This is a genomic window from Clostridium bowmanii (assembly GCF_018861315.1).
Taxonomy (GTDB): domain Bacteria; phylum Bacillota; class Clostridia; order Clostridiales; family Clostridiaceae; genus Clostridium_AD; species Clostridium_AD bowmanii.
The window spans coordinates 1-57,671 of record NZ_JAHLDL010000001.1 but is presented as its reverse complement, the minus strand read 5'-3'; the positions used below and the strand labels follow the sequence as shown (position 1 = coordinate 57,671).

The 57,671-nt window shown below is 30.7% G+C and carries 59 protein-coding genes, 1 pseudogene and 2 other annotated features (1 of these 62 running past the window's edge); of the genes and pseudogenes, 40 read left to right on the top strand and 20 right to left on the bottom strand.

The genetic code is table 11. The features are described from left to right. From KPL51_RS00300 to KPL51_RS00260, 9 genes are all read left to right on the top strand, one after another. A protein-coding gene (locus KPL51_RS00300) for an ABC transporter substrate-binding protein (protein WP_216155625.1) crosses the window boundary here: on the top strand, positions 1-1,231 show its 3' portion. The gene continues 11 nt to the left of window position 1, outside the view; the window shows 1,231 of its 1,242 coding nt (coding positions 12-1,242); its start codon lies off the left edge, out of view; the stop codon is at positions 1,229-1,231. Positions 1,232-1,284: 53 nt separating this feature from the next. Continuing rightward, positions 1,285-2,241: a carbohydrate ABC transporter permease gene (locus KPL51_RS00295; protein ID WP_216155622.1), complete on the top strand. Its 957-nt coding sequence runs from the start codon at positions 1,285-1,287 to the stop codon at positions 2,239-2,241. A 12-nt stretch (positions 2,242-2,253) separates the two neighbouring features. Then, complete coding sequence (locus KPL51_RS00290; RefSeq protein ID WP_216155619.1) at positions 2,254-3,081, top strand: carbohydrate ABC transporter permease; 828 nt, start codon at positions 2,254-2,256, stop codon at positions 3,079-3,081. A 36-nt stretch (positions 3,082-3,117) separates the two neighbouring features. Beyond that, the gene (gene pgmB / locus KPL51_RS00285) at positions 3,118-3,765 is read left to right on the top strand and encodes a beta-phosphoglucomutase (RefSeq protein WP_216155616.1); all 648 of its coding nucleotides are present in this window, start codon (positions 3,118-3,120) and stop codon (positions 3,763-3,765) included. A gap of 242 nt (positions 3,766-4,007) precedes the next feature. Next, positions 4,008-4,709: a YoaK family protein gene (locus KPL51_RS00280; RefSeq protein WP_216155611.1), complete on the top strand. Its 702-nt coding sequence runs from the start codon at positions 4,008-4,010 to the stop codon at positions 4,707-4,709. Between the two features lie 92 nt (positions 4,710-4,801). Next, the gene (locus KPL51_RS00275) at positions 4,802-5,698 is read left to right on the top strand and encodes a DMT family transporter (RefSeq protein ID WP_216155608.1); all 897 of its coding nucleotides are present in this window, start codon (positions 4,802-4,804) and stop codon (positions 5,696-5,698) included. A 167-nt stretch (positions 5,699-5,865) separates the two neighbouring features. Next, positions 5,866-6,609 carry a glycerophosphodiester phosphodiesterase gene (locus tag KPL51_RS00270; RefSeq protein WP_216155605.1) on the top strand — a complete coding sequence of 248 codons (744 nt, stop codon included), beginning with the start codon at positions 5,866-5,868 and terminating at the stop codon, positions 6,607-6,609. 31 nt (positions 6,610-6,640) lie between these two features. Beyond that, the gene (locus tag KPL51_RS00265) at positions 6,641-7,402 is read left to right on the top strand and encodes a YdcF family protein (protein WP_216155602.1); all 762 of its coding nucleotides are present in this window, start codon (positions 6,641-6,643) and stop codon (positions 7,400-7,402) included. A 566-nt stretch (positions 7,403-7,968) separates the two neighbouring features. Next, the gene (locus tag KPL51_RS00260; RefSeq protein ID WP_216155600.1) at positions 7,969-8,349 is read left to right on the top strand and encodes a hypothetical protein; all 381 of its coding nucleotides are present in this window, start codon (positions 7,969-7,971) and stop codon (positions 8,347-8,349) included. Between the two features lie 350 nt (positions 8,350-8,699). On the opposite strand, the gene KPL51_RS00255 is transcribed toward KPL51_RS00260, so the two are convergent. Further along, entirely contained in the window at positions 8,700-9,548 is an 849-nt protein-coding gene (locus KPL51_RS00255; protein WP_216155597.1) for a DUF7852 domain-containing protein, read from the bottom strand. A 237-nt stretch (positions 9,549-9,785) separates the two neighbouring features. Continuing rightward, the gene (locus KPL51_RS00250; protein ID WP_216155594.1) at positions 9,786-10,469 is read right to left on the bottom strand and encodes a CsxC family protein; all 684 of its coding nucleotides are present in this window, start codon (positions 10,467-10,469) and stop codon (positions 9,786-9,788) included. Between the two features lie 267 nt (positions 10,470-10,736). Between KPL51_RS00250 and KPL51_RS00245 the strand changes: the two genes are divergently transcribed. Both KPL51_RS00245 and clpA read left to right on the top strand, forming a co-directional pair. After that, positions 10,737-11,054, top strand: a complete 318-nt coding sequence (locus KPL51_RS00245; protein WP_216155591.1) for an ATP-dependent Clp protease adaptor ClpS — start codon at positions 10,737-10,739, stop codon at positions 11,052-11,054. A 2-nt stretch (positions 11,055-11,056) separates the two neighbouring features. Continuing rightward, positions 11,057-13,369, top strand: coding sequence for an ATP-dependent Clp protease ATP-binding subunit ClpA (gene clpA, locus KPL51_RS00240; protein WP_216155588.1), 2,313 nt, complete (start codon positions 11,057-11,059; stop codon positions 13,367-13,369). Positions 13,370-13,415: 46 nt separating this feature from the next. Here the strand turns inward: clpA and KPL51_RS00235 are convergent, their stop codons facing one another. The 3 genes from KPL51_RS00235 to KPL51_RS00225 form a co-directional block, all read right to left on the bottom strand. Next, positions 13,416-14,165: a flagellar motor protein MotB gene (locus KPL51_RS00235; protein WP_244997951.1), complete on the bottom strand. Its 750-nt coding sequence runs from the start codon at positions 14,163-14,165 to the stop codon at positions 13,416-13,418. Positions 14,166-14,167: 2 nt separating this feature from the next. After that, positions 14,168-14,953, bottom strand: coding sequence for a flagellar motor protein (locus tag KPL51_RS00230; protein WP_216155585.1), 786 nt, complete (start codon positions 14,951-14,953; stop codon positions 14,168-14,170). Positions 14,954-15,132: 179 nt separating this feature from the next. After that, positions 15,133-15,501, bottom strand: coding sequence for a VOC family protein (locus tag KPL51_RS00225; RefSeq protein ID WP_216155583.1), 369 nt, complete (start codon positions 15,499-15,501; stop codon positions 15,133-15,135). A 201-nt stretch (positions 15,502-15,702) separates the two neighbouring features. Here KPL51_RS00225 and KPL51_RS00220 point away from each other — a divergent pair, with 201 nt between their 5' ends. The 6 genes and pseudogenes from KPL51_RS00220 to KPL51_RS00195 all read left to right on the top strand — a co-directional run bounded on the left by KPL51_RS00220 (position 15,703) and on the right by KPL51_RS00195 (position 22,018). After that, positions 15,703-16,440, top strand: coding sequence for an MBL fold metallo-hydrolase (locus tag KPL51_RS00220; RefSeq protein ID WP_216155581.1), 738 nt, complete (start codon positions 15,703-15,705; stop codon positions 16,438-16,440). Positions 16,441-16,751: 311 nt separating this feature from the next. Then, positions 16,752-17,615, top strand: coding sequence for a YitT family protein (locus tag KPL51_RS00215; protein WP_216155578.1), 864 nt, complete (start codon positions 16,752-16,754; stop codon positions 17,613-17,615). 135 nt (positions 17,616-17,750) lie between these two features. Continuing rightward, a complete protein-coding gene (locus KPL51_RS00210; RefSeq protein WP_216155575.1) occupies positions 17,751-17,996 on the top strand; it encodes a hypothetical protein in 246 nt (81 codons plus the stop codon). 237 nt (positions 17,997-18,233) lie between these two features. Further along, a pseudogene (locus KPL51_RS00205) lies at positions 18,234-18,989 on the top strand (acyl-CoA dehydratase activase). Between the two features lie 92 nt (positions 18,990-19,081). Next, positions 19,082-19,354, top strand: a binding site (T-box leader). Between the two features lie 67 nt (positions 19,355-19,421). Beyond that, on the top strand, positions 19,422-20,813 hold the full coding sequence (asnS, locus tag KPL51_RS00200; RefSeq protein WP_216155572.1) for an asparagine--tRNA ligase: 1,392 nt from the start codon (positions 19,422-19,424) through the stop codon (positions 20,811-20,813). A gap of 353 nt (positions 20,814-21,166) precedes the next feature. Next, entirely contained in the window at positions 21,167-22,018 is an 852-nt protein-coding gene (locus KPL51_RS00195) for a YitT family protein (protein WP_216155569.1), read from the top strand. A 63-nt stretch (positions 22,019-22,081) separates the two neighbouring features. On the opposite strand, the gene fdxA is transcribed toward KPL51_RS00195, so the two are convergent. After that, the gene (fdxA, locus tag KPL51_RS00190) at positions 22,082-22,252 is read right to left on the bottom strand and encodes a 4Fe-4S ferredoxin (RefSeq protein WP_125001991.1); all 171 of its coding nucleotides are present in this window, start codon (positions 22,250-22,252) and stop codon (positions 22,082-22,084) included. Between the two features lie 332 nt (positions 22,253-22,584). On the opposite strand from fdxA, the gene KPL51_RS00185 reads away from it, so the two are divergent. Both KPL51_RS00185 and KPL51_RS23200 read left to right on the top strand, forming a co-directional pair. Beyond that, positions 22,585-23,016, top strand: coding sequence for a PfkB family carbohydrate kinase (locus KPL51_RS00185; RefSeq protein ID WP_216156125.1), 432 nt, complete (start codon positions 22,585-22,587; stop codon positions 23,014-23,016). 3 nt (positions 23,017-23,019) lie between these two features. Next, positions 23,020-23,190 carry a PfkB family carbohydrate kinase gene (locus tag KPL51_RS23200; RefSeq protein WP_216156122.1) on the top strand — a complete coding sequence of 57 codons (171 nt, stop codon included), beginning with the start codon at positions 23,020-23,022 and terminating at the stop codon, positions 23,188-23,190. A gap of 121 nt (positions 23,191-23,311) precedes the next feature. Here the strand turns inward: KPL51_RS23200 and tkt are convergent, their stop codons facing one another. From tkt to KPL51_RS00160, 4 genes are all read right to left on the bottom strand, one after another. After that, on the bottom strand, positions 23,312-25,303 hold the full coding sequence (tkt, locus tag KPL51_RS00175) for a transketolase (protein WP_376770067.1): 1,992 nt from the start codon (positions 25,301-25,303) through the stop codon (positions 23,312-23,314). 198 nt (positions 25,304-25,501) lie between these two features. Next, the gene (locus tag KPL51_RS00170; RefSeq protein WP_216155563.1) at positions 25,502-26,848 is read right to left on the bottom strand and encodes a chloride channel protein; all 1,347 of its coding nucleotides are present in this window, start codon (positions 26,846-26,848) and stop codon (positions 25,502-25,504) included. 186 nt (positions 26,849-27,034) lie between these two features. Continuing rightward, positions 27,035-27,751, bottom strand: coding sequence for a YesL family protein (locus KPL51_RS00165; protein WP_216155560.1), 717 nt, complete (start codon positions 27,749-27,751; stop codon positions 27,035-27,037). Between the two features lie 303 nt (positions 27,752-28,054). Further along, positions 28,055-28,324: an aldo/keto reductase gene (locus KPL51_RS00160; protein ID WP_216155556.1), complete on the bottom strand. Its 270-nt coding sequence runs from the start codon at positions 28,322-28,324 to the stop codon at positions 28,055-28,057. A gap of 275 nt (positions 28,325-28,599) precedes the next feature. On the opposite strand from KPL51_RS00160, the gene KPL51_RS00155 reads away from it, so the two are divergent. The 12 genes from KPL51_RS00155 (at position 28,600) to KPL51_RS00100 (ending at position 39,226) form a co-directional block, all read left to right on the top strand. After that, on the top strand, positions 28,600-28,815 hold the full coding sequence (locus tag KPL51_RS00155; protein WP_216155553.1) for a hypothetical protein: 216 nt from the start codon (positions 28,600-28,602) through the stop codon (positions 28,813-28,815). After that, the gene (locus KPL51_RS00150; RefSeq protein WP_216155550.1) at positions 28,816-29,052 is read left to right on the top strand and encodes a hypothetical protein; all 237 of its coding nucleotides are present in this window, start codon (positions 28,816-28,818) and stop codon (positions 29,050-29,052) included. A 29-nt stretch (positions 29,053-29,081) separates the two neighbouring features. Further along, a complete protein-coding gene (gene ymfI / locus KPL51_RS00145; protein ID WP_216155547.1) occupies positions 29,082-29,822 on the top strand; it encodes an elongation factor P 5-aminopentanone reductase in 741 nt (246 codons plus the stop codon). A 125-nt stretch (positions 29,823-29,947) separates the two neighbouring features. After that, complete coding sequence (locus KPL51_RS00140) at positions 29,948-31,432, top strand: methyl-accepting chemotaxis protein (protein ID WP_216155544.1); 1,485 nt, start codon at positions 29,948-29,950, stop codon at positions 31,430-31,432. Positions 31,433-31,554: 122 nt separating this feature from the next. Continuing rightward, on the top strand, positions 31,555-31,884 hold the full coding sequence (locus tag KPL51_RS00135) for a hypothetical protein (protein ID WP_216155540.1): 330 nt from the start codon (positions 31,555-31,557) through the stop codon (positions 31,882-31,884). A 178-nt stretch (positions 31,885-32,062) separates the two neighbouring features. Next, entirely contained in the window at positions 32,063-32,749 is a 687-nt protein-coding gene (locus KPL51_RS00130) for a response regulator transcription factor (RefSeq protein WP_216155538.1), read from the top strand. After that, positions 32,750-34,132, top strand: a complete 1,383-nt coding sequence (locus tag KPL51_RS00125; RefSeq protein ID WP_216155535.1) for a sensor histidine kinase — start codon at positions 32,750-32,752, stop codon at positions 34,130-34,132. Positions 34,133-34,168: 36 nt separating this feature from the next. Continuing rightward, positions 34,169-35,689 (top strand): hypothetical protein, encoded by a 1,521-nt coding sequence (locus tag KPL51_RS00120; protein ID WP_216155532.1) that lies wholly within the window; start codon positions 34,169-34,171, stop codon positions 35,687-35,689. A gap of 167 nt (positions 35,690-35,856) precedes the next feature. Then, a complete protein-coding gene (locus KPL51_RS00115) occupies positions 35,857-36,705 on the top strand; it encodes a phosphatase PAP2 family protein (RefSeq protein ID WP_216155528.1) in 849 nt (282 codons plus the stop codon). A gap of 50 nt (positions 36,706-36,755) precedes the next feature. Beyond that, a complete protein-coding gene (locus tag KPL51_RS00110; RefSeq protein WP_216156159.1) occupies positions 36,756-36,914 on the top strand; it encodes a hypothetical protein in 159 nt (52 codons plus the stop codon). A 369-nt stretch (positions 36,915-37,283) separates the two neighbouring features. After that, positions 37,284-38,690: a cysteine--tRNA ligase gene (gene cysS / locus KPL51_RS00105; RefSeq protein WP_216155524.1), complete on the top strand. Its 1,407-nt coding sequence runs from the start codon at positions 37,284-37,286 to the stop codon at positions 38,688-38,690. Between the two features lie 245 nt (positions 38,691-38,935). Further along, positions 38,936-39,226: a hypothetical protein gene (locus KPL51_RS00100; RefSeq protein ID WP_216155521.1), complete on the top strand. Its 291-nt coding sequence runs from the start codon at positions 38,936-38,938 to the stop codon at positions 39,224-39,226. A 254-nt stretch (positions 39,227-39,480) separates the two neighbouring features. On the opposite strand, the gene KPL51_RS23195 is transcribed toward KPL51_RS00100, so the two are convergent. Continuing rightward, positions 39,481-39,636 (bottom strand): hypothetical protein, encoded by a 156-nt coding sequence (locus KPL51_RS23195; protein ID WP_312888274.1) that lies wholly within the window; start codon positions 39,634-39,636, stop codon positions 39,481-39,483. 258 nt (positions 39,637-39,894) lie between these two features. Continuing rightward, positions 39,895-40,124 (bottom strand) — a binding site (T-box leader). Between the two features lie 290 nt (positions 40,125-40,414). Between KPL51_RS23195 and KPL51_RS00090 the strand changes: the two genes are divergently transcribed. The 3 genes from KPL51_RS00090 to KPL51_RS00080 all read left to right on the top strand — a co-directional run bounded on the left by KPL51_RS00090 (position 40,415) and on the right by KPL51_RS00080 (position 42,512). After that, positions 40,415-40,900, top strand: coding sequence for a hypothetical protein (locus tag KPL51_RS00090; protein WP_216155518.1), 486 nt, complete (start codon positions 40,415-40,417; stop codon positions 40,898-40,900). 29 nt (positions 40,901-40,929) lie between these two features. Further along, entirely contained in the window at positions 40,930-41,760 is an 831-nt protein-coding gene (locus tag KPL51_RS00085) for a type I phosphomannose isomerase catalytic subunit (protein ID WP_216155514.1), read from the top strand. Between the two features lie 62 nt (positions 41,761-41,822). Beyond that, the gene (locus KPL51_RS00080) at positions 41,823-42,512 is read left to right on the top strand and encodes a peptidylprolyl isomerase (protein ID WP_376770066.1); all 690 of its coding nucleotides are present in this window, start codon (positions 41,823-41,825) and stop codon (positions 42,510-42,512) included. Between the two features lie 112 nt (positions 42,513-42,624). On the opposite strand, the gene KPL51_RS23190 is transcribed toward KPL51_RS00080, so the two are convergent. Beyond that, positions 42,625-43,041, bottom strand: a complete 417-nt coding sequence (locus tag KPL51_RS23190) for a hypothetical protein (protein WP_224853427.1) — start codon at positions 43,039-43,041, stop codon at positions 42,625-42,627. A 64-nt stretch (positions 43,042-43,105) separates the two neighbouring features. Then, on the bottom strand, positions 43,106-43,549 hold the full coding sequence (locus KPL51_RS00070; RefSeq protein WP_216155511.1) for a cell wall hydrolase: 444 nt from the start codon (positions 43,547-43,549) through the stop codon (positions 43,106-43,108). Between the two features lie 405 nt (positions 43,550-43,954). On the opposite strand from KPL51_RS00070, the gene KPL51_RS00065 reads away from it, so the two are divergent. Both KPL51_RS00065 and KPL51_RS00060 read left to right on the top strand, forming a co-directional pair. Further along, a complete protein-coding gene (locus tag KPL51_RS00065) occupies positions 43,955-44,896 on the top strand; it encodes a serine/threonine protein kinase (protein ID WP_216155507.1) in 942 nt (313 codons plus the stop codon). Positions 44,897-45,058: 162 nt separating this feature from the next. Next, positions 45,059-47,527 (top strand): WG repeat-containing protein, encoded by a 2,469-nt coding sequence (locus tag KPL51_RS00060; RefSeq protein WP_216155504.1) that lies wholly within the window; start codon positions 45,059-45,061, stop codon positions 47,525-47,527. A gap of 75 nt (positions 47,528-47,602) precedes the next feature. On the opposite strand, the gene KPL51_RS00055 is transcribed toward KPL51_RS00060, so the two are convergent. Then, positions 47,603-47,818 carry a hypothetical protein gene (locus tag KPL51_RS00055; RefSeq protein ID WP_216155502.1) on the bottom strand — a complete coding sequence of 72 codons (216 nt, stop codon included), beginning with the start codon at positions 47,816-47,818 and terminating at the stop codon, positions 47,603-47,605. Positions 47,819-48,056: 238 nt separating this feature from the next. Between KPL51_RS00055 and KPL51_RS00050 the strand changes: the two genes are divergently transcribed. Continuing rightward, complete coding sequence (locus tag KPL51_RS00050; RefSeq protein WP_216155499.1) at positions 48,057-49,277, top strand: C40 family peptidase; 1,221 nt, start codon at positions 48,057-48,059, stop codon at positions 49,275-49,277. Positions 49,278-49,349: 72 nt separating this feature from the next. On the opposite strand, the gene KPL51_RS00045 is transcribed toward KPL51_RS00050, so the two are convergent. Next, positions 49,350-50,444 carry a DUF3810 domain-containing protein gene (locus tag KPL51_RS00045; protein WP_216155498.1) on the bottom strand — a complete coding sequence of 365 codons (1,095 nt, stop codon included), beginning with the start codon at positions 50,442-50,444 and terminating at the stop codon, positions 49,350-49,352. Positions 50,445-50,519: 75 nt separating this feature from the next. After that, entirely contained in the window at positions 50,520-50,912 is a 393-nt protein-coding gene (gene mscL, locus KPL51_RS00040) for a large-conductance mechanosensitive channel protein MscL (RefSeq protein WP_216155495.1), read from the bottom strand. A 259-nt stretch (positions 50,913-51,171) separates the two neighbouring features. Between mscL and KPL51_RS00035 the strand changes: the two genes are divergently transcribed. Continuing rightward, complete coding sequence (locus tag KPL51_RS00035) at positions 51,172-51,564, top strand: rhodanese-like domain-containing protein (protein ID WP_216155494.1); 393 nt, start codon at positions 51,172-51,174, stop codon at positions 51,562-51,564. A gap of 58 nt (positions 51,565-51,622) precedes the next feature. Here the strand turns inward: KPL51_RS00035 and KPL51_RS00030 are convergent, their stop codons facing one another. The 4 genes from KPL51_RS00030 to KPL51_RS00015 form a co-directional block, all read right to left on the bottom strand. After that, positions 51,623-51,979, bottom strand: a complete 357-nt coding sequence (locus KPL51_RS00030) for a NifB/NifX family molybdenum-iron cluster-binding protein (protein WP_216155492.1) — start codon at positions 51,977-51,979, stop codon at positions 51,623-51,625. Between the two features lie 18 nt (positions 51,980-51,997). Beyond that, positions 51,998-52,825, bottom strand: a complete 828-nt coding sequence (locus KPL51_RS00025; RefSeq protein ID WP_216155490.1) for an Mrp/NBP35 family ATP-binding protein — start codon at positions 52,823-52,825, stop codon at positions 51,998-52,000. 111 nt (positions 52,826-52,936) lie between these two features. After that, positions 52,937-53,389, bottom strand: coding sequence for a DUF134 domain-containing protein (locus KPL51_RS00020; protein ID WP_216155488.1), 453 nt, complete (start codon positions 53,387-53,389; stop codon positions 52,937-52,939). A gap of 232 nt (positions 53,390-53,621) precedes the next feature. After that, positions 53,622-56,099 (bottom strand): CoA-disulfide reductase, encoded by a 2,478-nt coding sequence (locus tag KPL51_RS00015; RefSeq protein ID WP_216155486.1) that lies wholly within the window; start codon positions 56,097-56,099, stop codon positions 53,622-53,624. Positions 56,100-56,348: 249 nt separating this feature from the next. Here KPL51_RS00015 and KPL51_RS00010 point away from each other — a divergent pair, with 249 nt between their 5' ends. Then, positions 56,349-56,693 carry a DsrE family protein gene (locus tag KPL51_RS00010; protein ID WP_216155484.1) on the top strand — a complete coding sequence of 115 codons (345 nt, stop codon included), beginning with the start codon at positions 56,349-56,351 and terminating at the stop codon, positions 56,691-56,693. Positions 56,694-56,938: 245 nt separating this feature from the next. Next, the coding region (locus KPL51_RS00005) for an RNA-guided endonuclease TnpB family protein (protein ID WP_216155482.1) at positions 56,939-57,671 on the top strand (733 nt) is incomplete at its 3' end.

Genomic DNA, 57,671 nt, shown 5'->3' with positions numbered 1-57,671 from the left:
TAGAATAATTGCATTAATATGTTCAGTAGCATTAACAGCTACAATATTTGTAGGTTGTGGTAATAAGGCTAAGGTGGATGATAAAGCAAAATCTACAGCTCCTGCTGGACCAGTTACTTTAAAAGTTCAAGTATGGGGTTCATCACCCACAGAAACTAAGCTTATTGATGAACAAATAGCTGCATTTAATGTAGCAAATAAGAGTAAAAAAATTACACTTAAAAAAGAAGTTGCTGTAGGAGATTATAATCAAGTTATGCAGACTAAAATAGCAGCGAAGACTGAAGCCGACTTATTCTATTTAGATGTATCATTGGCACCATCTTTTATTGATAAAGGAGTAGTTGCACCACTAGATGAGTACTTAGATAAAGAAGATTTAAAAGATTTTTACCCTAACCTACTAGAAGGATTTCAAAAAGATGGTAAAACCTATGGTCTGCCAAAAGATTTTAATTCATTAGGACTTTTCTATAATAAGAAAATGTTTGCTGATGCTGGAATTACTACACCACCAAAAACTTGGGCAGAGTTTGAAGAGGTTTCTAAAAAATTATCAAAGGGAAAGGTAAAAGCTCTATCATTACCTGATGACTCAGCAAGATTTGCTCCTTTCATATTCCAAGCAGGCGGCAATATTGTTGATGGAGATAAGATGGCATTTAATACACCAGAAGCTGCAAAGGGACTTGAATTTTACTATTCAATGATCAAAAAAGGATATGCAGCAACACCAAAGGATTTAGGAGATGGATGGCCTGGTGATTCACTTGCTAAGGGCAATGCAGCTATGGTAGTAGAAGGCGGATGGATGATTCCCTTTATGAAAGAAACCGCGCCAAAAGTTGAATACGGAATTGCAGAGCTTCCAAAAGGACAAAAACAAGGTAATATGTTATTTACGGTTTCATACTCTATGAGCACAAATACAAAACATCCTAAAGAAGCAGCAGAGGCTATTAAATTCTTAACAGGTAAAACATCACAAGAAATGGTAGCAAATTCGGGTCTTGCAATACCAACAAGAACTTCAATGGGATCTGTTTATACAGATAAATTCCCAGAAAGAAAAGCATTAGTAGATGGTACTAAATATGCAACCCCATATTCTTATGGTTTGAAATTTGCTAAGATTAATCTTGAACTTGGAAAAGCAGGAGAAAGATTACGTCTTGGAAAAAACCCAGATGCTAAAACTGCATTAGATGAAGCATTCAAAGCAGTACAATAATACTAGGATAGGAGGCATGATTTCATGCTTCCTATTTTAAAAGGAGGGATATTATGTTCTCAGCAAAAACACCTACCGAAAATGAGTCCATAAGACTAAAGAAAGCTCCAAAGAAATTTATAACCAATAGGACAAGAGAAAAATTAGATGGGTGGTTATTCATAGCTCCTTTTGTAATTTCTGCCCTAGTATTTTTAATAGGGCCGTTAATTGTGGCATTTATATTAAGTTTTAAGGAGTATGCATTATTAGACAGAACATCATTTTTAAGTGCCAAAAATGTTGGCTTTGATAATTATTTAAGAGTATTTAAAGACCCAATATTTTTAAAATCTCTGAAAAATACTTTTATATATTCATTATGTGCCGTACCACTACAGTTAGTTATAGCATTATTACTTGCAATGGTAGTGGATTCTAAGATTAAGGCAAAAACTTTTTTTAGAGTAGCTTATTATATACCAACACTAACATCTGCTGTTGCGGTGTCACTTATATTTCTGTTTTTATTCAAGGTTGATGGGCTTTTTAATAAGTTTATCTCAATATTCGGGATAGTCCCTAAAAATTGGTTTACAGAACCTAAATTTGCATTGGGAGCTATAGTACTAATGGCTGTATGGTCTTCAGTTGGAGTATATATGATAATATTTTTATCAGGACTTCAAGAGATTCCACAAACATTATATGAAGCTGCAGAAATAGATGGAGCCAATAAGCTTCAAAGGTTCTTTAAAATAACATTACCACTAATTAAACCAACGTTTTTCTTTAATTTAGTAGTATCAGTTATAGGAACACTTCAAATGTTTGACCAATCATATATAATCTCTGGTGGTAATGGAGGCCCCTTAGACAGTACTATGACTATGGTTTTATACTTGTATAATAAAGCATTTAAAGAATCTGAAATGGGTTATGCTTCAGCCATAGCATTTGTTATTTTCGCAATACTATTCACACTGACAATAATAGAAAAGAAGATATTCAAAGAGGAAGAAGCAAATTAGGGAGGTAGAGCTATGAAAAAGTCAAAAAAAATATCACCACTTAGAATATTGTTTTATATAATACTGATATCATATGCTGTAATAACTCTTGGGCCATTCCTATGGAGTTTTATTATTTCACTTAAGCCATCTTCAGAGGTTAATAAATTTACAGTTGATTTTAGTACATTATCCTTTAAAAACTATAAATTTATATTTGCAAACTTTCCTTTTTCCAGATGGATGCTCAATAGTATTATAGTTGCATTGGTGTGTACCCTTGGAAACTTATTATTTAATTCAATGGCTGGATATGCTCTAGCAAGAATTAATTTCCCAGGAAAGAAGTCTATATTTTTAGCCATGCTTGGAATGATGATGATTCCTGGGCAGGTAGTTATGGTGCCTACATATATGTTACTAAGTAAGCTTGGGTGGATTAATACTTACAAAGGACTTACCATACCATTTTTAACTAGTATGTTTGGAATATTTTTAATGAGGCAATTTTTCCTTAGTATACCTAAGTCACTAGAAGAAGCAGCAGCTATAGATGGATTAGGTAGATTTGGAACCTTTTTTAGAATAATAATGCCTACGGCAACAGCAGCCTTAACCACACAATTTATATTGATGTTTACAGGTAACTGGAATAGTTTCTTGTGGCCAAGTTTACTTGCAGCGTCAGAGGATATGTACACATTACCAGTTGGGTTAAACTCTTTTTATGGACAATATTTTCAATTATGGGACCAGGTTTTAGCTGGAGCAATGTTATTATCATTACCTATGATACTAGTATTTTTAATATTTCAAAAGAATTTTATTAAAGGTATTGCTAGCACAGGTAGTAAAGAATAAAAAATTACAAATACAATATTTGACGGAGGAATTTCTATGAACAAAATAAAAGCATGTTTATTCGATTTAGATGGAGTAGTAGTGGATACAGCAAAATATCATTATTTAGCATGGAAGAGACTTGCTAGCAGCTTAGGGTTTGATTTTACTAAAGAAGATAATGAGAGGCTGAAGGGCGTTAGCAGAATGAGGTCTTTAGAAATATTATTATCAATAGGGAAGGTTAATCCTAGTGAGGGAAAAAAAATAATGATGGCCCAGGAGAAGAATAGTTGGTATGTGGAGTACATATCTAAACTAGATGAATCAGAAATATTGCCTGGGGTTAAAGATTTCTTAATAGAATTAAGAAGAAATGGCATAAAAATTGCATTAGGGTCAGCTTCAAAGAACTCAATGATGATACTAAATAATCTGAATTTAACTTCATATTTTGATGCTATAGTAGATGGTAATAAGGTATCAAAAGCAAAGCCTGATCCAGAGGTGTTTTTGCTAGGAGCAAGTGAACTTAAGGTTCAGCCCTCAGAATGTGTTGTATTCGAGGATGCGCAGGCTGGAATAGATGCAGCAAAAGCTGCAAATATGAAGGTGATTGGAATAGGACAAAAGGGTGTACTATTAAATGCCGACAAAATCTTTGAGGGTCTAAGTGATGCTCATATTGATATAATTGAATTTTAATTTACTGTGGAAAATGGAGTATGTTAAAAAATAAAGGGATTGCATATTCATATGATTAAAAACTATATGAATATGCAATCTCTTTATCAATTTTTTTAATTTATAGAGAATTCTAATATGTGTTAAAATAAAGATAAAGATATCTTTATTTTTTTATTTTTATACTATATTATGATAATATTAAGGTTTAATCATAAAAATAGGTGACTATAATAGGTGACTATAAATGGAGGCTTAGAATTTTGATACACAATGGTTTTAATATAATACAAAGAAATCTACATTCACAACATAAGATCCATGAATCTTTCCGATTTGGAATACTCCTTGCAATTGTGGGTGGATTTTTGGATTCTTATACATACATAGGAAGGGGTGGTGTTTTTGCTAATGCCCAAACTGGAAATATTGTGCTCGTAGCTATATATGCTTCGAAAGGAGAATTGATGCATGCATTGGCTCATATTCCACCTATATTTGCTTTTATAATTGGAATAATTACCACCCAATCAATACAAGATAATTCATCATGCTTATTTATATTAAGTTGGCAACGGGCAGTTTTAATTTTTGAAATTATAGTCTTTTTTATCATAGGATTTATACCTAATACTATTCCAAATATCATTGTGACTGTTACAGTTTCGTTTATGGCTTCGGTTCAAGTAGCTTCATTTCCTAAACTAGTTGATTCTGCATATAGTTCAACTATGTCCACAGGAAATTTACGATCAGCTTCGAAGGCGGCATATATTGCTTTTGTCAAGAAAGATCGTGTATCAGCTATTCGTAGTATTCGTCTTTTTACTATAGTTATTTCATTTTTATTTGGGGCATTTTTAGGTGGACTCTTAACATTAAATTTTGGGGTTAAAGCAATATGGGGTGCTGTAATTGTGTTAGTCTTTGCTCTTATATTATTTAGTATTTACGAACGAGAATAAAACAATTTATTTCGAGTGCCGAAGAAATATAGTGAGTTTTAAAATAAAATATGATATTCTTAGAATAGAAATAAAGGGTTAGGGGGATATATATGTTTGATATTAATATAGGACAAGCAGCAGCATTTGTTACAGCTATTTGTTGGACAATAACTCCTATTGCTTTTGAAGCAGCTGGAAAAAGAGTAGGTTCACTTTCTGTGAATTTTATAAGACTTATTATAGCATTTTTGTTAATAGGTATATTTACCTTCTTTACTAGAGGGATGTTTTTGCCACTTGATGCATCGGTGACTGCATGGCTTTGGCTAAGTATTTCTGGAGTTATTGGATTTGTTTTAGGAGACTTATTTTTATTTGAAGCGTTTGTGCTTATAGGTGCACGCATATCCTTATTAATTATGGCGGTAGTGCCACCAATAACAGCATTGATCGGATTTTTTATTTTAGGTGAGAGACTTACCGTTTTAGATCTTATAGGAATGTTTATAACTATGGGTGGTATCTTTCTTGTTATATTAGTTAAGGGCACTAAGGGTAAAAAAGTAAAATTATCTCATCCTATTAAAGGCATTTCCTTTGCATTCGTTGGCGCTGTAGGGCAAGCTGCAGGTATGGTGTTCAGCAAACTAGGAATGGGTAGTTATGATGCGTTTGCTGCCACTCAAATTCGAATTATTGCTGCTACAGTTGCTTTTGCAATAATAATCACCTTGAGAAAGAATTGGAGTAACCTAGCACTAGCATTAAAAGATTTTAAAGCTATAAAATATATTACAATAGGGTCATTCTTTGGTCCTTTTATAGGGGTATCTTTATCCTTATTGGCGGTTCAATATATATCCACTGGTGTAGCATCCACAATTGCTTCGACTTCACGTATATTAATTATACCAATTGCTGTGATTGTATTTAAAGAAAAGGTATCAGCAAAAGAGGTATTAGGAGCAGCTATAACAATTGGGGGAGTTGCATTATTGTTTATTTAAAAATAATTTTAATGTTTTAACAATGAATAACATAAAATAAGGAATAATGATGCTATAATTTAATTATACTTTATAAATAATACAATACTACTTTAACTAAAGAATGAACAACTCTTAAGTAGATTTACATAAAAAGTTCAGAACGTTTTGAGAAGGGGGCTGGTATTATGACAATTAATTTTGCACACAGAGGGGCAAGTGCATATTACCCAGAAAATACAATGCTTTCATTTGAAAAGGCTTTAGAGATGGGAGCTACGGGCATTGAAACAGATGTACAGTTAACTAAGGATGGTGTATTAGTACTTATTCATGACGAGATGGTTAATAGGACAACTGATGGAGTGGGACTAGTAAAGGACTATACCTATAAGGAACTAAGTAAATTAGATGCTGGAAGCTGGATGGGGGAGGAATTTGCAGGGGCTAAAATACCTACAGTTGAGGAGCTTATTTACTTTACTTTAGATAGTGATATTATTATTAATTTTGAAATTAAAAATGGAATAGTAATGTATGAAGATATTGAGCAGAAACTAATTGATTTAATTTATAAGCATAAAATAAATCGCAGGGTTATTTTGTCTAGTTTTAATCATTACTCTATAGCTAAGTGCAATAAAATATCTAAAGGGATTAATACAGGAGTATTGTATATGGAAGGAATTTATAAGCCATATAATTATGCAAAAACTGTTGGGGCGAGGGCTATTCATCCATATGTTCTTGCTATAAATGAGGAAGTAATAAAAGAAACTAAAAAGCACAAAACTCAGATTAATGTGTTTACTGTGGATGAAGAACAGAAAATGAAATTTTTATTAGATATGAAGGTTGATGGTATTATAACTAATTGTCCTGATAAACTCCATAAAATAATGACAGATAATAATGAAGAAACTGGATTATAAGGAAGGTTTTTGATAGAAATAGGGGGAAATCATGAAAAACAGGGGTAAGGTATACATAGCATTAGGCTTATTATGTGAAGTCTATTTTATAGGAACAATAATATTTGGAGGTAGGGTAACTTTTGCAGAGTTTTATTTTGCTCTGGGTATATTATTAATAACACTTGGATTGATTAGGAGTAAAAGTAAAAAAGAATATATTTTATTAAGACTCGGCAAGACTCGAAGTGTAATAAAAATATGCTTTTTTATAGGACTAGCTTCCTTTGTAGTTATTGAAGGATTCATAATTGGATCAGCTGTATCAAAGCATAAAGAAAAAAGTGATTATTTAATGATTTTAGGTGCAGGTCTTAGAGGTGAAGTTCCTTCAACGGCACTTTATCAAAGGCTTTATGCTAGTTTAAAATATATTGAAATTAATCCTGACATTAAAATAGTAGTTTCAGGAGGCAAAGGTTCTGGTGAGAGTATTACTGAAGCAGAGGCTATGAAAAGATTTTTAGTTAACCATGGAGTAGCAGGTGCTCAGATAATAAAAGAGGAAAAATCAACGGACACTTTAGAAAATATGAAATTTACAGCAGAGGTTTTAAAAAAACTAGATAAAAGTAAAAATATAAAAATAACGATTGTAACAAATAATTTCCATGTGTTTAGAGCTAAATTTTTAGCACGAAGGCAGGGCTTAAAAGTATATGGTTATCCAGCACCACTTCACCCTATGCTTGTGCCTACTTGCTTTGTCAGGGAGTATTTAGCAGTAATAAATTCCTTCCTATTCGATAGGTAATTGTGGGTTGAAAATTTTCTTGCATTAAGCTATAACGAAAAGTATATATCACTAGGAATGCATTCATTTCGCCTAGAAATTCTAAACTTATTTTATTGAAAGATACTAAAAAGTGTAAACTCGCTAACGCTCAAACATACACTTTTCTTAACGTATCTTTCAATAAAATTAGTTGTGAATTTCTACGGCTTATTCAAATGTATTCTACGTGATATATACTTTTGTTAGCATAATATAAGAAAAAATAACCACATAATTGCTATTTCATTTATTGTATAGAACGTTATAAACTTGGTTGTCAATTGCATATGCGGTAATACTTTGAATTTTAATTGCGTTATGTATACAAATTAATGAATAATTATTCATATATAAATATTTACAGAAATATAAATATAAATGAGCTGAAGAGAATATTACGATAAATGGCTTGGATAGATGAACTGAAGTAAAAAATAATCAATATGTAAATTTTAATATTATATTACTCTATTGACTTATGTATTAAAATGCAATACAATGTATAAAAGATGCGATTTAGTTAAATAATTTAGGGGGTAATATAAATGTCAAATACACAATTATTTCAATCAAAGCAGGAGTTAGTGGGTTTTATTTCTGAATATCTCATCAAACATGATGATACTATAGCAATCATAAAAAGTGATTTAAGAAAAGATGTTATTAACTCTTTACTTATAAATGAAGATTTTAATATCTTTAAAGATCTTTCTGATGAGGAAGAAAATGTTTTGTTCCTAATTAAAACTGGGGATAAACATGGAAAGAATCTAAGCATTAAGATTTGCGATGCACATAATAGAAATACAAAAGCTTTTAAGATGGTGGATATTGATAATATACTACTTGTAGATAATTTAATTACAAGTGATGAAGCTGAAAGTATCACTTATTATAAAGAAATTACTAAAATGAGATTACAATAAATCTTGTGTAACGTACATTTTATTAATATGAAAAATCCTGCTATCGCAATGCATTCCCAATATATATCATATTTTTAGAGTAGCCATCTTATTCAGTTAATGATAAGTTGGTTATTTTTGTGCATAATAAAAACCCCAATTTACCTTGGGGTTTTCACCATTTGAAAGAGCTTTTAGAGAATATGATCTAGTATAATTGAGTGAATTGTAAAATGAAATTTATTTATTAGGAGAATAAAATAAAATTCACTTAACATCTAATAGTTTTACCATATTTTTTTTATTTAAACATGAATGCAAGATTATTATACAAAATGATGAATTAGTTTATGTTATCTATAAGAAGAATTTTATTTTTTTTGTTGCATAAGAAGTGAACTCATGGATACATCTTGTTTCTGGAGCAATTCAAGTGAGAGATTTATTATTATGTTTTGCTTGATAGTATGAAATTCCATTTCAATAGGAAAGTCTTTATTAAAAGGTGCTTTATCCAAAAGGGTATATGTTTCATGAATTTTAATTTTATTTATTTCACATTTTATGGGCGGAGTATTGCAATTAATATATTCTTCATGCTGAGTCTCTCTTTTGTTTGTATATTCATTTGAATTTTTATGGTAATCATTATGAAAATCCTGACAATTCGATAATATATATATGGGGATATAATCTTCGGTTCTAGAGAAGACTGGAGCGGATTTATACTGAATTAAAGTAGTAAATTTAAAAGGAACATAAATTATAACAGATTCAGTATCTAAATTAATTATATTATCATGTACTTCTTTTGCTATAGAAAAATCTAATTTATTTCTAATATAACCCTCTAAAAATAGTTTCCCATTTAATGCATCAGGAATACCTTGTTTTTCATATAGAGGTAATAGTGAACTATTAGTTAGATATACATCTTTTTTCATACTTTTTATATCTAATGCTGGATTTTTCAATTTAAATATGGACTCAATAGGAATATCTATATTTTTTTCTGCTATTATTATGGGAAGTGTTGCTATCCAACTTTCATTACAATTAGAAATTATTCTATCCTCTTGATCTTTTTTCGCACTAGAACTATTTAGTCCAGCAATGTTATCATGCGCAGTACTTTCAGCACAGGATAATTCTTGTAAAGTTTTCAAAATTTCAATTAGTTTTCTAGTTACTAACTTATCATAGTTATTGTATGATACCATGGAAATATGCTCCTTTATCATAGGGCTTAGGCATCGAAGTAAAATTCACTAGATAAAGTATTGATTAAGCTAGAATAGATTAATAAACTGACTAGTTATTTTTTTAGATGCCATATGTATTAAAACATTATTATATATGTAAAAAAACTAAGACCAATATAGATAATTAGACGTTCGTCTAATGAATATTATTAATTTTAGAAGAACGACTATATCTAAATGTTTATACTTATATATTTATCTGTCGCAGGAATTAAATGTATCAATACCTGGGATATTTACTTGTTGTACTTGCAATACTTTAACATTAATATATACTACCATTTTTTCAACTATTTTATTATAAAGTTGTACTTTATCATTAATAGGGTGGCAAATAGGATCTCTTATAAGCTCGTCTTCAATAATTCTTACTGCCTCTAATTCACAGAATGGGGTTTCAGCAAATGTTGTAGTATCTCCAATAGTAGTATTAACTAATGGTGTAATAACATATCTAACTTCGGTTACAGTTGTGAATGGACAATCTACTGTTGTATGAGCTATTCTACCACTTACAACTTTTTTATCTACACAATCAGCAGTAGCATATTCTATATTTTTTCTTACATATCCGCTTATAAATAATTTTCCAGTAACAGGAACACCATCTATAATTCTGCCGGATAATGGAAGCAATTTACATTGAGTTAAAAACACAGTTTTCTTTATTCTTTTAATTTCATAGAAGGGTTCTTTTAATTTAATTTCAGATTCAACATCTATTTGAATGTTCTTTTGAGCTAATACAACTGGAACTTTAACTACTAGAGGGCCATTAATACCGTTTGGTTCAATATTAAATCCATCACTTAAACACAATGTTTGCGAACTAACTTCACCACATTTATCGCAAGGGTGAACTGTTTCCTTAATTTCCAAGAGTAATTCCTCCTTTTCTGAGGCCTTATGACCTTCTACATAATATGCGGGAAATAAATAAAAGGTTACTTTGAATATGTGTATATTATAAATTCTAGACATAAAGAAAAAAGCATAGAATGGTTGAAATTATATAGGTAAATGCAGTAATATATAAACAAGTAGGATATAATAGTCTTATAGTAAGATACTAGAAATAAAATAGACTAGTTAGTATTTGAATAGGTGTCAACATAAAATTCGATTAAAACAGTGGAGTTGGTAATTATGTCGCAGCAAAGTATTTTTGATGAAAAAATCGATATTAAGGATAAAATAGAAATGGAGATTAGGGAACCCAATAAGTACAATGTAATTATTCATAATGATGATTATACAAGTATGGAGTTTGTTGTGCAGGTATTGGTGGGAGTTTTTAAAAAACAGGTTGTGCAAGCCACGAAAATTATGTTTGATGTACATAAAAAAGGTAGAGGCATTGCAGGAATATATAGCTATGACGTAGGTGTAACAAAAATCATTCAAGCTATGGAAATGTGTGAGGAAAGTGGTTTCCCATTAAAATTGACCTTAGAAGAGGAGTAATTATGCAATTAGATAATATAGTAAATGAGATTATTACGGCAGCTTATAACGAAGCTCAAATGTCCAATCATGAATATTTCACCCCAGAACATATTCTTTATGCCTCTTTATTTTTTGAAGAGGGAATTGATATAGTAGAGAATAGTGGTGGTAATGTTAAAACTCTTAAAAAACAGATAGTAAAATTTTTAAAGGAAAATATAGATGTTGTGGAAGATGCAGAGCCAATCCAAACAATTGGTATTCAAACAATTTTATCAACAGCAGAAGATCACGTTATGCTTTCGGGAAAAGAATTGGTTAGAATAGGTGATTTAATTGTAGCCATGTATGACGATGAGGAAAGTTTTGCTTCGTATTTTTTGCGTAAACAGCAAGTGAAGAGGCGGGATCTTCTTAATTATATAGCCCACGGCATATCTGTAGTAGATACTTTTGACTTTGCAGGTACAACAAACCATGAGGAAGAAGAGTCCGTTGAATTTGAAGAAAACGAAGAAGATATAGACCAAGCATTTGAAGAAGATATGAATAACCCAAAGGGGGAAGAAAACTTTCTAGGCAATTTTACTGTGGAGTTAACGCAAAAAGCTAGGAGAGGGGAAATGGATCCGCTTATTGGGAGAAAAGACATTCTGCAAAGAACACTGCAGGTATTATGCAGGAGACTTAAAAATAATCCGGTGCACGTAGGAGAACCAGGGGTAGGTAAAACTGCTATTACCGAAGGACTTGCACAACTAATTATGGATAATAAGGTACCTAAGTTATTACAAGGAAGTAAGATATTTTATTTGGATATGGGGTCTCTAATTGCAGGTACAAAGTATAGAGGCGATTTTGAAGAACGTATTAAAAGAGTATTAAGAGAAATCAGTAAAGAAGAAAAACCTATAGTCTATATTGATGAAATTCATACTATAGTTGGTGCAGGTGCAGTTTCTGGAGGTTCTATGGATGCATCAAATATTCTTAAACCTTTTCTTGCAGATGGTAAGGTAAGATTCATTGGATCAACTACTTATGATGAATATAAGAAACATTTTGAAAAAGACAGTGCACTGGCTAGAAGATTTCAAAAGATTGAAGTGCCGGAGCCTTCAACTGTTGATACTTTTGATATTCTTATGGGCTTAAAAGACAGATATGAAGATTACCATAATGTTATATATAAAGAAGAGGCTTTAAAAACAGCAGTTGAGTTGTCTAGCAAGTATATTAAGGATAGATATCTCCCAGATAAGGCTATAGATATTATGGATGAAGCAGGCGCTTATGCAAGGCTTAATGCAGAAGATAATGAAGAACCCATTGTTATTACGGTGGGCGCAGTGGAGAAAGTAGTAGCTTCAATTGCAAAAATTCCAGAGGAAAGTGTATCCAATAATGAAGTTCTTACACTAAAAAACTTGGACAACAATTTAAAAAAGCAAGTTTTTGGTCAAAGCGAGGCTATAGACACTGTGGTAAGAGCTATAAAGAGATCTAGAGCAGGGTTTAATGAAGAAGACAAGCCAATAGCATCTTTACTTTTTGTAGGACCTACAGGAGTAGGAAAAACTGAAGTAAGTAAGCAATTGTCTATTGGTTTGTCTATTCCACTTATTAGATTTGATATGAGTGAATACCAAGAGAAGCATACTGTGGCTAGACTTATTGGTTCACCACCAGGATATGTGGGGTATGAAGAAGGAGGACTATTAGTTGAGGCTATGAAAAAAAATCCTCATTGTGTGCTACTCCTAGATGAGATTGAAAAAGCACACCCTGACATACTAAATGTGTTGTTACAGGTTATGGACTATGCAACACTTACAGATAATACGGGTAAGAAAGCAGATTTCAGAAATGCTATTTTAATAATGACCTCTAACGCAGGAGCAAGGGAAGCTAGTAAAAATATAATTGGATTTGGAGAAAGAATAGGGTCAGGGGGAGCAATTACTAAAGAAGTGGAACGAGTGTTTTCTCCAGAATTCAGAAATAGATTGGATAATATAATTGTATTTAATAAAATTGACGATGCTATGGCACTTCAAATAGCTAAGAAGGCAATGAAACAATTTGAAGAAAAACTTTTAACCAAAAATATAAAATTAGTGGTTACAGAAAATCTATATGCTTGGTTAAGTAAAAAAGGTTTTTCTGAGGCTTATGGTGCAAGAGAAATCAATAGAGTAGTTCAACAGGAAATAAAGACTTATTTTGTAGATGAAGTACTGTTTGGAGAACTTTCGCAGGGTGGTAGTGCAGTAGTTGATATTGTGGATGGTAAACTTTCAATTATTAAAGGAAATTTAAAAATAATAATTTAAAAATAATAATTTAAAAAAGATGTTGCTTTAGATAGCAACATCTTTTTTATTTGATATTTTCTGTTTTTGAAAATTTACTGCTCAATATAATGATGTCTACAGTTCTATTTTTAGCTTTTCCAATTCCAGTATTATTATTTGCTACTGGTCTATTTTCTCCATAGGCAACTGCTGATATCCTTTTAGGATAAATTCCTGCTTGTGAAATAAGAAGTTCAGTAACATTAGTAGCCCTAATAGCAGAAAGTTGCCAGTTTGAGCTAAATTCGTTATTACTAATTGGAGTACTATCTGTATGGCCTTCTATTCTTACATAATTGTCAACCTTATTTAGTATTTTTCCTATACTTATTAACTTTATTATTGAGTCTGCTTTAACGTCTGCTTTACCTATATCAAAAAGAAGAGTGCTATTAAGACTTACTTGAAGGCCTCTTTCGTCAATTTTAGTAGATACGTTAGTGCTTAATCCATTTTGTTTTAAGTACTTGTCCACATTCTTTTTTATATCTTCCATTTGATTTTCTTCTGATGTTTTAGTACCTGCTGATGTTTCTTCAACTATTTTAGTACTCGATTCTGATATACTTATAGCTGAATCATCTCCAATAATACTTTTTCCACTACCACCAGTGAAAGCTGCGTTAAGTGACTGGGATAGCTGTTTATATTTAGTAGTGTCTGCATTGCTTGATGCATACATAATAACAAAAAATATCATAAGTAAGGTTATTAGGTCTGAATAAGTTAAAAGCCATCGCTCACTATTAGGTTCCTTTTCTTCCTTCCTTTTCATTATTATGCTACCCCATTATTCATTTCATTAAATTTGTTTATTTGTTTTTTATCTAGGAATCCTTTCAGTTTTTCAGCTAAAATATTAGGATTCGCACCTTCTTGCATAAGAAGAACAGCTTCTATTACCAGTTGTTTTTCTTTCATTTCTTCATTATTTAAATCCTTTAATCTTGCGGCTAAAGGAAGAAATATTAAATTTGCAGAGCCAACCCCGTATAGCGTAGCTATAAATGCAACGGCAATTTTTTCTCCGAGTACAGCTGGGTCAGCAAGGTTACTTAAGACTTGTACCAGACCCATAACTGTACCTATAACCCCCATAGTAGGTGCAAATCCGCCAGCAGCTTCAAATATAGCAGCATTTTCTTTATGTCTATCATATGTCGACTCAAGTTCAAACTCTAAAATTGTTTTTACCATTTGAGGATCTACACCATCTACCACCAGCTGTAAACCTTTTTTAACAAAAGGGTCCAATGAACCTGTTATTTCGGCTTCAATGCTAAGTAGGCCCTCTTTTCTAGTTTTAAAGGATAAGTTTTTAAAATAGCTCACAATTTCTACTAAATCTTTTTCTTTTGCTGTAAATATAAGTTTAAGCATAGCAGGAATATTTTTTAACTTTTTAGTTGAAGATGCAAGGCCGACGGATCCAATTGTACCTCCAAAAACTATTATAGCAGCAGTGGCAGCCATAAGCATAGCAGGACTGCCACCTTCTAAAATGAAGGCCCCTATCATAGAGCCAAAACTTATTAGTATAAATATAATTGAAAAAATATTCATAATTCCCCCCTAATCTTGCAGATACATAAAACTTTATTTAATGTAACTGCATGTAAAATACTTAAATATTAACGATAAATAAAATAATATCATACAATAACCTTCGAAGGAACTTATTTTTTATTTAGACTTTGAAAAAAATATTTATTTTAATAAGACTTTGTACTAATTTATTAAGATTATTTTCTAGGAATAATCTCTGTCCAATATCCATCTGGATCCATAATAAAATATATCCCCATAGGTTTATTTTCATAGCATATACACTTCATCTCTTTATGATAGGCATAAGCTGCATCAAAATCATCTGTAACTACGGCAAGATGAAACTCGTTTTCACCTAGATTGTAGCCTTCAGTTCTACCCTTTATCCAAGTAAGCTCTAATTTATGATTAGTTGATTCATCTCCTAAAAATACAAGAGTAAAACTATCATCTGGTGCGTGAAATTGCCTGATTTCTATAAATCCTAGAGCATCTTTATAAAATTTTACACTTTTTTCTAAATCCAACACATTTATATTATTATGATCAAACGAAAACTTCATTAATATAACCACCTTTTTTAAAAAATTTGATATATATACTATATCATGATTATATGCTTTCTTGAATTTTTACATAAAGAATTATTTAAAGTAAAAAATATAACTTAGTATGAAGTTAACATGTGTCTGTGATAAAATAAGGATGATAGAATTTTATTTATTTAAAATACACAAAAAAAATATAGTTAGGAGCGATAATTTATGAGTGAAATACAAGCAAAAATATATTATATATATCATAGTGGATTTGCTATTAAGACTAAGAATCATTTCTTAATATTTGATTATTTTAAGGAACCTTTAGAAAAAGATGAAACTCATCATAAGTCAGAGTTGTTATCATCTGAAAATATTAAGAACATGAAAAACGTTTTTGTATTTGCCACGCATAGTCACGCGGATCATTTTAATTCTAGAATTTTAGAGTGGGAGAAATATAATAGAAATATAAAATATATATTTAGTGAAGACATAAAAATAAGTGTAAATAAACCTAGTTATAGCTTTATGGAGGAAGGTGAAGAAAAATCATTTGAAGGCCTTTATGTGAAAGCTTATGGTTCAACAGATATTGGTATATCTTTCTTAGTGAAAGTAGATGGGCTGACCATTTTTCATGCGGGAGATCTTAACTGGTGGCACTGGAAAGAAGATAGCGCAGAGGAACAATCTTTAGCAGAATCTTCATTTAAAGCTCACATTGAGAAGTTAAAAGAAGAAAAACCCATTGACATAGCATTTTTTCCTGTAGATTCAAGACTCCAAGAATTCTATTGTTTAGGCGGAGATTATTTCTCTCAAGAAATCAACCCTGACTTATTCATACCTATGCATTTTGGAGATGATGTGGGGGTTACTAAAAAATTTGTTGAAAAAATGAAAAAACGTAACATAAAAGCAGTTGAAATAAATTATTCTGGGCAAGAAATAATTTACTAAAAATATTTTTCAAATATTTTTTAAATATTTGAATAAATATAGTCATTTATGTTAATCCTTTAAATAACCAAATAAAAAAACACCACATGCAGTATTTTTAGTCCCCCTAAATTAATATTGCAAGTGGTGTTTTTTAAATGGAGTAAAATATGCTATAGTTAACAAAGATATTAAAAACTTCTAAATATGAGCAAGCTTTATATTTACATAATACAATAATTGTGATAACTTTATTGAGGGGAAATTAGTTTGATTAAATTTTATTGATTAAAAATGGGCTTGATTAAAAATTAGAAGGTAGGATAAAGCAAATGAGAATAGATACTAAAAATGAAAATATTTTAAATTATATTTATATTATTATTGGAAGTACAATACTTGCAGCAGGGGTAAATATGTTTTTGGCGAAAATAAGATTAGTGACAGGTGGATTATCAGGTCTTGCCATTATAATTCAATATATTACCGAAAAACACTATGGAACAGGAATACCCTTATGGCTTACTAATATTGTAGTTAATATACCATTGCTAGCTATTGCTATAAAACTTAAGGGAAGAAAATTTGTAGGCAAATCTGTGTTTGCTGCAGCCTATTTATCTTTTGCATTGTTTTATACAAGCTTTATACCAGCACCAGAGGTCGATTTTTTGTTATCAAGTATATTTGGTGGGGTGTTCGTTGGAATAGGATTAGGCTTTGTATTAAGAGCATCTGCTAGCACTGGTGGTACCGATTTAGCTGCAAATATAATAAAAGTTTATTTAAAGAATGTTCCAATAGCTAAAATTATATTAGTAATTGATTCAACTATAATAATAATAGGTGCTTTTGTATTTGGAATTGAAAAAGCTATGTATGCACTTATATCAGTATACATAGTTTCAAAAGTTATAGATAGCATACTTGAAGGAATAAATTTTTCTAAAGCGGTATTTATTATTTCAGATAATTCTAAGGAAATAGCGGAAGCATTATTGAGGGACCTAAAAAGAGGAGTTACTGGAATAAATGGTACTGGTATGTATACAAAGGGAGAAAAACAGGTGCTATTTGTAGTAGTTGGTAAAAATCAATTGGTGCCTCTGCAAAAAATGGTTAAAGATATAGATACTAAAGCATTTATCACTATTGCAGATGTTAGAGAGGTATTAGGAGAAGGATTTACAGAATAAAATGGTTAAGGTATAATCAATTATAAATTTTTTGAGCTTTTTTAACTTTAGAAAAATGTAAATTAGGCAACATTTTCAAAGTATATTTGGATGACTTCCTGCACAAAATAGATTTAGAAAGGAAGTGAGTATACAATGAGTGATAGATTAGATAATAAGCCTATTACATTTGATCATCCAGAAAAACTTACACAGGGAGTAGCTTTAGAAAAGGGTGATATTACAGCAAGAACTTTTATAAGTGAAGAAGATGGATGTGTAAAATCTAACATTATTGTTGAAAATAAGGTTACTGGAGAAATTGCTAAGAGAGATTCAGTTATTGGTGAAATAGTTGAAGACGAATATGAAGAAGAAGATGAATACGAAGATTTTGATTAATGGTCCATCAAAGGTTAGATAATCAAGATAGGATATGGAAGCTTAAGATAGGAAATGAAAGAACAACTATTAAATTACTAATAGTTGTTCTTTCATTTTAAATATAATATGATATCATGGTTACGAAATATTTATTCTTTAAAGTTAATGAATAGAAAAATAATTTGAGGATTTCAGCTTAAATGTATTATAATTAAAGATATAGTTAAAATACATATAATATAAGGAGATAAAAATATGTTTTACATAGGAATAGACATTGGTTCGACAGCAGCTAAAGTAGCAGTATTTAAGGGCGATAAGTTAGAAAAGTACTTTGTAATGCCTACAGGATGGAGCAGTGTTGAAACTGCTAATACTATCAAAGATAAATTGAATTTATTAGGAATAAATAATGAAAATTCAAAGGTTGTAGCAACAGGGCATGGAAGAGTATCTGTGCCTTATGCAGATAAAACTATAACAGAAATAACTTGTCATGGTAAGGGTGCCAACTATTTATTGTGCTCTGACTGTACTGTGATTGATATAGGTGGACAAGATACAAAAGTTATTGTGTAGAAAATGGTATGATAACGGATTTTATTATGAATGATAAATGCTCTGCAGGCACTGGCAGGTTTCTAGAAATTATGTCTAATGCGCTAGGCATGGATATAGATTCACTTTGTAATTTAGCAGCTAAGGGCAGTGGAATTACAATAAGCTCAAGGTGTACTGTGTTTGCTGAATCTGAAGTTATTAGTCTTATAGGCAGGGGAGAGAAAAAAGAAGATATAGCGTTTGCTATTGTTGATTCAATAGTCAGTAAAGTTAGCTCCTTATGTGGAAAACACTCTGTAGGGTTTAATTATTTTCTTTACAGGGGGCTTATCGGGGAATGATTATATTTTAAGCAGTCTATCAGAAAAATTAGGAAAAGAAGTTACTACAAATGCATTGGGACGATATGCAGGGTCTATAGGGGCGGCAATAATGGCGAGTAAGTTATAAAAAAATTTGACAATTATTATTATAAATATTATAATCTAAATTAGAATATAAAAATTAATTAGTGCAAATACTAATTATTATAATTTTCACATATAAATACTGTGAAGAGAAGAGTAAATATAAAAGGTAGTCATAGCGAGTTGGTGGTGGTGAAAGACCAATACGAGGTTTATATTGAAGAACATCTCAGAGTTTCTAACCGAAATCTACAAGAGAGTAGGCTTAGACGGGTCCAATCCGTTAATTGTTGGTCATTATCGAATTATAATTCACATCATGGATTTTATAATTCTGTATTGAATAGAGTGGTCATATTTTATGACAAATTGGGTGGTATCGCGAAATTATAGCCTTTCGTCCCTTTATTTATTAAGGGAGGAAGGGCTTTTTTTATTATCTAAAAAAGTATAAAAATATAAGGAGGGCAATTTTATGGAAAAATTGTTAGTAAAACAAATTTACAGAGAAAAAGAAAAGTATCAAGACTGCGACATATCTATTTCAGGATGGATAAGAACTTTAAGAGCATCTAAAGCATTTGGATTTATAGAAGTTAATGATGGAAGTTTCTTTAAAAATATTCAAGTAGTTTTTGAGGAAGGGTTAGAGAATTTTTCAGAAATATCTAAGCTACCTATAAGCTCTTCTTTGACTATAGAAGGCACACTAGTTGTAACACCAGGAGCTAAGCAACCATTTGAGCTTAAAGCTACTAAAATAGTTTTAGAAGGAATGTCAGACACTGACTATCCATTGCAAAAGAAAAGGCACTCTTTTGAGTATTTAAGAACTATTGCACATCTTAGACCAAGAAGTAATGCTTTTTCAGCAGTATTTAGAGTAAGGTCACTAACTGCTTTTGCTATACATGAATTTTTTCAAAAGAGAAACTTTGTATATACTCATACTCCAATAATTACTGGTAGTGATTGTGAAGGTGCAGGTGAAATGTTTAGAATATCTACCCTTGATGTAAATGACATGCCTATGGATAAAGACAAAAAAGTTGATTTTACGCAAGACTTTTTTGGTAAAGAAACTAGCTTAACTGTAAGCGGACAGCTGGCAGCAGAGGCATTTGCACTAGCATTTAGAAGTGTTTACACTTTTGGACCAACATTTAGAGCGGAAAATTCTAATACCGCAAGACATGCAGCTGAATTTTGGATGATAGAGCCTGAAATAGCTTTTGCAGATCTAAAAGATGATATGCAACTAGCAGAAGATATGATGAAATATATTATTAAATATGTTATGGAAAATGCTCCAGAAGAAATGGAGTTTTTCAACAGTTTTGTAGACAAGGGCTTAATTGAAAGATTAAATAATGTTGTAAATGCAGATTTTGGCAGGGTAACATACACTGAAGCTGTAGATATTTTACAAAAATCAGGCAAGGAATTTCAGTATCCAGTAACATGGGGCTGCGACCTTCAAACTGAGCATGAAAGATACTTAACAGAAGAAGTTTATAATAAACCATTATTTGTAACTGACTATCCAAAAGAGATAAAATCTTTCTATATGAGAATAAATGAGGACAATAAAACAGTTGCTGCCATGGACTTACTTGTACCAGGAATAGGAGAAATTATTGGTGGAAGTCAAAGAGAAGAAAGACAAGACATCTTAGAATCTAGGATGGAAGAATGTGGTCTTGACAAAGAAGATTACTGGTGGTATTTAGAGCTAAGAAAATACGGCGGAACTAAACATGCTGGATTTGGATTAGGATTTGAAAGGGCTATTATGTATATTACAGGAATGAGCAACATCAGAGACGTTATTCCATTTCCAAGAACAACTGGCAGTGCTGAGTTTTAATAAAGCTACTATTTTAAGTATTCAATGAAGGTACAATATGTAGGATGCTAAACAATTAATAATTGTTTAGTGCCTGTAAGGAATGCAGAAGGGTTGATAGTAGAGCATTCGTTAATAGGCTCTAAGTTTATTCCATGAAAAATCACCTACCGCACTTATTGGGCATCCTGTCTCAGAAGTGCTAGCAGCCCTTCCTTGGCTCCTTACTGTGATTTTTCACTACATAAACTAAGAGCCTATAAAACTCAATATATACTATTTGCCACATTCTTACATACTTGAATCTTCATGTTTATAAATTAATATTAAAATTGTTATAGTAATGAATAGTTAAAATAATGGAGGAGAGTAGCATGAGTAAAGTTATTAAAGAATATGTCTTAATAACTATTGGGTTAGCACTAGTAGCTGCTGGAGTTTATTTCTTTTTAGTGCCCAATAATTTAGCCGTAGGTGGAGTTAGTGGCCTTGCAATGATTATAAATTTGTATGTGCCAAGTCTTTCTATTGGAGCTATAATGTTAATATTAAATGTAATTCTATTTGTTATAGGCTTTATATTTATAGGATCTAGCTTTGGAGTTAAGACAATTTATTCTAGTTTGGGATTATCTGGTATGATATGGGGATTAGAGAAAATTTACCCAATGAGCGGTAGTATTACAAACGATTTATTTCTGGAACTAATCTTTGGAATATTAATTGGAGCAGTAGGCATGGGCATGGTGTTTAACCAGAATGCATCCACAGGAGGGACTGATATCATAGCCAAAATACTTTATAAGTATTTTCACTTAGATATAGGCAAAGCTTTACTTTTAGCTGATTTTTTTGTAACTATTTTCGCGGGTATTGCCTTTGGACCTAAAATTGGAATGTATGCATTGCTTGGAGTTATTATCAATGGATTTACTATAGATGCAGTTATTGCAGGAATGAATATTTGCAAAAAAATTGAAGTTGTTAGCACAAGAGGCGAAGATATAAAAAAGTATATTATTGAAGAGCTAAGTAGGGGAGCCACTTTATATACTGCTAAAGGAGCATATACTAATGAGGAAAAAGAAATTATAACTACCGTCTTAGATAAAAAAGAATTTATAAAATTAAAGATTTTTATAAAAGAAATTGATAAAAAAGCATTTATAATCTCATATAACGTACATGAAATTTTAGGAGAGGGATTTAAAGATATAAATGATTAGAAAAATATAAGCTACTGACAAAGTCAGTAGCTTATATTTTAATTATGTGAAATATGTTCTTAATTAAGCTTCAACTGGAGCGCCTACAGGACAAACACCAGCGCAAGCTCCACAATCGATACAAGTATCAGCATCTATAACAAATATAGAATCTCCTTGGCTTATAGCGTTAACTGGACATTCTGGCTCACAAGCTCCACAACTTACACATGCATCAGTAATTTTATATGACATAATAATCAACCTCCTTTTTTAATAATCCACATACATAATACCATAATTGGCCTAATAAATAAAGTGTTAAGAGTAATTATTTTTGAATTAGTAATTAGGATTAATTATTAATTATTAATTATAAAGCAAAAACCATAGAATTTAATCTATGGAAAATTAGAGGTGTCTAATTTGTGAATATCAAAAAATGGTGTATTAAGTGAACTGAATTAAATATAGTTACAGCTAAAAACTAGATTTAAAACAGTTGACTTAATACATTGGTAGTTAGTAACTTTAGCTGTATATATATTAAAGATGAGCTCATCCATTTAGCCGTGAGTTAGTAACCCATAAGAATCGATGCTGGTGGAAAAGGAATTAATGTATCAAAAGTAATAAAAAATTTGGGTTCTGAAAGTAAAGCAATGGGGATTGTTTCTGGTAAACCGGGTCAGTTCATAAAAGAATATTTGGATGATATAAAGATTCTAAATGACTTTATTTTTACAAAGGGAGAAACAAGAACAAATATAAAGGTTGTAGACATGCACAATCACACTAATACAGATATTAATGAAGCTGGTCCACAAGCAAGTTTAAAAGACTTAAATGAATTAAGTGATAAAATTTTTAACAATATAAACAGTGAAGATATACTAATTATGTCAGGAAGCGTGCCTAGCAACGTGGATAAGAAGATCTATGGTAATTGGATTACTAAAGCAAAAGGTTTGCTGGAATATGGCATCATTATTTTAGCGGTATCTTTAGGAGGCCAGTGAGCAATTTTTATAACTAAGGAAAATACCATATATGCACATGGACTTAAAGTAGATGTGAAAAGTACAGTAGGAGCAGGTGACTCAATGGTTGCTGCCCTTGCATATTCCATTGAGAAGGGTCTTTGGTGTGAAGAGGCAGAAAACTACTTATTAGAAAATTGGAAAATGGAGTAAAAATAATAAAAAACTCATGTAGAAAATAAATAAAGATGACCTATTCAGCATACTGAATAGGTCATCTTATTTAAAAAATTATTCATGAAGATGCCACTTGCACTTGGGGGGCACCGTTCTCTTACTTGTTCAGAAGTTTAAGTGCTTTATCAACAACATTTTCTGTTGTAAATCCAAACTCTTTGAATAGTGTATCTGCTGGAGCAGAAGCTCCAAATCTATCTATAGAAATTATATCACCGTCTAGACCAACATATTTATGCCAACCTAAGGAAGAAGCTGCTTCTACTGCCAATCTAACTCTTAGATCTTTTGGTAATATAGATTCCTTATATTCATCTGATTGTGCTTCAAATAAATCTAAACAAGGCATGCTTACTACTCTAGCCTTTATACCTTTTTCATTTAATACTTTAGCGCCTTCATAAATGTATTCTACTTCAGAACCAGAAGCCATTAAAATAATATCAGGGTTTTTACCTGCATCTTCATAGGTTTTTAATACATAGGCACCCTTTAAGGCTTCTGTTGAGGTCTCTTCATATAAAGGAAGATTTTGCCTTGTAAGTATTAATGCCGTAGGTGTTGTCTTTGAAGTCATTGCAGCATACCATCCAACTGCTGTTTCTTTAGAATCAGCTGGTCTAAATACATTAAAGTTTGGTAGAGCCCTAAGTGCTGCAAGATGTTCAATTGGTTCATGAGTCGGCCCATCTTCACCAACTGCGATACTATCGTGAGTTAAAACATAAGTTACGGGAAGACCCATAAGAGCAGATAATCTCATAGCGCCCTTCATATAATCACTAAATACAAAGAAAGTTGAAACAAAAGGTTTAAGACCACCATGTACATAGATGCCATTTGCAATAGCTGCCATTGCATGTTCTCTTACACCAAAATGAAGATTAGATCCGTTTCTATCTTCCCTTGAAAAATCACCCATGCCTTTCATATATGTTTTGTTAGATGGAGCAAGATCTGCTGATCCACCTATAAGGTTTGGTACATATTTTGCTAATATATTTATTATAGCTCCAGATGAGTTTCTTGTTGCGGCTTTACCTTCAAACTTCCACATTTCTTCTACCTTAAGTAAATCTGTAGAAAGTTCTCCGTTTTGCCATGCGTCGTATTCACTAGCAAGCTCAGGATTCTTTTCTTTATATTGAGTGTAAAGTGTGTTCCAAGCATCTTCTTGTTTTGCAAGGTCTGATTTTACATTTTCCATATGATTAATTACTTCAGTTGGAACAGTAAAAGGTTCTTCACTACAGCCTAAGCATTTTTTCATATCTAATATATTATCTTCTCCAAGAGGTTCACCATGTGCTGATGCAGTACCTTGTTTTTTAGCACAACCAAATCCTATAATAGTTTTTACCACAATAAAGGAAGGTTTATTAAGTTCAAGTTTTGCAGTTTCAAGGGCATTACTTATCGCTTCCATATCATTGCCATCTTCTACATATAAAACCTGCCATCCATAGGCAGTAAATCGCATGCCTACGTCTTCTGTAAATGCAATATCTGTACTTCCTTCTATAGATATTGCATTTGAATCATACATTACAATAAGCTTAGAAAGTCCTAAAGTACCTGCTAGGGATGCTGCTTCTCCAGAAATACCTTCCATATTATCTCCATCACCACATATAGCATATGTATAATGATTTACAATAGCATGTTCACTTGTATTGAATTTTGCGGCAAGATGACTTTCAGCTATTGCCATACCTACTGCATTAGCAATCCCCTGACCTAGAGGCCCTGTAGTAACTTCAACACCTCTTGTATGACCATACTCAGGATGACCAGGTGTTAAGCTTCCAAATTGTCTGAAATTTTTTATATCTTCAATAGTTAAACCATATCCAAAAAGATGGAGAAGTGAATATTCAAGCATTGATCCATGTCCTGCGGATAGTACAAATCTGTCTCTATCCTGCCATTTTGAATTTTTAGGGTTATGTTTCATATGCTTTGACCATAAGGTGTAAGCCATAGGTGCAACTCCAAGGGGAAGCCCTGGGTGTCCTGAATTTGATTTTTGTATTGCCTCGGCGGATAGAACTCTTATAGTATCTACGGTTAGTTGTTCAATTTTACTCAATTTAAATTCCTCCTTATTTATATATGTTATATTTAACATTTTAAAAGTTATTTATAATAAACATATGTATGTCTTATAATAAATATAAAAGATAATCGTATACATTGCAAGAACTTATAATTTCCATTAAAATATATTGTCCATAATTTAATGGAATTTATAGGTTATTGTTATTATATTATAATAGATTTATAATAATTAATCCTTATATTTATCACCAAACAATTTTTTCTGAAAACCATATTTTAAGACAACATCCTTACTTCTAGAATTACTAATTTCTTTGTTCACATCATATTTAATTGATGGAGTCTTACTTGTTACAAGAATTTGTGTTGGATAAATACTCGTATGTCCCATAATCAAATATGCAACTACGCAGGCTATAGATGTATATATACCTGTAGAGTGCCCAAATAGTTCTAAGGCTATTATAATTGCTGCAATAGGTGTATTAGAACAACAACCGAAAAATGCTGCCATACCTATTGCAGAAAAAAAAGCTATGTTCTGGTTGAAAATAACAGCCCAAGTATTTCCAAGTGAACTACCTATGTAAAGCATAGGTGTTAAAATTCCACCACTTCCTCCACTTGATAGTGTTACAGCTGTGGTAAACATCTTAAATAGTGATGAAAAACCATTTAGTTTTTCACCTGCCATAGCCCTATGTAAAACTTCTTCTCCGATGCCAATGTAGTCATTAGAACCCACAAGAAGTACAAATACAACAATAATTAATCCCCCTACAATGCCCTTAAGGGGATTGTAAAATCTTATTTTTTCAAATAGCTTTTCTACAAAATTAATAAAGGCAATAAAAAATCTTGCAGCAATTCCGATGAATATGCCAAATGCAACTATCTTTAAAAACATTGTTATACGATATTTAGGTACAAATGCTATTGAAAAATTTAAAGCACTAGTCCCTATGTAAAGTCCTGTAAAATAGCTGGTATAAGATGCTATAACTGCTGGTAGAAGGGATACATATGAAATTTTGCCAATATATAAAACTTCAGCTGCAAATACTGCCGCACCAATGGGAGCACCAAAAACTGCAACAAAACCTGCGCTTATTCCACAGACTACAAGTCGTTTTGTGTCTATGTCATCCATTTTAAAAAGTTTACCTACAAGGGATGCAATTCCACTTCCTATCTGAGTTCCTGGACCTTCCATTCCAACTGAACCACCAAAAATTATAGTGATTAGTGTGGAAACAAGCTTAACCGGAACAACTTTAAAGTCGCTTCTTCCTGAATTCTTATGAACTGCTTCAATTGCTTTCTCTGTTCCGTGCCCTTTTGCAGCAGGGGCAAGTTTTATTATTATAAAAGAACTTAAAAATAAGGCGATAGGAAGGAGTAGATAATAATAATTTATATTAGATACATAGCTAACTCCAAAGAAAACCAGCTTAATAAATAGTGTAACTACAATTCCTACTATAATGCCAATGAAAGTTGAAATACATATCCATTTTATTGCACTTATAAAGAAAATAGATTGCTCCTTAAAATAACTTTTGATTTTTTTATCCATTTCAGCCTTCTTTCTTTTTAAATTAATAGAGCTTGATTTTAAAGTATATTATTTAATTGCCATATAATATATATTTTAGCACACATAGAGGAAAATATGAGAAAAAAATTTAAAGGAATGGGTAGGTACTATTTTAATTTCGTTAAATAGTACCTACCCATTCCCAGATTTTATGTTTGAAATACTTTATTCTTGAACATTCTCGGTATTTTTTTTAAGCTTGTCTTCAATTTCCAATAGTATTTTTTGTTGGTAAAACATTAGCAAATAACAGATGATACTTGATGCAAATACTAATATAAAGGAAGACACTTTTAAAAGTACAAAGCCTACAACTATAAAGCTAGCAAGGTTCAATAATGTAATATGGATTTTCTTGATGGAGTAGTAAGCGGCAGTTTTAAGGGTATCCTTCCAGGACAAATAAAATCTTGATATTATTGGGTATACATATAGGCTCATTAAAAAAATAAGTGCAATAATTATAAAAATAAACGAAGTTAGAATTTGTGGGTAACCCTTCGAAATAAAAAATCTAGTATCAATAAAAAGTATACCTATCAAAATTATTTCTAAAGTCCAAAATAATAATGATTGAAAAAAATTAGCTTTATAAGCTTTAAAAAAATCTCTCGTAATACTTATGTCTTTTTCTCTGATGAGTTTTCCCATTACACTAAGTAGCGCGGTGGCAGCAGGTCCTATTGGAATACTACATAAAATAATAACAGAAACAAACCAGGGTGGCATTTGTTGCCCACCGTTAGATAGGATCACAAGCAATATGAAAAGTAGTGGAATATTTAGAACGCAAAAATATAAATTACCCAAGAAAAACCAAAATATGTAGTTAGTTATTGTGTGAATAGGTCCTTCACCAAATTCTCTGTTAGTTTTAGCCATATTATCCTCCAATTGCATTTATCAAATGCTACTATACAAATAAGATTTAATTATACATATAAATAAATAAATCTAAATAAATATACATAATAGTAAATTTTTTTCAACTACTTAAAATGTATCATAAATTGTGTGAAATGCAAATAGGTAGAAGATATAAAAAACCTAATAGTACTTGTTTTAGCCATAGCTTTTAAAGCTAAAATACCCATACCTTTTGATTTTGCTATTTCAAGTACTTTGGGGGCGAAGTTTGCATTAAATATATTTACCCAGTTTATAGGGAGTAATATTGACTCAAAATCATATCTTTCCATTAATGCCAGGGCAGCCTCTTCTGTTTTCTGTCTTGCATGCTAAGAAAATACCATTTCTCTTCCCTAAGAGTGCTGGACCTAAGTGGTCCTCAGCATCAAAATAGGTGGGTGCAACATCAAAGTAATTTACTCCAGCATCAATGGCTTCTGCTATATAATTATTTGCATCACGTTGGTCAACCTCTGCTACTATTATTCCACCAAAGCCTACTAGGGATAGTGATTCACCTGTTTGTCCTAAAATACGTTTTTCCATTAAATTAACTCCCTTCATTATAGTTTATATCCGTTGTTTCTATATAAAAAGTAGTAGTATCTTGTTATTTCATAATTCACATATTATTGTAACAAAAACCATATGTTACTAAATGAATAATAATTCAATTTATCATATTATTAATATTTTTAAATTATATATTAATAAAATTACTATCTAATAAAATCATAAATTTCTATAAATATGAATTTCTTAATTAATTGTTGCAAAATACATTTAATAGAATGATAATAATATTGAGGTGAACTATTATTATGAAATCACTATACAAAGTATGGAAAGACAAAAAAGAAGCCCATGAAATTAAAGAAACTTATATTAGAAAATTTAATGAAGGTGGTAAATCTTTTGCTAATATTGAATGTGCTTTTAATGCCAATATATTAATAAATAATTCTGGAGTTCTATACAACACCGCAATAACCTCGGAATATTTTTTTATACCTATTGAAAACATAAAAAAGGTTTAGGTGAAAACTGATGAAGAACTTTCTAAGCATGTTATCGATAATAAAGTACCTTTAATTGGGGATTTGAATTTTCCGCGAAAAGTTCATTTTTTTTTAGTAATAGACTATACAGAGAACGATATAGAATTAGAGAAGACTATAGAATCTAAAATGGCAGTTTTGGGCATTGATTCAATTTTAAAAGCAAGACAACGGTATAATATGAGTTTAATCAAAAGAAAAAAGAACTTTTATTAAAAATGTAAAAAACGTTAGGAGCGGTATTTATGAATTTAAAAGGTAAAGTAGCTATAGTTACAGGCGGGTCTAGGGGAATTGGAAGAGGCATTGCTATAGAACTAGCGAAAGCTGGGGCTTGCGTAGTTATAAATTATAAAAGTAATGATGAAGCAGCTGAAAAAACTCTTCAAGAAATTAGAGAATTAGGGGCTTATGCTGTAAAAATCAAGGGGGATGTAAGTGATTATGAATTTTCAAAACAGCTGATAAAAACTACTGTTGAAGAATTAGGTAAAATAGATATATTGGTAAATAATGCAGGAATCTCAAAGATAGGTTTATTTATGGATGCGTCGCCAGTTGAATGGGATAGTATTTTAAATGTAAATCTTAAGGGTACGATTAATTGTTCTCATAGTGTAGTGAAAGAAATGATAAAGCAAAAGAGTGGAATAATAATAAATATATCTTCAATGTGGGGGAGTGTAGGTGCTTCCTGTGAAGTGATTTACTCAGCCTCTAAAGGGGCGATTAATTCTTTTACAAAGGCACTAGCTAAGGAACTTGCACCTTCAAATATTAGGGTTAATGCAATAGCACCAGGGGTTATAGATACAGAAATGAATGCTTGGCTCAGCGCGGAAGAGCGTAAATCTTTAACCGCTGAAATACCTATGATGAAGTTTGGAGAAGTTTGTGATGTTGGTATGCTTGTAACTTTTTTAGCTAGTGAAAAATCCAAATATATTACCGGACAAGTTATAAATATCGATGGTGGAATGCAATAGTTAGTTGCCCGTCGTGAATTGAAAATTGAATTGAAAATTTTAAAAAATATAGTATAATTTGCGCATTTATAGTATAATTTGGATATATATTATGTGTATAATTATTTTATGAGGGGGATAAAATTATGCAGTATGGAAAGGAAATTACTAAAAGAAATAAAAAGACTTTAAACTTTAATCTTGTAGCTATATGGATATCTACTATTGTATTATCATTGCAAACTACAGTGGTACAAGGTATAAATGCAGGCATTGAAGTTTTGATGATAACTGGAATATCGTCAATAATTGCAAGCATTTTTTATATTTCAAAGATTAATTTCAGAATTAAGGGATTACTATTAAACATATCAATACTTTTTGGAAGTTTATACTTGGCTCATTTACAAGGGGGATTGGAATCTGGATTTTTATTATATATTACATGCCTATTATTGGTAGCATTATATAGTGATATTATTTTGTTGTGTATTTATGGATTTATTTTAAATTTTTCTTTGATTTTAATGTACTTTATTTCACCAACATCGATGCTGGGAGCTAATATTAAAATTAGCGCCTTTGTAAGTAGCATAGCTATAATAAATATCAGCATACTTTTATTATGTCTACTTTCAAAATGGAGTTCAGAGTTAATTCGCGAAAGTATTGAAAAAGAGACAAAAACTTCGAAGTTGTTAGACAAATTAGAAAATACAATGAGTGGTATAGATAAAAGTACCGGAGTCTTAAATAAGAGTATAGAAAAATCTAATGTAAATATAAATATGGTAATGGAAATAAGTGATGATGTAGTTTCTGCAGTTAATGAGATGACGAATGGAATATCTATGCAAGCAGATAATGTCAGAAACATAAGCCAAACCATAATGGATACTTCAAATACTGTAGAAGAGAGTAAAGAAATTTCACTGAAAATAGTAAGTGTTTCAGAAATAGTGAACAATGAAGTCACAGAAGGAGCACAGCGAATTAAAGAAATGGACAAGCAGATGGGAATAATTAAAACTGCTGTGAAATCTTCTTTAGATACAGTAATTACTCTCCGAAAACAAATGAGTGATATTGATAGATTTTTAACTGGAATAAAAAACATAGCGCAGCAGACAAATTTATTAGCTTTAAATGCTTCAATAGAAGCTTCAAGAGCGGGAGAAGCAGGAAGAGGGTTCTCAGTTGTAGCTAAGGAAGTTGCAAAACTCGCAGAGGAAAGTAATAGTACTGTTGAAAATATTTACAAGGTTATAAAAAATACAAGCACAACAACTATTGTGGCTTTAGGCGAGGCTCAAAAAGGTAATGAGGCAGTAAATATGGGGGACCAAATTTCTAAAAAACTTTACGGTACATTTGAAAGTTTAATTACTGTATTCAAAGAGTTAAATTTACACATTTCAAAGCAAAGCAAAATTATAAACGGTGTTAAAGACACATTTGCTGTAGTTGATGCTGAGGTACAAAATATTGCTGCAGTATCTGAGGAGTATGCAGCTACTACCGAAGAAATCTTATCCGTAATACATGAACAAAACAATAAAATTTCTCGAATTGCACAGGAAATCCAGGAAATTAAGCATATTAGCAATGATTTAAACAATATGATAAAATAAGTTAATTAATAAATTATTAATACATTCTTAAGGTCTAGTTAATATTTGACTCTATTTATATGATATAATTAAGTCATTACTTAGAAAATAAATACTGAAAATGAAAGAAGGAAAATATTATCATGGAATATACGAAGGGCAAAAACATAATTTCAAAGTTAATGAAATCAGCAATATCTATTGGTATTTTTATCGTTTTAGTAATCACAATACCTTATATAGCTATCTTTGTTATTAGAGCCTTATTTTTTATTGCTGTTTTCGGAGTTTTAGCATGGTATGGGTTTAAACTAGTAAAAACAATTAAAAATTGTATATATAAAATAAGGACAAAGAACGATGCTACTATAAAAGCTGATATATCCAGCAATGACACATTTACAGCAGATTCCATTGATATTAATTATGAAGATAATACTATTATTGATGTGGATTATGAAAAAGTAGATTAAGATATATTCTATTAAAGTTATAGTATGTTTATAAAGGACAGTTTAGAGACCAGTCTGTATCTTAGATTGGTTTTTTGTTTGTTTACTTTTATAAGCACTTTATTTTAAGTTATAAATCTCTTATAAATTATAGCAATATTTGATATAATTTTAGTAATAGCTTGATAGGGGGCGACCAATGAGTAGAATATTAATAGTAGAAGACGAAGAGTCTATTAGGAAGTTTATTAAAATTAGTTTGAAGAGAGAAAAATTTGAAGTTTTTGAGGCTGGATCAGCGGAAGAAGGTTTGCAAAAAATACTTCAGGAGAATCCAGATCTGATTATATTAGACATTATGCTGCCGGGTATGAATGGCTTTGAACTTTGTGAAAAATTAAAAAAGCAAAATGAAAACATTGGAATAATCATTTTAACAGCTAGAGGACAAGATATGGATAAGATAATGGGACTAGAATTTGGTGCAGATGACTATATGGTTAAACCATTTAACCCATTGGAGCTTATTGCAAGAATTAATTCGCTTTTAAGGCGAATGAAACATAAAAATAAAGAACAATCAAATTTTATTAATTCTAGAGAATTTAGAATTGATTTATATTCAAAGAAAATATTCAAAAATGATATAGAATTAGACTTAACTCCAAAAGAATTTTTACTTATGAAAATGTTTATACAAAATCCTAGTAAAGCATTGAGCAGAGATGAACTTTTAAATGTAATTTGGGGATATGAGTATATAGGAGATACTAAAATAGTTGATGTGAATATTAGAAGACTTAGAAGTAAAGTTGAAAAAGACCCATCACAGCCTCAGTATATTGAAACAGTTTGGGGTACCGGGTATAGATGGGGGGAATCTTAAGTGAACTCCCTAAGAACAAAGCTTGCTGGGAGCTATTTATTAGTAATATTGATTACTGTCATAATTGTAGAGGGATTTTTAATAGCAGGGACTAAAAAATACTATTATAAAAATGTAGAATCAAATTTATCCAATCAGTTAATGTTATCTACGAGCTTTTATAATACATATTTAGCATCAGCAAATGTGAAGGAAAACGTAGCTAATAATGTAGATGTATTTTATGAAAAGATCAATGCGGAAGTTCAAATTATAGATTTAGATGGATTTGTGATTATGGATTCCTTAGGAGTAATGCCAGAAAAAAAATTGGAGAGTAATGATTTTATAGAAGCATCAGCTGGGAAAGTTGGTAGCATAATTGATAGACAAAAGTATGAAAATGAGGGGGTTATGACAGTAGCATATCCACTAATTTATAATGGAAAAATAAATGGGGTATTGAGATTTATAACTTCACTTAAGAAAATTGATGATGATATTTATCAGTTATCTAGATTTTTCTTAATTACTGGTGGGATGGTTATTATAATTTCGGGAATAGTAAGTATTTTTATTTCTAGTATTATTACTAGCCCTATAAAAAAAATAATGAGTGGTGCAGAAAAAATGGCCAGCGGCAATTTCATTGAGAAAATCAAAGTAAATTCAGATGATGAATTAGGACAACTAGCAAAAACCTTAAATTATATGACAGAGGAAATATTGAAGAGTGAAAGAATGAAGGATGAATTTATTGCTTCTGTTTCACATGAACTGCGAACTCCATTAACATCTATAAAAGGATGGTCTATTGTTTTAAATTCTAGTGAACTTGAGGATGTAGAAGAACTTAAAGAAGGGCTTGAAATTATAGAACAAGAATCCGATAGATTAACTTTTTTAGTTGAGGACTTGCTGGATTTCTCTAAATTATCATCAGGAAAAGTATCTATAAAAAAAGATTTTGTTGATTTAAAGGACATTTTAAATAATATTAAAACGCAGACCTTACCTAGAGCTTTAAAGGAAAATATCCATCTTAACTTAGTTATAGATGAAAATTTACCTAAAATATTTGCAGATAGAAATAGGTTAAAACAAGTGTTTATAAATGTTTTGGATAATTCATTTAAATTTACACCTGATGGAGGAAATGTAAGTATACGAGTTAATTTAGAGGGTGAAAATATTGTTATTCAAATAATTGATACAGGATGTGGCATACCAAAAGATGAATTACCAAGAGTAAAAGAAAAGTTTTTCAAAGGTAAGAATGCAAATTCTAAAAATGGAATAGGACTTTCTATATGCGATGAAATTATAAAGCTTCACGAAGGTGAACTTCAAATTAATAGTGTGCTTGGCAAGGGAACGGAAGTATGTATAATTATTCCAGTATAAGATGAAAGCATTTATGCTATGTAAGGGAGAAAAGTTATGAAAAAAATATTATCACTATTTATTTTAGTAATAGTACTTATAAATTTAACAGCCTGTAATAATGTTGATTTATCATCGACAAGCAGAGTAATCCCACCTAAAGTGCCGCTTCCAATAGTTGGTGTTTGGAAGGTTGAGAGCTATGCTTATTCAACTGTGTCTAAGATGCTTGAAGAGGAAGCCAAGGAGTGGATTGGAAAAAAAGCTTGGTTTGAAGAACAAAAAATTGTTTTACCAGATGATAAGTGTGAGAAACCTGAATTTAAGATTAAAAGTGTTGATACAAAGACATATTTATATAACAATTACAAATCTTATATGGAAAATCTTCATATAAATCAAAATGAAATTAAGATTATTACTATTACCTCTAATCAAAATTATTTTAGAGACATTATAAAAATTGATGATGGTAAGATCATTTTAATAAAGGATGGTGTATTTTTCTTTCTGTCAAAACAAGCGAATGGAAACAAAACAAGCATGGATGATATTGAAAATGAAAATCAATTACCCTATAGTAAATTAGAATCATATATAAAGAAACATCAATCTGGTCTTTTATTGGGGCTAAAATATTATAAAACTGTTGATTATAAATTGCCTTATGATAATAAAAATAGACCAATATTGGAACCTATATATAGAACATTATGGATTAGTAATGACGGGTCAATTCAGCCAATATTAGAACTGCCCTTTTTATTTGTTCCAAGGAGAACTGGGTTTTGGAAACTCCAGGTTAAGAGAGAAATTACTAATAATTATGGTCGGGATTTTTTAATAGCAGCTCCCATAGAAAAGGAAATTAAAAGTGAAATCATAAAAGTTCAGAATGAATATTATTATGATTTTAAAAGCATTAATTTTGTTGGAAATGATTATGTGTGTTATGAAAGAGACATTGCAGGTACTACAAATAGTGATAAGCAAACAACAGAGTCGCATTCATTGGAAGTGGTTCCACTTGACACTATATATACTGGGTCGGAAGTCCCAATTTCTGCATCAAAGGTATTAGGAGAAAGGGGAATAGAAGGCCTAAATTCTGGTGCAAAATCATATTTAAAAACTATATCTGGAAGAGATAAAAATTTATTAAAAGATACTCCATCACCAACAAATTTTGGACTTTTTAGAGAAAATGGGAAATGGTTATTACGTGGAAGATTAGACTATTTAAGCCCATCTGTAAAAAATGAGTATGTTGACTTTAATCTTCCTAACAAACCCCCCGATAACTTGGTAAACTATGATTCAATATTTCCATCATGGGAGGTTATAAAACAAAAGGTACCCAATGCAGTAGATGGATATACCTCCCCAAATAAGGATATTGTAGTTGTACTAACAAAATCAAAATTATTGGTTTATGCTATAAAAAATAATGCTTTAGGGAAATCACCACTAAAAGAGCTTCAACTTAAAAATTCAGAGATATCTGTTATGGCACAATGGGCCACAGATGATTATGTTAAAATTTGGTCTGATGAAGTAAAGAAAATAAAAGGAAAATAGTATATTCATAATTTTTATATAAAAAGTATTTAAAATTACAATTAATGTAAATTTAAAAGTTAACTTTTTTATATAAAATTACCAAGGAATATAAAGGAGTTTATTATACTATTGAAGAATACCATATAATATAAAAGCTTTACACAGTAGATGGGAGGACATACAAAATGCAAATAGAAATCATCAAATTTATACAATCTATAACATCACCATTTTTGGATGTATTCTTTCAATTAGTTACAATGACAGGAGAAGAGTATTTTTACATTATTGCGGCAGCTATAATATTTTGGTGTGTAAATAAAAAGTTTGGTTATAAATTAGGCTTTGCATTATTGACAGGCACAATTGTAAATACTGTGTTAAAGGATTTAGTAAATGCATCAAGGCCTATAGGAATTTCTGGAATAAGATCACTAAGAGTTCAAACTGCTACAGGACAATCTTTTCCAAGTGGACATACTCAAGGAGCATCTACCTTTTGGGTTTCCTGGATGGTTCGTTTGAAAAGAAAGTGGATTTATATAGTTGGAATTAGTGCAATCATTTTAGTTGCATTCTCTAGAATGTATCTTGGAGTGCATTACCCCATAGATGTAATTGGTGGAGTTGCGGTTGGAACTATATGGGTCTTTATTTCTAATTATATTTTTGAATATGCAGAATCAACAAAAAAAGCTTGGATATTAATGATAATTGTTGTACCCATGCTTATTGGAATGATTTTTTTAAAGGAAAAAACTTATTATACAATATCAGGAACAGTGTTTGGATTTTTTATTGGATATGTACTAGAGTCAAAGTATGTGCAGTATGATGTTAGAAATACTAAGATAAAACAACTAATTAAATTATTGTTTGGATTAACTGTTCTCATAACTTTAAAATTTATATTAAAGAAAATTTTACCCATTAACATTTTTGCTGATTTTTTTAGATATTTTGTTGTTGGATTGTGGATTACCATAGGAGCCCCTTGCATATTTAAAAGATTTCTTGGAAACACTGAATTTTAAATTAAAAAATTCAAAAGAATAAAATTTTAGAAATAGAAGAACCTATAGATATGAATATAGATAAGGGAGATGCTTTTATGCCTAAAGATAGCCAACCGGATAATAAATTTTCGAGATTAGTTAAAAGTAACTATGATACTCCAATAACTAGAGAAACTGGAAAAAATCAAAATGCTACAACTAAAAAACAGTCCGCCGATAGAAAATAAGAAAAACAGGAGTAAATAAACTTTATTTACTCCTGTTTTTTATGCAGGTTTGTAAATTAAAGATAGTCTAACAAGTTAATTGTTAGGCATAAATCATATAATTACTTAAGAAATAAAAAAAAGTTGTTATAATTTATTGCATTATCACAATATTATGTTAGAATTTATATATGTTATTTATTTGTGAAGAAAGTAATAAATTATTAGTTTGTGATAGTTATTCCCAGGTAAAAGTCTGTGGTTGTTTATACTTTGAAGCTGCAGTATGCCTGTGGCTTTTTATATTTTTAAATGCAATGGTTTAACTATTAGTGTAAGTTTCTACAAAGTAGTGGGTGCTATTATACTATTTAAAAAGGAGTGAATATATTGAGTTTTTATGTTTATAATACTTTGACTAGAAATAAAGATGAATTTATACCTTATAAAGAAGGTAAAGTGGGTATGTATACTTGTGGACCTACAGTTTACAACTACGCACATATAGGTAATTTAAGGACATATATATTTGAAGATGTGCTTAAAAAATCCTTAGAGTATGTTAATTATAAGGTTAAGCATGTAATGAATGTAACTGACGTAGGTCACCTTCAATCTGATGGAGATGAGGGTGAAGATAAGATGGCCCTGGGCGCAAGCCGTGAGCATAAAACTGTATGGGAAATCGCTAAGTTTTATGAAGACTCTTTTTTTGAAGATTGCACCAAACTTAATATAAAAAGACCGACAATTGTGTGTAGAGCTACAGAGCATATACCGGATATGATAAATCTTATAAAGATACTTGAAGAAAAAGGCTACACTTATGTTTCTAATGGAAATGTATATTTCGAAATTGATAAGTTTCCAAATTACACTAAGCTTGCAAATATTAGTATAGATGAGCTTAAAGCAGGAAGCAGAGTAGAAATAGACCCTAATAAGAAAAATCCACTGGATTTTGTGTTATGGTTTACAAACTCTAAGTTTTCTAATCAAATTATGCAGTGGGAGTCACCCTGGGGCAGAGGATTTCCAGGCTGGCATTTAGAATGCTCGGCAATGTCTATTAAATATATTGGTGAATATTTAGATATTCATTGTGGAGGAATAGATCATATTGCTATACATCATACTAATGAAGTAGCTCAATCTGAAGGGGCACTAGGGCATAAATGGGTTAAGTACTGGATGCATGCGGAGTTTCTAGTAGTAGATAATGGTAAGATGTCAAAATCTACTGGTGGATTTTTAACTGTAGCAAAACTTGAAGAAGAAGGATATAGTCCGCTTGATTATAGATATTTCTGTCTTTTATCTAAATATAGAAAGCAGTTAGTGTTTAGTTTTGATAGTTTATCTGAAGCTAAAAAGGGACTTAAAAAACTAAAAGATAGAATAGCCACTGTTTTAATTGCTGTGGATGAAAATGATTTAGTAAGTGATGAGAAAATTGAAAGGTACAAAGAAAGATTCGCATCTTATATCAGCGATGATTTAAATATAGCAAATGCTTTCACTGTACTCTTTGATGTTTTAAAAGATGAAGAACTGAGTAATAAGGAAAAATCTATACTTGTAGAAGATTTCGATAAGGTATTGTCCTTAGACCTTATGACAATGGAGAATGGAGATTCAAAGGTAGATGAGAAACTTATAAATAAGCTTATAATTGAGAGGGCTGACGCAAGAGCTAGTAAGAATTGGGCGAGAGCGGATGAGATAAGAAATGAATTTATAGCTATGAATATTGAACTTCTGGACACTAAGGAAGGAACAACTTGGAAGACTAAATAGATACATTTAAATAAGCTAGCATGCTAGCTTATTTAAATGTGACTCGGTAGTAATTAATAAAGTAGCTATGAGCAAAATCATAGCTGCTTTATTTTAGCCCGAATTTTAATTAATATATTTTTAAACTTTAATATAGAAAATTAAGAGAAATATGTAAAAGAGATTGAATAAAATTCATTTACATTTTATAATTTATATTAGATGATATTAATAAGTAGAATTTAAATAATAAAGGAGAGGATATAATGACAAGATTTATATTGTTAGTGTCAGCGGTATGTATTGCAGTAATTGGTATAACTTATTTAATCCATAGGTTAGTTGGTAGAAAAAAATATGCTAAATATATTCCAGCAGTTATTTTTCTTCTTATGGGAATATATAATGTGTACATGATTAGGAATAATCCAGGTGAAGGGTTTGGAGATTTAATAAAAGCCTTGTATTTATTTGTATGTGCTACTTGCGTTATAAGCGGAGTGTGCACAGGGGTGTTTATTGACTTTATTTTACCCAAGCTATATTCAAAAAAATAGAAGCATGGTGACAGATAGACTTTAAACTTTAATGAGAAATAAGGTGCATGTATTAGGAAATGGAGGTAGAATTGTGCAAACAAATTTACCTCCGTTTTTTTGTATATACAATAATACATTATGAGTCAACAACATTTCACAAGGTAATAATTTAAGGTGCAATTCTATCTCTATCCCTTGGGAACAGAGTAACTTCCCGTACATTTCTAAGACCTAAAAGTTGAGCATTTGCTTATAAAATTGAGGGCTTTGTGCTAGATATGCTTTTTTTCAAAGTATTTAAGCTCAAATAAACCAGTCCCACCTTCAGTCCCTTCTGCCACTATTTTTGGACTATATACCTGTGTAATGTCCATGTTCTTTAAAAGTTTAGCAAAACCTTGTGCTAAGGCAGCTTGTATTTTAAAGATAGCATTGGTCTTTAAGTGTCTTAAGGTTAAAAATCTATTGTTTAAAAGAGTATCTATATTTACGTCTAAATCTTCTTTATTAATTTCTACAGGTAAGTCCTCTGTAACTCCGGATATAATATTTAATGTTCTGACTAATACTTCAATTTCTTTAGTTTCAGCATTTCTTTCTTTAACCTCTCAAATTACTTCAACTACAGATTCAAGTTTTAAACCTTTAATATCTATAGCTTTATACGTCAAAAAACTCTCACTCCATATAGGAGTGAGAGTATAAATCCCACGGTACCATCCTAGTTAATCATAAATAATTGATTCACTTTATTCCTTTTAACGGGGGAACCCGATGCATTCTAATGACTCAGCAAAGAGATTTCAAATGTACAACTCCGAGATGTCTTTCGGTATAATGATTCTTATTAGGCTTACACTATTCCTAACTCGCTTAGAAGAATTCATTAACTTACTGTTCTCATCATAAATTTTAAATAAGTATAACATTACTACTTATTGTTGTTAAGGCGAATTTATTGATAATATTGTTTGTTTTTGGTCCGCAATTAGTAATATCTTCAAGATATAGAACCGGAAAATGGAAATGCATAAAATTATGATAAATTAGTCAGTTAGGTTAAGAAGTTATTAAAAAAACTGTTTAACCCTATTGCAGTTTACTTTTTCTAGTGCACTATAAGATAAATTAGTTTATAATATTATGTATGGCTTGGGAAAAAGTAAATATTGCTAAATGAAATAATTTAGATTTGAGGTGATGAATATGGATAGAGTATCTTTAAAAGCTTCAATAGTAATTGGAATTATTGGTATAATTTTAATATCACTTATATATTTTAGACCGGTGAGTATTGAAAGAAACTATAGTGCATTTATGTATGCTGACAATAGTGAATTTCAAAAGGTAACTGAAATTAAACTTGTTGGAAAATTAAAAAAGAAATTATCTTTAAATCATGTATTTACTGGAAGTGTAGAAGTAGATGGAATTAAAGAACAAGTTATTTTGAAGAGGATATGGGCTAAAAACAATATTTTTAAAACTATGGGATATAACACCTTTATAGAAACTAAAAACATTAAAAAAGGTGAATATGAAGTAACGGGAACGCTTGATGCATCAAAGGATTTTAATAAAATACTTATAAGACTTGGTAAAGTAGACAGTAAATATAATGAAAACATTAATATTTGTGGGCCAAGTAGTACTAGAGAAGAGGCAATAGCTATTGTAAAGGATATGGAGTAAAATAATTAAAAATTATTGGAGGAATCGTAATGTCTAAAGAATTAATTTTGAAATTAAAACCATACATAAGTGAAAAAATATGGGGATGGGAAAAATGGGTACTTTCATGCCATGAAGATGGGAAATCTACAATAGAAGAAGGTATTTATGAAGGTCAAGAGTTATCTCAGGTTTTAGGATGTGGTAGTAATTTCCCTATACTAAGTAAAATTATAAAAGCAGAAGATAATTTATCTGTCCAAGTACATCCAAATGATGAATATGCTAGAAGGGTAGAGCATTCTAATGGGAAAACAGAGTGTTGGTACATATTACAAGCAAAAGAGGGTGCAACTTTAATATCAGGAATAAAGAAGGGCTTAAACAAAGATAAGTTAAGTCAAATTATAAAAGAAGATAAATTAGAAGATTATTTAGAGCGGACTAATATAAAAAGAGGAGATTTTATCTATATACCAGCTGGAACAGTACATGCAATAGAAGCTGGAGTAAAGCTTATTGAGGTACAGCAAAATAGTAATATTACATATAGGCTTCATGACTGGGGACGTGGTAGGGAAGTACATATAGAAAAATCCTTAGACGTTATAGATTATAAAGGTGAAAATAATGGTGGTAAAATTGATAATTTCTCTAAATTAGAGACACCATATTTTAAAGTAGAAAAAGTAATTGTTCATAACAATTATGTAGACAGGGTTGTTGAAAGTTTTCATAGCTATATCGTAATAAGTGGTGAGGGTATAATAAAAGCTAATAATATGCAAATGAAATTAAAAGAAGAAGAAACAATTTATATATCAAAAGGAGTAGAGTATATACTTGAGGGGAATATGGAATTAATTAAAGCTAGTGTATAAAAGTAACCCAAAGTAGTATTTTACTTAATTTTTAATAATAAACAAAAGGGAGCGATTATAAGATGAAGAGAATTAAGAGTCGAAAGAAAGTAATGGCACTATTTGTAGTATTTTTTGTAATGTTTGCAGTAGGATGTTCTAATAAGGACCAAAATAAAGTTGAGAGTACCACTAAAGTAGCGGAAAAGGTAGAAACTTCTAAAGAGATTAAAACAGAAAAAACAGCAAATGACAAAAATCCAATAGTTACTATAGAGATGGAAGATAGTTCAATTATAAAGGTAGAATTATATCCAGAGATTGCACCTAATACTGTTAGAAATTTTGTTTCACTAGTACAGAACGGTTTTTATAATGGATTAATTTTTCATAGAGTAATGCCAGGTTTTATGATACAAGGTGGTGACCCAGAGGGAACTGGAAGTGGTGGGCCAGGGTACTCAATAGCTGGAGAGTTTAGCAATAATAAGTTTGCTAATACACTAAAGCATGAAAGAGGAGTAATTTCTATGGGTAGAGTAAATGGTCAGCCAAACTCAGCTGGATCACAATTTTTCATAATGGTTCATGATTATAGTTCTTTAGATGGCGATTATGCTTCTTTTGGTAAGGTTATAAAGGGGATGGAAATAGCAGATAAAATAGTTGCTGTAAAGACTGAAGGTACTAAACCTATAAAAGATCAAAAGATGAAAAAGGTTACTGTAGACACCTTTGGAGTAAAATATGGTGAAGTAGAAAAGGTGAAATAAAATGAAAACTCTTATGTTTATAGCATAAGAGTTTTTGTTTATTGAAATTAAAGTTATATGTTTTTGAGATTTCATTTTGAAATTAATGTAAAAACTTTGATTAGATTTAACTTTATGGAATACATTTTACAGGCTGAGGATCAAAAGCTCTCACAAATTTGATGGAATATATATCACACATTAACATATCATTTGTACCAGCTTCTTGAATAACAATAAAACTAATTCCAACTTCTTTTAAAATGCCTTCTCTATCTATTAGCATACTAGTGCCAATTAAAAATTCTATCTTTATATATTTACCTATTTGCGTTGTCAACCAACCTTGATTATAAAGTGGATTATTTACTATGGGGGAGCCGGGGGCAATATCAAAGTCTTGGTTATTAGTAGAGGTCTCAAACATAGGTTTTTGTCTTGTATCATCAAGATTGTCAAAATCTTGAATTGGCATCATTGGAGGTTCAAACATAGGGTAAGCATTCCACATTGGAGTTCCATTAAAATTATTAGGTGGTACTATAAACATAAAATATCCTCCTTAAAAATATAATTAATCATTATTTAAAGGTATTATTAGCAATGATTTTTAATTAAGTTGTAAAATATTTGGCTGTGGGATTATAAAAGCAATGTTGAGCTACGCTAGCTTGGTAGGTGCCACTACCATTAAAAGGAAATAGATATGGACAACCTGGTGCAAAGGGATTAAAATACCACAAGGAAGAACCTGTTGTATATAACCTATGACCAGATAGTGCCCAATCGGCAATATCATAATGGATTTGTTCTGGTGGACTTGACCAAATGGTTTGTGGGTTATTCATGCCATTAAGTACAGAAGTTGCACAATCAAATTGCCCTGGTTGGAATATAATATTTCTTAGATCGCCTTGACCTAGTGTAAAATATTCACCATCGACTACATTTACTCTGTTCATAACTACAGAGGCCACACCTTTCATTCCATTTTCGCCTTCTCCCCCGGCTTCACATTTTATTATTCTAGCCAATAACTCTCGAGCACTGTAAGCCATCAATAGTCATCTCCTCAATTTACTTTACAGTATTATTATATTCATGATGTTAAAAATGGTACATAAAAACTAAAAGAAATTACATCTAGTAGTGCTGTCCATCCAACAAGTGGATTAGAGGTCTTTACGTACAGAATGTTGTAAATCTATTGAAAGTTTGATATAATTAATTAGCATTTGTAGTCTCATTTTATGAGATATTATTATTACTTGCGGTAAAAAATAATAGCAAATGTATTTTTTATTTGTAAAGATTTTATATATGAAAATATGTTATTAGTATATATTATATATATATACTAATATGAGGTAAGATATGACTATAAGCAGCCACCCCTTAAAATTGGGTAACTATACGTATATTATAAATAGACAAGCTATGAAACATTATACAAGAGGTGAATTATGCTAAATAGTGGAGATATATTAGACAAAAAATATGAGGTAATTAAAATTTTAGGAAAAGGTGGTATGGGTACCGTTTATTTATGTAAAAACACTCGGTATGGAAACCTTTGGGCTATAAAAGAAGTAATAAAGGATATAAAAAATACAGGTATATTAACAGAAGCTAATATTTTAAAAGACTTAAGCCACGTAGGTATTCGCCGAATTGTCGATATATTTTATGAGAAAAATTATCTTTATATGGTTCAAGACTATGTGGAGGGGCAAACACTAAAAGAATATGTGAAAGTAAATGGTAAAATGCAAATGGAAAAGATTTGCCGGATTACATCGGATCTATGTGATATTGTAGGTTATTTGCACAATCAAAATCCAGCCATTATATATAGAGACATAAAACCATCAAATATAATGATAACTCCCATTGAAAAAGTTGTCTTAATTGATTTTGGTATTTCAAAAGTTTATAAGGGTGACATAGACCAAGATACAAGGAGTGCGGGTTCTAATGGATATGCAGCTCCGGAACAATATGGTTTAGGAAAATGTTGCAAGCAAACAGATATATATGGCATAGGAATGTTAATATATTTTATGGTTAAAGGAAAGGCGCCTATCACAGGGGTGGAGCCTCTTATTAATGAAAATTATGAGGAGGATATTGATATAAATTTAAAAGCAATAATACAAAAGTGTGTTAAAATCGATATCCTTGATAGATATAGTTCAGTTGAAGACTTAAAAAAAGAAATTTTGGAAGCATTAAAAGTAAATATATATGAAAAAACAGTGAAATTGAACGAGTATAATACTAGAACAAATAGGTGTACTAAAAGACTCCAAGAAAAGATATACAAAGAAGTAAAATTAAGAAAAAACATTGTGGGATTATTATATTTTATAGTTGCAATTTTAGCAATAATTTATATTTTATATTGATATTTTTCCAAGGATAGTTACAGTGCTAAGGTAGAATGAGAATCCCTATTTATTCATTTATGGTATATTTTATGACATTGTGTAAAATTTTTGTCAATAGGGTACACTTTTTTTATTAACTTCATATTATAGTAGTATGAATAAAATATGGAGGAAAATTTTATGACTAAGGCAGCAACTTTGATAAATTTTGTGCGGAAATCTTTGCCAATCGGTGCGGCGCTTGTGAATGCACAAAATCCTTATGAAGAAATGCCTGTTAAGATGGTAGATATAGATGGGGACGGTATACCAGAGATAATAGCAGCCTATATGTGGCAAGGAAATCCATTTGTTTTAGTTTTAAAAAATCATAATAATCTTTGGTACAAAATGGCTGATATTGAGGGCATAGGATATAATATAAGTTATCTGAATTTTGCAGATGTAACAGGTAGTGGAATTAAAGATTTATTAATTGGATGGCAGGTTGGAGCAATTTGGTCTGAGCTTAACATTTTTCAGGTTCGCAATGCCCAGCTTAATAGAATTATTAGTGATGTAATGTACAGTAGGATTGAAGTAGAGAATATTCCAAGTCAAAAGGATATAGATGGTAAAGTGAGAATAGCACTATGGAACCATGATACAGGAGAGGCATATAAGGTTGACTTACTTAGATGGGAGGACTCAAAATTAGTACCTGCAAAGGAGTCATACCCATATTATTTCAAGAAGGTAGTTGAGTATTATAAGGAAAAGGTAGAACAGATGCCTAAAGCGGCTTTCTATTGGTATTATCTAGGTGATGCTCAGATAAAAGCAGAAATGCAAAAAGAGGCGGAAAAGTCTATTGAAATAGGCTTGAAAATTAACCAAGATTATCCCTCTAAAGAAGCATTTCAGGAACTTATAAAAAATAATAAGGTTAATTTAAGGATAAATAGTATTGAGAGGCTACTTGCTTCCATTAGTACAATCCATGGATTTAGATGGGGGTATATAGATAGGGGAGGGGAATTTGTTATAAAGCCTCTTTATAATTGGGCTAGGCAATTTCAGGACAATGGTCTGGCTGTGATTACTATAAAAGATCTCTCGGGAATCATTGATAAAAGGGGTAAATACATTGTAAAACCAAAGTACCAGAGTATTCAAGAATTTTCTGAAGGTCTTGCAGTGGTAGTCTCTAAAAGTGGTTTTATGGTTATAGACGAGAAGGGTATTGAAGTTACAGGTGAAGTTTATAATTATATAGGAAGCTTTAGAGAAGGAAGAGCAGTATTTTCTATTATAAGCACGGATGGAACATGGTTGTATGGATATATTAATCGTAAGGGGAATATATCCATACCCCCTAAATATGAAATAGCTGGAGATTTTAAAAACGGAAAAGCAGTTGTAAAGCTTCAGCGAGGGAATTATGCTATTATAGAGGCTAATGGTGTGATTTTAAAGGAGTTCAAATATGCTTTTGTTTCTGATATAGGGGAGGGCCTTTTATCATTTAAAGAAAATGATAAAGATGGGTATGGATATATAGATGAAGCTGGAAATGTTGTAATAGCAGCGCAATTTGCTTCAGCTGAAACCTTTAAAAGTGAAAGGGCTGTAGTTAATACTTCTGCTAACTATTTAAATAAATATGGACTAATAGATAAAAAAGGTAATTTTATTGTAAGTCCTAAGTATAATAACATAGAATTATTAGGGGAGGGGCGTGCGTCTGTTGGAATAGCTATTAGTAAAAAGAGGCCTTATATAGGTTCTAAATATGCAATTGTAGATATTGATGGTAAATTTCTTACGGATTTTATTTATTATGGAGTATCAAATTATAAAAACAAATTAGCATCTGCTTATGATAATTCTAAGACGTTTTTTATTAATGAAGCCGGAAAGAAAATATCAAAATTACCAATTATACAGGGAAATGGAATTCTATCTTTTATAGGAGATATAATTGTGGTTCAGGTAGATAATAGAATAGCCTATTTATATAAAGCGGGGGATATTATATGGAGTCAGAATGGTAGTATAAAATTGAATGAGCAGTATACAATTAAAGAAAAGAAGTATAAACCTAGTAGAAATTTCTTAGTATATTATCCTCAAATTAATGGGATGGACAATAACAAAATAGAAGGCACAGTTAATAAAAAATTGAAAGAAAAATCACAGGTTAGGCATATTGATAGTAGTGAAGAAATTGACTATAATTATTATGGACAATTTGTTGTAGAGTTTTTTCAAAAGGAATTGCTAGTTTTACAACTTTCAGGATATAACTATCCCTTTGGGGCAGCACATGGCATGCCAACAGAAATTTATCCCCATGTGGATTTGAGTAGTGGAAGATTTTATGAACTAGAGGATTTATTTAAGCAAAACAGCAATTTCGCCTTAGTCCTAAGTGATATTATAAGAAAACAGATAGAGGATATGGGACCAGATTCAGGAATATGGATTGACCAGTATAAGGGGATAAAGAATGATCAGCTTTTTTATGTATCAGAGGAAGTACTAAATATTTATTTTACTCCATATGAAATTGCACCTTATGCTTACGGATTTCCTACATTTAAAATACCATATGAGGAAATAATGAATATAATTGATACTGAAGGGGTGTTTTGGAATTCTTTCAAATAAAAAAAAAATTTAAATTAACATCCAATTAAAGAAAGTATATATTATGCAAAGTGAATTTGCGTAATATATACTTTTTTATCCAATATAAAAGTCCGTAGTTTCTATGATTATTACTGGAAATCCATTTAGGTTACAAGGAAAATTTTTTTCGACTTCACTAGTTTTGTGGGTTACAAAAACAAGGATACAGTCATTTTCATTTGTAATGCTGGAAGCAATATCAATTACACCAGGAATATGTAGCCATTCCTTGCTAATCTGGCATATTAGTTTATCAATGGCTTTAGTCATTGGTGTGTTAGCAGCTTTGACTCTATATTTATTTTCATGTGCCTTACTCCCTAAATTAAATTATTAATACAATATATGCGATTTTTATGAATTCAATGCAAGTCATAAATTATAATTAATTATCCATTTATCTTATTTATTCCCTTGGGTTTGTCCCCATATCGTGCTATAATATTTTTATGACTAAAAAAACAAATATTTATAAAAAATTAACAACATTCGATGTGGGGGAATAATAATGAGAAAAAGAGTATTATCTTTACTCATAGCTACTGGACTAGCTATGTCAGCAAGTATGCCAATCGTAGCAGCACCACTAAGTGAGCAATTAAATAATCAAAAGAAACAGCTTCAAGTGCAACAAGATTCATATACTGAGCTGCAGAAGAATTTTGAGAAATTAGAGATATCTATTGAGAAGCTAGATTTTGATATTGAAAGTATATACTCAGGAATAGATAAAGCAAAACAGCAGATAAATGATACTGAAAATAAAATAGAGCAAAATACTAAGAATATAGCAATTGCGCAGGAAAATATAAAGGGCGAAGAAGATTTATTTAATGAAAGAATGAGAGTCATGTTTATGAATGGAGCAGATACATATTTAGAAATTTTGCTTGATTCTGAAGGGCTAGAGGACTTTATTTCAAGAGTAGAAAATGTAAAAAAGATTGTAGAATATGATAACCAAATTATTAGCGAATTAAATGTTAAAAAACAAGATATTGAGGATAAAAAAGAAGCACTTAATGATAGTAAGACAAAAATATTAGCATTACAAGCTGAGAATGAAAACAAATTGGACAAGCTTAGTATAAAGAAAAAAGAACAAAGCAAATTAATAGTAGAAGCAAAAACTCAGCAAGAATTACACAAGAATGAAATAACAGAAACTCAGGCATTACTCGGTAGTACTATGAGCGAAATAAAAAATGCGTCAAATCAAACACCTAAATATGAGGTAGCAGTAGCTACTCAAAATACTAGAGAAATTACTCCATCAAGAGGTTCAGTAAGCAATATAGTAAATAATGAAACAAGAGAAGAGCCCGTAAAAGAAGAACCCGCAAAAGAAGAACCAAGTCGACCTCAAAACTCATCATCAGTTAGCTCAAATGGAGTAATAGATTATGCTGAAAGTTTCCTCGGAACTCCATATGAGTGGGCAGCCACAGGTCCAAATACTTTTGATTGTTCAGGCTTTGTTCAATATGTATATGCACATTTTGGAGTTAGTACAGGTAGATCTACTTATGATCAGATAACACATGGAACATATGTGTCTAGAAAAAATCTACAGGCAGGAGATTTAGTGTTCTTTGGATCAGGAAGTCCACATCATGTTGGTATTTATGTGGGAAATAATTCATACATACATGCCCCAAGCACAGGGGATGTAGTTAAAATATCGCAATTAACCAGAAGTGATTATATGTCCGCAAGAAGAGTTAGATAATTAAATATAAATATGCTTAAATTGATGATTCTTTAAATACCCTATTTATAATGAAATAGGGTATTTAAAGAATTATTTTTTTCTGTATTCAGCAAGAAGTAAATCCACCATTGCACCATAGCTTTTTGTTCCAGATTCTTGATTTTGAGCCTTAAGATAAGTATCATTAATTTTATCACCCAATAATTCTATAGGACCAGAGTAACCTTTCCAAAAACGTTGATTGTAATTCAAGTCATTTAACACACTAGTACTACAGGTTGAAATCAATTCTTTGAATTTTTGAGAATCGTTTTTCCGTAAGGCATTGAATGAATAAGATAAAGCTGAAAGTGTTCCAGAGTATTTAAAATTCACATCAGGATGGTTTATACAGGCTATATATGCTATAAAGTTTGCCTCATCTTCCTTGGCAAATCCTCTTTGATGGGCCATTTCATGAGCAGTTGTAAAGGGAAGAAATGAATCAGGTTCTGCCATATTAATATTAGCTTCATTGGTAAAAGGAAAATAAAAGCCAGTAATTCCTGTATAACACATTGGAATTGAGAGTAATATACCCTTAGGTGTTCCGTAGTTACCTTTTAATTTACTATATTTTAGTGAGGCGCTATCATATCCTAAGTGAGCAGTTTCTAACATGTATTTTTTATTATAGGGAAGTTCCATTATGCCATACTGATTTTCTTTTAATTTTACTCTTAGAGTATTTGCATTATTTATAAGTATTTTACAAAGGCCTGCAACTTCAGCTGATGAAGAATTACGTATATTTAATTGAAATATTTTATCTAGGGTTAGCCTTTGATAATTTAATCCCCATAAAAGCTGAAATGAAAAGAATATTACTCCTGATATAGTCAGTATATTTAAAACAAAGTTTTTCAGTGTTTCTAATCTTCTATCTTTGTATTTATACAAGTGCAAAATTGCTCTTGAAATATAAAATAATACGAATGTTGAAAAAGATACAATTATAAGTTCTGCAAGAGAAAATGGTAAAAATCCTGTGAGTGCACTTAAAATAGTAGCAATTATTTTAAATAAAAATGAAGAATAGAATTTTTCTATAAAATTTGGAAGTATTCTAGACAGTTGTGATAGGATAATACTTAAAGGTAAAAGAAAGATTAAAAATAATTGCTTAGTGGTTACAAATTTCTTCAATAAAAAACCTCCTCTATATAATTAAATACATGAAAACCTCCAAGGAGAATCTTTGCTTGGAGCTCTTTTACATTATTATTTTTCTTTTAGTAAGTCTCTAATTTCAGTTAACAGTATTTCTTCATTTGAGGGAAGGATGTCAATAACTTTTTCAACTTTTTTATTTTTAGCGGAGGTTATAATTTTTATAAAAATAAAAAGTGAAAATGCTATGATTAAGAAATCTATGATAGCTTGAATAAATAATCCATATTTAAGGGATACCGCTGATCCACCAGATATTATTGAAGGCACATCGTATTTTAAACTATTAAAATTAACTCCACCCATTAATATACCAAGCATAGGTGTTATAAGATCATTAACTAAAGAGGTAACTATTTTAGAAAATGCACCGCCAATAACAACAGCTATAGCTAAATCTAAAACATTTCCTTTAAGAGCAAATTGTTTGAATTCTTTAAACATATACAAAACACTTCCTTTCAAATTCTATTTTACCAATTTACAGATGAATTATCAAAGATATTTTCTGTGAACAATTAATATCTAAAAAATATATTTTGCAATTTTTAGATTGTTATATTGCATTTATTTAATATTAATGATATTATATACCTATGGGGGGTATAAAACAATAATAGAAACTTAAAAATAATAAAAAAAAATAAGAAAAACATATATAGAACAAAACCATATTAAAATATAAAATTAAAAGGAGAAAAATATGAATAATTTATTTACCATAGTAGCTATTCTTTTATTAGCATACATGCTCTATCCTAAAATAATACTTAAGTTCAATAAAAATGTTAAAAATATTTCTGGGTCAGAGGCAAATTCCTTCATCAAAGACAATAAAGATCTTGTTATTCTAGATGTCAGAACTAAAGGTGAGTATCAATCAGGGCATATAAACGGATCTAAACTAATGCCTGTTAGTGAAATTGCTTCAAGGATTACTGAACTTGAGAAATTTCGTGGGAAACCAATGTTAGTTCATTGTGCATCAGGTGGTAGAAGCCCTAAAGCGGTTAATGTATTATTAAGAAATAATTTTGGACCAATATATCATATGAATCATGGGTTATCAGGTTTTAGTGGGAATTTAAAAAAGTAGCTTATAGATTTAATTATAGAGATAAAAAAATAAAGGAGCACATTGTGCTCCTTTATTTTTATTGGTGGTGATGTTCACCATGATGGTTGCAAGTTACATCTTTATCTTCTAAGGTTCCATTAATATATTCCTCAATGACTTTTTTATATTCACCGGATGCTCCTTTTATTACTTTAAGGCCATTCTGCTGTAAGCCAGTGATGGCTCCACCGCCAATACCTCCAGTAATAACCACAGTTGCTCCCTTTGCTGTAAGTAAGTCCGCTAAACCTTGATGATTATGTGCCAGTTCAACTGAAGATATTTCATCAATGCTAACAATTTTTTTGTCTTCTATAGTTGCAATTACAAAACTTTCACTCATTCCAAAATGTTGATTCACCATATTGCCCTTATTAGGTAGTGCTATTTTCATACTTTTACCTCCATTTTTTTATTTTTTTATATTTTTAATAATATTACTTATAAGATTTTCAGTTATTTCTGTTAATTCAGCATTTAGCTTGTATAGACCTTTGTTAGATATATTAACAATTTCTTTACACATTGGAATTTCACCAAGTAAATCTAAATCATTTTTATTTAGAAATTCTTGAATGTTATCTGATTCAAAAATTCTTATTTTCTCACTGCATCCAGGGCAAATGATATAACTCATATTTTCTACGAGTCCTATTACATCTATATTAAGCTTACGAGCCATATTTACTGCTTTTCCAACAATCATAGATACTAAATCTTGTGGTGTTGAAACCATTACTATGCCTGTAATAGGGATTGATTGCATTACGGTTAATGCAACATCCCCAGTGCCTGGGGGCATATCTATAATTAAATAATCAAGTTCTCCCCATATAACATCAGTCCAAAACTGTTTAACAACCCCAGAAACAGCTGGTCCTCTCCAAATAACCGGATCCTCTTCATTTTCTACAAGAAAATTCATTGAAATAACATCAATACCTTCAGCTGTTCTAACTGGTATAATACCAGATTCATTCATTAGCGGTTTCACATCTTTAACACCTAATAATCTTGGTATACTTGGACCTGTAATATCTGAATCCATAAGACCCACCTTATAGCCTTTTTTATTAAGTTCATTTGCAATAAGAACAGATATAGTCGATTTACCTACTCCACCTTTACCACTCATGACACCGATAATATTTTTAACTTTATTTAATGGATTATTTTCTATGCTACAGGTGTCTTTACTATCACACTTAGCATTTGATGGACAACTTTCACAATTAGCCATAAATTATCACCTCGTATTTTATTTGTCATATGCCATCTATATTATAATACTAGTATTCATTATTGTCAAATGCCAATAAAGAAAATAAATTTAAAGCGGAAACTTATGAATCTATTTTTTATTTATTAGATGTTTTTTGCATTGCCTATGACAAAAATTGCTTATTTTATTACAAGTTACTTCCTGAGAACCACATGAGGGACAAATACTTCTGTCTTCTTCATATTTTATTTCATAGGTGTTTTCACAGGACATGCACTTAAATTGACATACATTTCTTGTATAGTTTCCACCACTTATATTTATAGCTTTTCCCTCAATTAAAGCTATAGCAATCTTTTTTCGTGCACTATCAATTATGTTTTGAAAAGTTTGTCTTGAAACTTGCATTCTTTGCGCACATTGCTCCTGGTTTAAGTCTTCAACATCCTTAAGTCTCATGGCTTCAAACTCTTCAACCTTTATGAGTATTTCTTCAATTTCACATTTTCTTCTACCTGCGGGTACAAAGTATGTATATTCCGGTAAATTTTCTACTCTTCTATTCTTCACTGGCCTTGCCATTAATATTCACCCCATTTTTCAGATAGTTTTTTAATATACAACGTTCCTTATTGGTGGCATACGCTAATAAAATATTACATCCTATTTACCATAATGTCAAATCAGAAAAAAACAGTATAGAATTTATAAAATTAAAGAGTATTACTTTTGATCAAGTGTGCTTGAATCTACTATAAGAAAAAGAAGCATGGATATAATGATCCATACTCCTAAAGGTTATTTACTTGAAATATTAAATAAATAGATTTACATTTGAGTTTTCGGCTTCACCCAAGTAATAGCCAACTCCACCGATTTTTACTCCATCAATAAGTTCTTCTTTTGTAATACCCATAACATCCATGGACATTGAGCAAGCAACAACTTCCACACCACTATCTATTGCTGATTTTATTAAGTCTTCAAGAGAACTTATATTTTTGTTTTTCATTACGGAGCGGATCATTTTAGCTCCCATTCCCATCATGTTCATTTGAGAAAGTTTAAGTTTTTTGCTTCCTCTTGGCATCATAAATCCAAACATTGAATCTACTAACCCTTTTTTTACAGATACTTTTTCAGGTTTCCTTATGATGTTAAGACCCCAGAAGGTAAATAATATGGTAACTTTACTTCCCATTGCAACCGCTCCATTTGCGATAATAAAGGCTGCAATTGCTTTATCTAAATCACCACTGAAAACTACCATGGTTTTATTGCTTTTTTCTACAGTATCTGAGGCAATAAATTTATTTATTTTGTTTGTCTTATTGTTTTTTTTAATATAAGCATAAACCATACCTTTTTCTTTTCTTAAGTCTAATAATTCATTATTTGTTTTAGTACACCAAGATTTAATGTCTTCATAAAAGCCAGGATCAGAAGCTGTGACTTTTAATATTTGACCATCATTTAATTCGTCGACACTAGCTTTAACTTGAATTAATGGACCTGGGCAACATAGTCCACAAGCATCTAGGCTTTTATCATAATTATCACTGCTCTTATCTACTCCGACCTTTATAACTTGAGTATCGGGATCTAAAATCTGCCTTTTTGATGTTTCACTTTTTTCAACACTCTTTGGATTAAAGTTTGAAATTGAAACTGATTTATACCCTCCTGTTAAGTTTTTAACTTTAAATTCCTTTTGAGCTAAAATTCTTGCGGCTACATATCCACGAAGTCCTACCTGACAATATTCAAGTATTTCTTTATTCTTATCAAGTTCATCAATTCTTTCTCTTAAGCTATCTACAGGAATATTTATTGCGCCATCAATATGTCCATTACTAAATTCCATTTCTGTACGAACATCCAGTATTGTGGTATTTTCTTTATCATAGGCCATAAACTCATCTGTGGTTAATACATCCATTCTTCCTGCTAATACATTTTCAGCTACAAATCCTGCCATATTTACTGGATCCTTAGCAGAGGAGAAAGGTGGTGCATAGGAAAGTTCTAATTCTGTTAAATCAGTAACTGTTCCTCCTAGGCGTATAACTGTAGCAAGCACATCTATTCGCTTATCCACTCCATCATAACCAACACCTTGAGCACCTAGTATTTTTCCTTCATCATTAAAAATAAGCTTTAAAGTCATAGAAAGAGCACCAGGGTAGTAAGATGCATGGCTTGCAGGATGAACAAATATAACTTTATGAGGAATATTAAGTCTAGTTAGTGTTCTTTCATTATTACCAGTACTTGCAGCTGTTAAACCAAACACCTTAATAATTGCAGTTCCTAGAGTTCCCTTATAAGTAGTTCCAAGACCTGCTATATTGTCAGCTGCAATTCTGCCTTGTTTATTTGCTGGTCCTGCTAGTGGTATTGCGGATTTCTGCTTATTCACAAAATCAACTATTTCGATAGCATCGCCTACTGCAAATACGAAAGGTGCAGCTGTTTCCATTTTATCATTTACTATTATATGGCCTTTAGGTCCAAATTCTATCCCACTGTTTTTCAGAAAACCAGTATCAGGAAGCACTCCTATTGCCAAAATAACCATATCAGCGCTTAATTTTTTACCGCTATTTAAAATTATTTCTACACTATCTTCATTATCTTTAAAGGCTTTTACACCATCATTTAAAATGATTTCTACGCCATTATCTGAAATTTCCTTTTCAACTGATAAAACAATATCTGTATCAAAAGGAGCCATTATGTGAGGGGCTGCTTCTACTATAGTAACATTAAGTCCTCTTTCTTTTAGATTTTCAGCCATTTCTACACCAACATAACCTCCACCAATAACTACAGCAGTATTGATACCCTTTTTATCTACATATGCTTTGATGTTATCGGTATCTGGTATGTTTCTTAAGGTAAATATTCTTTTACTGTTAATACCTTCTATATTAGGCTTAATTGCTTTTGCACCTGGTGATAGAACTATATAATCATAGCTTTCTTCATAAGTGCCACGAACCTTACTATTAACTGTTACAGTCTTTTTTGCAGTGTCAATTCCTACAACGTCACTGTTGTTTCTAACATCAATATTAAATCTAGCTTTCATACTTTCAGGAGTTTGTACTAAGAGTTTATCTCTATCTTTTATTACTTCACCTATATAATAAGGAAGTCCACAATTTGCAAAAGAAATATATTCATCTCTTTCAAACATAATTATTTCGGCAGTTTCATCCAGTCGCCTTAGTCTTGCTGCGGTTGAAGCTCCACCAGCTACTCCACCTACAATTAATACTTTTTTCATCACAATTATTCCCCCTTGTATTCTTTTAATCTATGTATTAACTCAATATTATAATTGAATTTATTATATGTACATGTGTAAACTTATTGTTATATTAATATATTACGATATGACAATATAATAACACATACAGAACAAAAAGCAATAGAAATATCAAAATATATTTAATATTTCTGTAGGCCATTATATGTTATAATCAATCATAATATCTTTATTGATAAAATCAGTAGTGTAGAAAGGAGTTAATATATATTGAAAAAATATAATGTAATATTTCATATAGACGAAATTGAAAAAGTAAATTTAGTACTTGGAAATATAAACAATTTAATTATAGATTTAGGTGAAGAAAATTTGCAAGTAGAACTACTGGCAAATAGTGAAGGTGTTAAATTAATGATTGAAGATTCAAATGAATTTTTAGAAAAAATAAAAAACCTAAAACTAAAAAATGTTACTTTTGCTGCTTGTGCTAATTCATTACGGCAAATGAATTTAGACGAAAAACAATTATTTGATTTTTGTAGGGTTGTTCCTTCTGGGGTAGGGGAATTGGTTATAAAACAAACTAATGGGTATGCTTATATTAAACCTTAACATCTGCAGATTTTAAGTTAAAACAGATTACAAACACAGATACTGAAAATATGCTTAATATTAACATTTAAGTTTTTCAAGGACTTCACCTAATTGAAGATTTCGCCACTAACTCGTGACTTCAGTCATGAGTTAGTGGCGTTAAGTATTATTGTATAAAATATAAGTAAATTACACATGCTAAGTGTTGATACCACTGCGTTTAAATGGTATAATTAACTTATAGAAAGAAGGTGAATTTATCTATGTTAAAAGGATTTAAATATAGAATATATCCTACTGAGCTTCAAGAAATTCAGATGGGCAAAACCTTTGGATGTTGTAGATTTGTATATAATCAAATATTATCTAAAAAAATTGATTTATATAAAACTGATAAGAAATCATTATCTAAAATGGATTGTAATAATTATTGTAACAGGGAACTCAAAAAAGAATTTTTATGGCTTAAAGATGTAGATAAATTTGCTCTGACTAATTCTATTTATAATTTAGATAATTCATATAAGAAATTCTTCAAAGAGCATACAGGATTTCCTAAATTTAAGTCAAAACATGACCATAATTATTCTTACATGACCAACTTTACTAATGACAACATTAAAGTATTATTTGAGGATAATTTAGTTCAACTACCGAAACTTGGCAAGATAAAAGCAAAGCTTCATAGAAGATTTTTTGGAAAAATAATGTTTGCTACAATATCAAAAGTACCTAGTGGTAAATATTTTGTTAGCTTCAACGTAGATTGCGAAAATATTCAGCTACCTCTAAGAAGTAATACAATAGGTTTTGACTTGGGGTTAAAAGAATTTTTAATAGATACTAATAATGTTCACGTGCAAAGACCTAGAGCTTTATATAACAACGAGAAAATTCTTACTAAACTTCAAAGACAATTATGTAAGATGACTAAACATAGTAATAATTATAAAAAACAGACTGTTAAAATAGCTATTATGCATGAGAAGATAACTA

Coding starts and splice junctions, on each gene's coding strand:
- KPL51_RS00295 (WP_216155622.1), top strand. CDS start 1,285: ATGTTCTCAGCAAAAACACCTACCGAAAATGAGTCCATAAGACTAAAG.
- KPL51_RS00290 (WP_216155619.1), top strand. CDS start 2,254: ATGAAAAAGTCAAAAAAAATATCACCACTTAGAATATTGTTTTATATA.
- pgmB (WP_216155616.1), top strand. CDS start 3,118: ATGAACAAAATAAAAGCATGTTTATTCGATTTAGATGGAGTAGTAGTG.
- KPL51_RS00275 (WP_216155608.1), top strand. CDS start 4,802: ATGTTTGATATTAATATAGGACAAGCAGCAGCATTTGTTACAGCTATT.
- KPL51_RS00270 (WP_216155605.1), top strand. CDS start 5,866: ATGACAATTAATTTTGCACACAGAGGGGCAAGTGCATATTACCCAGAA.
- KPL51_RS00265 (WP_216155602.1), top strand. CDS start 6,641: ATGAAAAACAGGGGTAAGGTATACATAGCATTAGGCTTATTATGTGAA.
- KPL51_RS00260 (WP_216155600.1), top strand. CDS start 7,969: ATGTCAAATACACAATTATTTCAATCAAAGCAGGAGTTAGTGGGTTTT.
- KPL51_RS00255 (WP_216155597.1), bottom strand. CDS start 9,548: ATGGTATCATACAATAACTATGATAAGTTAGTAACTAGAAAACTAATT.
- KPL51_RS00245 (WP_216155591.1), top strand. CDS start 10,737: ATGTCGCAGCAAAGTATTTTTGATGAAAAAATCGATATTAAGGATAAA.
- clpA (WP_216155588.1), top strand. CDS start 11,057: ATGCAATTAGATAATATAGTAAATGAGATTATTACGGCAGCTTATAAC.
- KPL51_RS00235 (WP_244997951.1), bottom strand. CDS start 14,165: ATGAAAAGGAAGGAAGAAAAGGAACCTAATAGTGAGCGATGGCTTTTA.
- KPL51_RS00230 (WP_216155585.1), bottom strand. CDS start 14,953: ATGAATATTTTTTCAATTATATTTATACTAATAAGTTTTGGCTCTATG.
- KPL51_RS00225 (WP_216155583.1), bottom strand. CDS start 15,501: ATGAAGTTTTCGTTTGATCATAATAATATAAATGTGTTGGATTTAGAA.
- KPL51_RS00220 (WP_216155581.1), top strand. CDS start 15,703: ATGAGTGAAATACAAGCAAAAATATATTATATATATCATAGTGGATTT.
- KPL51_RS00215 (WP_216155578.1), top strand. CDS start 16,752: ATGAGAATAGATACTAAAAATGAAAATATTTTAAATTATATTTATATT.
- KPL51_RS00210 (WP_216155575.1), top strand. CDS start 17,751: ATGAGTGATAGATTAGATAATAAGCCTATTACATTTGATCATCCAGAA.
- asnS (WP_216155572.1), top strand. CDS start 19,422: ATGGAAAAATTGTTAGTAAAACAAATTTACAGAGAAAAAGAAAAGTAT.
- KPL51_RS00195 (WP_216155569.1), top strand. CDS start 21,167: ATGAGTAAAGTTATTAAAGAATATGTCTTAATAACTATTGGGTTAGCA.
- fdxA (WP_125001991.1), bottom strand. CDS start 22,252: ATGTCATATAAAATTACTGATGCATGTGTAAGTTGTGGAGCTTGTGAG.
- KPL51_RS00170 (WP_216155563.1), bottom strand. CDS start 26,848: ATGGATAAAAAAATCAAAAGTTATTTTAAGGAGCAATCTATTTTCTTT.
- KPL51_RS00165 (WP_216155560.1), bottom strand. CDS start 27,751: ATGGCTAAAACTAACAGAGAATTTGGTGAAGGACCTATTCACACAATA.
- KPL51_RS00160 (WP_216155556.1), bottom strand. CDS start 28,324: ATGGAAAAACGTATTTTAGGACAAACAGGTGAATCACTATCCCTAGTA.
- KPL51_RS00155 (WP_216155553.1), top strand. CDS start 28,600: ATGAAATCACTATACAAAGTATGGAAAGACAAAAAAGAAGCCCATGAA.
- ymfI (WP_216155547.1), top strand. CDS start 29,082: ATGAATTTAAAAGGTAAAGTAGCTATAGTTACAGGCGGGTCTAGGGGA.
- KPL51_RS00140 (WP_216155544.1), top strand. CDS start 29,948: ATGCAGTATGGAAAGGAAATTACTAAAAGAAATAAAAAGACTTTAAAC.
- KPL51_RS00135 (WP_216155540.1), top strand. CDS start 31,555: ATGGAATATACGAAGGGCAAAAACATAATTTCAAAGTTAATGAAATCA.
- KPL51_RS00130 (WP_216155538.1), top strand. CDS start 32,063: ATGAGTAGAATATTAATAGTAGAAGACGAAGAGTCTATTAGGAAGTTT.
- KPL51_RS00120 (WP_216155532.1), top strand. CDS start 34,169: ATGAAAAAAATATTATCACTATTTATTTTAGTAATAGTACTTATAAAT.
- KPL51_RS00115 (WP_216155528.1), top strand. CDS start 35,857: ATGCAAATAGAAATCATCAAATTTATACAATCTATAACATCACCATTT.
- KPL51_RS00110 (WP_216156159.1), top strand. CDS start 36,756: ATGAATATAGATAAGGGAGATGCTTTTATGCCTAAAGATAGCCAACCG.
- KPL51_RS00100 (WP_216155521.1), top strand. CDS start 38,936: ATGACAAGATTTATATTGTTAGTGTCAGCGGTATGTATTGCAGTAATT.
- KPL51_RS00090 (WP_216155518.1), top strand. CDS start 40,415: ATGGATAGAGTATCTTTAAAAGCTTCAATAGTAATTGGAATTATTGGT.
- KPL51_RS00085 (WP_216155514.1), top strand. CDS start 40,930: ATGTCTAAAGAATTAATTTTGAAATTAAAACCATACATAAGTGAAAAA.
- KPL51_RS00080 (WP_376770066.1), top strand. CDS start 41,823: ATGAAGAGAATTAAGAGTCGAAAGAAAGTAATGGCACTATTTGTAGTA.
- KPL51_RS23190 (WP_224853427.1), bottom strand. CDS start 43,041: ATGTTTATAGTACCACCTAATAATTTTAATGGAACTCCAATGTGGAAT.
- KPL51_RS00070 (WP_216155511.1), bottom strand. CDS start 43,549: ATGGCTTACAGTGCTCGAGAGTTATTGGCTAGAATAATAAAATGTGAA.
- KPL51_RS00065 (WP_216155507.1), top strand. CDS start 43,955: ATGCTAAATAGTGGAGATATATTAGACAAAAAATATGAGGTAATTAAA.
- KPL51_RS00060 (WP_216155504.1), top strand. CDS start 45,059: ATGACTAAGGCAGCAACTTTGATAAATTTTGTGCGGAAATCTTTGCCA.
- KPL51_RS00055 (WP_216155502.1), bottom strand. CDS start 47,818: ATGACTAAAGCCATTGATAAACTAATATGCCAGATTAGCAAGGAATGG.
- KPL51_RS00050 (WP_216155499.1), top strand. CDS start 48,057: ATGAGAAAAAGAGTATTATCTTTACTCATAGCTACTGGACTAGCTATG.
- mscL (WP_216155495.1), bottom strand. CDS start 50,912: ATGTTTAAAGAATTCAAACAATTTGCTCTTAAAGGAAATGTTTTAGAT.
- KPL51_RS00035 (WP_216155494.1), top strand. CDS start 51,172: ATGAATAATTTATTTACCATAGTAGCTATTCTTTTATTAGCATACATG.
- KPL51_RS00030 (WP_216155492.1), bottom strand. CDS start 51,979: ATGAAAATAGCACTACCTAATAAGGGCAATATGGTGAATCAACATTTT.
- KPL51_RS00025 (WP_216155490.1), bottom strand. CDS start 52,825: ATGGCTAATTGTGAAAGTTGTCCATCAAATGCTAAGTGTGATAGTAAA.
- KPL51_RS00020 (WP_216155488.1), bottom strand. CDS start 53,389: ATGGCAAGGCCAGTGAAGAATAGAAGAGTAGAAAATTTACCGGAATAT.